The sequence below is a fragment of the Streptomyces cellostaticus genome, assembly GCF_001513965.1.
In the GTDB taxonomy this organism is placed as follows: Bacteria; Actinomycetota; Actinomycetes; order Streptomycetales; family Streptomycetaceae; genus Streptomyces; species Streptomyces cellostaticus.
In genome coordinates, this window is sequence record NZ_KQ948035.1 from 6,041 (window position 1) to 63,711 (window position 57,671).

Here is a 57,671-nt window from a genome sequence, read left to right on the forward strand (position 1 = left end):
TCGCCCCGCACAGCGCGCCGCGACCGGCGGAACAACCGGCCGAGGCAGTAAGCCTGTTGGGCGTACGGCTGCCGTCGCCGCTCACGCAGGCGCAGTTCGTCGCCCGGCTCGACCCGGCGGCACACCCCTGCCTCGGCGACTTCGTGGTCGGCGGGCGGCCGGTGGTCAGTGCCGGGGTGATCCTGGAGTCCACGATCGAGGCGGTCACCGAACTCACGGGGCCGGGACCGGTGTCCGTCGAGGGCCTGGAACTGCCCGTCGACCTGGTGCTCGAACCGGTCGGCGCCGATCCGTCGACGGTCAACGACCGCACCGCCCAACTCGTCATGGACGAGGGAGCGTTCCGCTATTACGCGCAGGACTCGGCCGGCGGTTGGCAGCTGCACGCGGAGGGCCGGGCCCGGTCGGACGCGTCGGCCGCCCCCACGGTGGCGCTCGCACTGGCCGAGTCGGGCCGCGAGCTGACCGGCGACGAGCTGTACCGGCTGCTGTGGCAGCGCGCACTGTATCTGGGCTCCGCCGCCCGCTGGGTGGAGCGGATCCGGCTCGGCCGGGGCGAGGCCACAGCCGCGATCCGGCCCGCCATGCCCGGCGAGGCGGAGCCCTACCTGATGCACCCCGGGCTGGTCGACGCGATGTTCCAGACCGCGCTGGCCTGCTTCCCCACGCACGGCCAGGCCCTCGTGCCGGTCAGGCTCGACCGCTTCGTCCACTACCCCCACGGCGGCCCTCAGGACGGGCTGCGATGTCATGCCGAACTGCTCGACGGCGGCGTCCAGGCGCGCATCCGGCTCGTCGCCGCGGACGGCCGGCTCGTCGCCGAGGCCGACGGCGTACGCTTCGCCCCCGCCGAGACACGGCCCGCGGCGGAACCCGCGGCCGTACCCGGACCCGCGGCAGCACACGAACCCGCGGTGGTGCCCGAACCGCGCCCGCAAACCGCGGCCCTGACGGCACCTGCGCCTGCCCCAGCGGACACGCCCGAGGCGGTGCGGGCCTTCGTGACCCGAACCGTCGCCCAGGCGCTGGGCACCGCAGCGGCCCGGCTCGACGCCCGCCAGCCGTTGCAGGCGCTCGGCCTGGACTCACTGATCGCGATGAAGATCCGGCTGACGCTGAACCGGCAGTTCGAGGTCCTGCTGCCGATGACGGCATTCCTCAACGGCCGCAGCACCGAAGACATCGTCGACGACGTACTCGCCGCCCTCGGCGCCGGCACCGAAGCTCCGCAGGCCGACGTCGACGACACCACCGCACCCCAGGACGACGCCGAGCGCTACGAGCCGTTCGGCCTGACCGACCTCCAGCAGGCGTACCTCGTCGGCCGTGGCGACGTCTTCGAACTCGGCAACACCTCCACTTATTTCCAGATCGAGATCGATGTGGAGAACGTGGACCTGGACCGGCTCGGCGCATCCTTCCGGGCGATGATCGAACGGCACGACATGCTGCGGGCGGTCTTCACCGCCGAGGGCGAGCAGCGTGTGCAGCGCGACGTCCCGGCCTACGTGATCCGCGAGACCGACGTCTCCGCGTTGGACCCGGCCGGGCGCGAAGCCGCGCTGGCCGCCGTATACGAGGAGATGCGAAGTCAGGTCTTCGACACCAGCCGCTGGCCGCTGTTCGACGTGCGGGTGACCCGGATCGACGACCGGGTGATCCGGCTGCACGCCGGCTTCGACGCCCTGATCATCGACGGTTTCAGCACGTCGATCCTGTTCAAGGAGTGGGCGGCGCACTACCGCGGTGAGTCACTGCCCGAACTGCGGCTGCGCTACCGGGACTACGTCCGCCAAGCCCGCGCCCTGGAGGGCGGACCCGAGCACGACAGGGCGCTCGCCTACTGGCGGGACCGGCTCGACACGCTGCCGCCTGCCCCCCAACTGCCGCTGGCCGTCGACCCGTCGAGCCTGGACCGGCCGGTGTTCAACCACCGCGGCGCGACCCTGGCGAAGGAGGACTGGACCCGGTTCAAGCAGTCCGCGGCGGCAGCCGGGGTCAGTGCCTCCGCGGCCCTGTGCACCGCGTACTCGCAGGTGATCGCGGCGTGGAGCGCCACCCCCGACTTCTCGCTGAACCTGCTGTTCTTCAACCGCCTGCCGCTGCATCCGCAGGTCGGTGACGTCATCGGCAACTTCTCCACCACCCTGCTGCTGGAGATCCGCGACTCGGCCACCGAGGCGTTCGCCGCCCGCGCCGACCGTGTCCAGCGCCGGCTGTGGAGCGACCTGGAGCACAGCCAGGTCAGCGGTGTGCAAGTGCTGAGGGAACTGAACCGGGCCCACGGCGCCTCGGTGCGGGCCGCCGCGCCGGTCGTCTTCACCAGCCTGGTGAACTTCTCGGGCCAGCAGGACACCGAGCAGCGCGGAGTCGTGCAGTATCTGACCGGGATCGGTGAGAACGGCCGCCAGGTCAGCAGTTCGGTTCGCACGCCGCAGGTGTGGCTGGACCACCAGGCGGTGGAGGAGGCCGGTGAACTCGTCCTGAACTGGGACGTGGTCGAGGAACTGTTCCCGGCAGGCTGCATCGACGCCATGTTCGCCGCCTATCTGCGGTTGCTGCACGACCTGTCCCGTGACCCGGCGACCTGGCAGCGGCCCGCGCCCGCCCTCGTACCGGCCGCCGACCTGGACGTACGGGCCGCGGCCAATGCCACCGACGGGCCCGTACCCGACGGGCTGCTCCACGACGCTGTCCTCGGCCAGGTCGCACTGCGGCCCGACGAGCCCGCGGTCGTCTCGAAGGCCCTGACCCTGACGTACGCCGACCTCGACCGCAGGTCCAACCAGGTGGGGCACCGGCTGCGCGCCCAGGGAGCCGGCCCCGGCGACCTGGTGGCGATCGTCATGGACAAGGGCTGGGAGCAGGTCGTCGCGGCCCTCGGCATCCTGCGGGCCGGGGCGGCGTACGTCCCGATCGACGCCGGGGTGCCCGCCGAGCGGCTGCGCGTGCTGCTGGACAGCGCCGGGATCAGCCGCGTCGTCACCCAGCCGTGGGTGGACGACACGGCCGACTGGCCGCAGGGCGTGGCCAGGACCGTGGTGCGGGCCGACGACAAGGGCGATGAGCGGCCGCTCGGCCCGTCCGGCGCCAGGCCCGCCGACCTCGCCTACGTGATCTTCACCTCGGGCTCCACCGGGCTGCCCAAGGGCGTGATGATCGAGCACGGCGCGGCCCTGAACACGGTGGTCGACGTCAACGAGCGCTACGGCGTCACCGCGGCGGACCGGGCACTCGGACTGTCCGCGATGAACTTCGACCTGTCGGTCTACGACGTCTTCGGGCTGCTGTCGGTGGGCGGCGCCCTCGTCCTGCCCGAACCGTCCGCGCACCGCGAACCCGCCCGCTGGGCGGAACTCGTCACCGAGCACGGGGTGACCATCTGGAACAGCGTGCCCGCGCTGATGGAGATGTTCACCGAACACGCCCACGCGAACCGGCTCACCGGGCTGCCGCTCAGGCTGGTGATGATGAGCGGGGACTGGATCCCGGTGACGCTGCCCGGCCGGATCCGGCTGCTGCTGCCGGACGCCGAGCAGTGGAGTCTCGGCGGCGCCACCGAGGCGTCGATCTGGTCGATCTGCCACCCGATCGGGCAGGTCCAGGACGACTGGGTGAGCGTCCCCTACGGCAAGGCGATGCGCAACCAGCGCTTTTACGTCCTCGACGGCGCGATGCGGCCCTGCCCGGTGTGGGTGCCGGGCGACCTCTACATCGCCGGCATCGGACTGGCCCGCGGCTACCTGAACGACGAGGACAAGACCCGGGCCGCCTTCTTGCACCACCCGGTCACCGGTGAGCGCCTCTACCGCACCGGCGACCTGGGACGCTTCCTGCCGGACGGCACCATCGAATTCCTCGGCCGGCAGGACTCCCAGGTCAAGGTCCAGGGCTACCGCATCGAACTGGGCGAGGTCGAAGCCGCCCTCACCCAGTGCGAAGGGGTGCGGGCGGCCGCGGTCGTCGCGGCGGGCGAACGGCACGGCCCCAAGCGGCTGATCGCCTACGTCGTCCTCGACGACGGACGCGACGACACCGAGGCCCAGATCACCGAGGCGCTGCGTCACGCGGTCCCGAAGTATCTGGTGCCCCAGCGCATCCTCGTCCTGGACGAACTGCCGCTCAGCGACAATGGGAAGGTCAACCGGGCGGCACTGCCCGCACCCGACGAGGTCGCCGTCGAAGGCGCCGGCTTCGTCGCGCCCCGCGACGACGTGGAACGCCGACTCGCGGAGATCTGGGCGGAGTTCTTCGGCATGACCGAGATCGGGGTGACCGCCGGCTTCTTCGAACTCGGCGGCGACTCGCTGCTCGCGGTGCGGCTGATGGCCAGGATCGCCCGCGGCCTTCGTCGCAGCCTGCCGCTGTCCACCCTGTTCGCCCGGCCGACCATCGAACTGCTCGCCCAGGCGATCCGGGAGGCCGAGGACAGCGAGGACGGCGAGGAGGGCCGCAGGGCGCTGGTGCCGGTACGCACCACCGGCTCGCGGCCTCCGCTGGTCTTCGTCCACCCGGTCGGCGGCGACGTGCTCTGCTACGCGGAACTCGCCGGACTCCTCGGCGACGACCAGCCCTTCTACGCACTCCAGTTGCCGGACGTGGAACTGCTCAGCGTCGAGGACATGGCCGCCCACTATGCCGCGGCGGTCCGCGAGGCGCTGCCCGACGGACCGTACCGGCTCGGCGGCTGGTCGATGGGCGGGGTGATCGCCCTGGAGATGGCCGCCCGACTCACCGCGTCGGGCGCCGAGGTGGACCTGCTGGCCGTGGTCGACCTGATGGAGCCGCCCGGACCGGCCGAGGGCGCGCCCGTTGCCGACGAGGTGCTGCTGTCCTGGTTCGCCCGGGATCTGGCGGGCCTGGCCGCAGTGGACTGGGAGCTGCCGCCCGAGGCGTTCGACAGCCGCCCGCCGGTGCAGGTGCTGCACACCGAGGCACGCGCCGCGGGGGCGTTGTCCGACGACATCGACCTCGACACGCTGAGCCGCATCGTCAGCCGGTTCCAGAACAACTACCGGGCCCTCCTGCGCCACGCACCCAGCAGCTTCGCCGGCCGGGTGTTGTCGCTGCGGGCCGCGGACGGCGGCGCGACGGTCGAGACCGCGTCGCGCTGGATGGCGTACTTCCCCGGCGATGCCGACCTCGTCGACGTACCCGGCGACCACTACACGGTGATGCGCGGCGAGCGGCTGCGCATCCTGGCCGGCGAGTTGCGCCGGGCACTCGACGCCCACTGACCCGACCGGCCGAGGAATGAGGAAAATCGGTATGCGAACTGATCAGGCCCACCCGAAACGGTGGCTGATACTGATCGCGATGGCGCTGACGATGTTCATCGCGACCATCGACAACACGGTGATGACCGTCGGCTTCGCGTCGATCCAGCGCGGACTGGGCGAGTCCAACGCCGAGTTGCAGTGGTCGATGGACGCCTACACGCTCACCTTCGCGGCGCTGCTCTTCACCGCCGGCATCCTCGGCGACCGGTTCGGCCGGCGGCGGGTGCTGCTGGCCGGCCTCGCGGTCTTCCTGGGCGCATCCCTGGCCGGTGCGTGGTCCTCCAACCCCGCTGAACTCATCGGCTGGCGGGCCGTGATGGGCGTCGGTGCCTCCGTCGTGCCAGGCTGCACGATGGCCGTCATCGCGAGCGTCTTCCCCGCCGAGGAGCGGACCCGGGCCATCGGCTACTGGTCGACGTCGGCCGGCGTCGGCATCGCGGCCGGGCCGGTCCTCGGCGGCGCGCTGCTGTCCGCCTTCTGGTGGGGGTCGCTGCTGCTGGTCAACGTGCCCTTCGCGGTCGTCGCCCTCGCGATGATCGGCCTGCAGGTGCCGGAGAACCGCAGCGCCCAGGCCCCCCGGGTGGACGTCGCCGGGGTGCTGCTGTCGATCGCCGGTGTCGGCAGCCTCGTCTACGGGGTGATCAAGGGCGGCGAGGAGAGCAGCTGGCTGGAAGGCGCCGTCCTCGGCCCGGTCCTGCTCGGCCTGGTCCTGCTCACCGTGATGGTGCTGGTCGCACGCCGCAAGGACCAGCCCGCCCTCGACCCGTCGCTGTTCACCGACAAGCGGTTCGCGATCGGCGCGGCGGCGCTGGCCGCGTCGTTCTTCGTCGCGACCGGGGCGACGTACATCCTCTCCTTCTACCTCCAGCAGCTGCGGAACTACACACCGGTGCAGGCCGGGCTGCTGACGCTGCCGCTCGCCGTCGGCTCGACGGTGGCCGGTGCGGGCGCCCCCCGGCTGATCGCCCGCTGGGGACCCACCGTCGCGCTCGGCGGCAGCGGGCTGCTGATGGCCGCGTGCAGTGTCTTCTACGCCGTGGTGAACGCCACCACGCCGATCTGGATCTTCGAGGTGGTGCACGCCATGTTCGGACCGAGTTTCGGGGCGACGTTCGCGGTGGGTATGACGGCGACCATGTCCGCGGTGCAGCCCGCGAAGGCGGGCGCCGGGTCCGCCGTCGCCAACACGGTGCGGCACATGGGTACGGCCTTCGGCGTCGCGGTGCTCGGTTCCGTCCTGGGGTCGGTCTACCGGCACTCCTTCGACGACGCGGCCGGCGTACTGCCCGCTGAGGCGCGGACGTCCCTCGGCGGCACCCTGGGGGCGGTCGTGCACGCCCCACCGGGCCTGCGCAAAGCCGTGGTGGCCGACGCCGACAGCTCGTTCCTGACCGGGCTGCACGCCGCGATGTGGGTCGCCGCGGTCCTGTGCGTCGCCGCCTCCGCCGTCGTCCTGGTCGGCCTGCGCGGCCGCACCCCGGCCCGCCCGGCCGCCGACCGCCGCCCGGACGCCGTCGCCGGAGAGACCCGATGAGCGCGCTGCCGGCCACCGTGCCGGTCGCCGTCGTCGGAGCGGGCCAGTCCGGGCTCGCCGCCGGGTACTACCTGCGGCAGGCCGGCCTGGGGTGCGTCCTGCTCGACGCCGGGAGCGCAGTCGGCGAGACATGGCGGCGGCGCTGGGACTCGCTGAGGCTGTTCACGTCCGCGCAGTTCTCCGCGCTGCCGGGCCTGCCCTTCCCCGGCGACGGTGCGCGCTACCCCGGCAAGGACGAGGTCGCGGCGTATCTGCGGGACTACGCCGAACGGTTCGGCCTTCCGGTGCTGCCCGACCACCGGGTGCTCGCACTGCGCAGGGACGGCGACGGCTATCTGCTGACCACCGCGCACGGCGACTGCCGGGCCGACCAGGTCGTCATCGCGACCGGCGCGTTCGGCAGCCCACGGGTTCCGGAGTTCGGCGCCGGGCTGAGTCCGCAGGTGCCGTCCCTGCACACCGGGGACTACCGCAGCCCCGCCCAGGTGCCGCCGGGCACCGTGGTGATCGTGGGCGACGGCAACTCCGGGCGGCAGATAGCCGTGGAGCTGGCCGAGAGCCACAGCGTGGTGCTCAGCCGTGGCGACACCGTCTCACCGCAGCTGCCGCAGACCGTCGTCGGACGGGACATGTTCTGGTGGATGAGCGTCCTCGGCGTGATGAGCATGCCGGTGAACATGCAGGCACCCGACCCGGTCGTCGGCGACCGGGTGCCCGCGCTGGTCGCGGACGGCCGGATCCGAACGGTGGGCCGGATCACCGCGGCCGAGGGCGCCGAACTGCTGGTCGCGGACGGCGAGCGCATCAAACCCTCCGCGGTGATCTGGGCGACCGGCTACCGCACCGACTGGAGCTGGCTCGACCCGCAGATGCTCGACGAGGCCGGGCAGCCCCGCCACACCGAGGGCGTAGGGGCGCTGCCCGGCAGCTATTACCTGGGCCTGTACCGGATGCGCACCCGCGGCTCGGCGCTGCTCGGCTTCGTCGGCCGGGACGCCGAACGCATCGCGGCAGTGGCCGCCACCGCCGCCCGCGACACCCCGACCCCTTCCTCTGCGGCAGAAGGCGAGCCGTCATGACCAGCGTCATTGTCACCGAACTCGATGTGCTGGGCGCGCTGTTGGCGTTCGACTTCATCGGATTCGCGCAGAAGTCCGCCGCCCTCGACCCCACCGACCCGCATTACGGGCAGGCGGTCGGCGCCGCCTTCGGGCTGGCGGTCCGTCGCCGCTTCCCGCAGGGCGCGACACTGCAGGAGATAAGCGGTTACGTCGCAGGCGTACTCGGCTCACTGGAGGACGGCGCGGAGGACTTCAACCCGGTGTCCCTCGAACGCCTGGTCGCCGTCGGCCTGTACGGGGGCGAGGCACCCGGCGGTGAGCACCTGGACCCCGAGACGACGCTCCAGGCCCGGCTGCTGCTGACCTTCCGGCTGGTCCGGGAGCTGGGTCTCGACCCCGGCCGGCAGCGGGAGTTGCTGGCCGAGGCGGCGCAACGCGCGTCGGCCTGAGGCGGCCCGCAGACGGCGCCTCAGGTGATCCGGGGCGCCGCACCGCCGCTCACTCCCGAGGCGGCCCGGACACCTGGCGCGCGTTCGAGCTTCCGGACGCCTGTGGCGCGGTGAGGCCTCCGGACGCCGTGGGGGCCTTTGCCTCGGAGACCGGCGGGACCGAGACGTCCAGCGCTCCTTTTGCGTACATCGCCCGCACCGACCGCTTGTCGTACTTGCCGACACTGGTCTTCGGTACCGCGTCCACGAACGACCACCGCTCCGGCACCCACCAGCGGGCCACCCGCCCGGCCAGGAACTCCCGCAGCTCGTCCGCGCCGATCTCGGCGCCCGGTACCAACGACACACAGGCCAGCGGGCGTTCCTCCCAGCGCGGGTCGGGCACACCGACCACGATCGCCTCCAGCACCGCGGGGTGCTCGATGATCGCGTTCTCCAGCTCGATGGAGGAGATCCACTCGCCGCCGCTCTTGATGCCGTCCTTGAGCCGGTCGCTGACCACCACCCAGCCGCCCGGCTCGATCACTCCCAGGTCGCCGGTACGCAGCCAGCCGTCGTGGAACTTCTCCGGGGAATCAGCGGTGTTGTAGTACGACCCGGTCACCCACGGCCCGCGCAGCTCCAGTTCGCCCACCGACGCACCGTCCCACGGCTGCTCGGTGCCGTCCTCCGCGATCAGCCGCACCTCGACGCAGGGCATCACCCGGCCGCTCTTCGCCAGCCAGTCGACCTCGTCCTCGTCCGGGGTGCCGTGTGGCGGGACCGCGAAGGTGGCCAGCGGGCTGGTCTCGGTCAGGCCCCAACCCTGCTTCAGGCGGACCCCGTAGCGGTCCTTGAGCTGCTGGAGCAGGGCACGCGGCGGGGTGGCGCCGCCACAGCCCGCGAGCCTTACGGCGCTCAGGTCCAGCGGGTGTTGCTCGCCGTGGTGCACCAGGCTGTTCCAGATCGTGCAGATCGCCGCCACTGCGGTGGGCCGCTCCTCGTTGATGATCCGGGCCAGCTCCGGGGTGTGCAGCAGCCGCCCGTTCATGATCAGGTCGGAGCCCGCCAGCCAGGCCGCGTACGGCCAGCCCCAGGCATTGGCGTGGAACATCGGCACGATCGGCAGGATTCGGTCGCCGTCGTGCATCGCGAAACCGGCGCTGGCCGACATGCCGAGCGTGTGCAGGAAGATCGACCGGTGGCTGTAGGCCACGCCCTTGGGGGCGCCGGTGGTGCCGGTCGTGTAGCAGAGCGCCGCCGCCTCCCGTTCGTCCAGGTCGGGCCATCCGAAGCCGGGCCGCTCGGCCGCCAGCAACTCGTCCCAGCGGTGCACGGCGATGTGCCCGGGCAGGTCCACCTCCGGCGCGTCGCCGATGACGACCACGTGGCGTACGCTGCCCAGCCGGTCCCGCAGCGGTGCGAGCAGGTCCAGCAGGGTCGCGTCGACCAGGAGGAAGGCGTCCTCGGCGTGCTCGACGATGTAACCCAACTGGTCGTGGTGCAGCCGCAGGTTGAGGGTGTGCAGCACCGCGCCCATGCTCGGTACGCCGAGATACGCCACCAGGTGCTCGGGGGTGTTCCAGGCCAGCGTGGCAACCCGCTCACAGGGCTGCACGCCCAGCCGGGTCAGTGCCGCGGCCAGCCGCTCGGCCTGGTCGGCGATGTCGGCGAAGGACTGTGAGGACCGTGCGTTCGGCCCGTCGGCACATCGCACCACCCGGCTGTCCGCGTAGACGCGTTGCCCGTGCGCGAGGATGTCGCGGACCAGCAGTTCGCGGTCCTGCATCGTGCTCTTCATGGTGCCCCCCTGCGTCGGCATACGGAACGTCACCGGCCGGCTCACCCCTTGGTCACGGCGAGCCTTGACCAGCCTGGCCAGGAAGATCTCTCCGCCGGGGGCGCGATGGCACGCGCTGGGCGGGGACGCTGACCCGCAGTTCGTGGGCGACGGGGGCCGTCTCGTCACCCTGCGCGTACAGACGAACCCCCGCCTCCGACCTCCGTTGCTAGGAGATCGACCCGTCCAATGTCGCGGAGACATGCGCGGTATCCAGCAGGTTGACTACGGCGTTCATCGTCCCGCCGCCGGACGCGTGGGCGTACTCGCCGGTGCCACCCTTGATCCAGAAGGTGCCGGACGGGTAGACGGTAGTGCCGTCCGTGAGCGGGGCGGTGAGATGATAGCCGAGGGAAATCTGATCGCCGTCGCGGGCTCCGATGATGGCAGTCCCGTTGATGTCGTAGTGGCCGGGGAGGGGCAACGTGCAAGCAGTCTCCTGGTCCTGCCACGTGCCCTTGGCGCCGATCGGACTGCCGGTGGCGGTCCCCTGCGCGGTCACATCGAAACCACCACAGGTCAGGGAATCCGGATCCACGACGACAGTCGCCGCGAAGTTCGCGTTGATGTGGACGTGGCGACCGTGATGATCAGCAGCATGGGCGCTGGCCGTGTTCCCGGCCATCAGTAACGCTGCGACTGCCACGCCGGTTCCGCGCGCTAACCAATGGCGGACAGCTTTGCTCATAATGTCCTCCGTCTGTTGTGACGACGACGCCGAGTAACGGAGCGTGAACGAACGCCCGTTGAGGGGAGTTTCCCCGCTGAAGTCCCTACCGTCCAGGCGTTTGGCATATTGTCCCACTTTAGGGTTGAGTTCCACGAGTTTCCCTGCACCCGAGCGATGCATGGCGTCCCGCTGGGTGCGGGGCGCCATGCGGTGGGGTGTGGCTCAGGAGGGCGAGGCGACGAGCGTGTGCTCTGTTCCCAGCCGGGTGGCGCTGGTGTCGGCGTACAGGGTGGTCCCACCGTCGGACCAGCGGACGACGAGGTCGTCGGTACGGCCGTTTCCGGTGTAGCTGCCGGTGGTCATCGCCAGGTCGTGGGTCCACGGCTCGTTGGCGTCCAGGAGGCGGTGCTCGGCGCCGAGCGCCGAGGTGGTGGTGCCGACGTAGTTGTCGAGTTCGCCGTCGGTCCAGCGCACCATGAGGTCCCACGTCTGGTTGCCGGAGAACTCGCCGCTGGTGAGGAGGGCGGCGTTCTTCCACGTTCCGTTCGGATCCTTCAGCTTGTGCTCCTGGCCGAAGGTACCGGCACTGACGTTGGTGTAGAGGGTCAGTTCGCCGTCGGACCAGCGCACCACCAGGTCGCTGGCGTACTGGGCCGCGCCGAAGCGGCCTGCAACGATCTGGGTGGCGTTCTTCCAGGTGCCGTTCGGGCCGATCATCTGGGTGCCCGTCCCGTTCAGGCCCTTGGAGCCGACGTCGCCGTAGAGGGTCACCTTGCCGTCGGGCCAGCGCACCATGAGGTCGAACTGGTGGGAACCGGTGAAGTCGCCGGCTGTGATGGTCGCGGCGTGCGTCCAGGTGCTGTTGGGGGCCAGCAGCCGCTGCTCGGAGCCGTAACCGCCCTGTCCGTTGCCGGGGTAGAGCGTGACCTCGCCGTCGGTCCAGACCACGATCATGTCGCTGTGGCCGGTGTTCCGGAAGTCGCCCGAGGCCAGGAGCTTGGCATGCTGCCAGGTACTCGCCGGGCCGGGCAGTGCCGGGCTGTCCGCCGACGGCTGGTACGGGGGCCTCGCCTTCACCGTGCGATGGGCGGCGGCATCGTTGAAGAGGTCCTGGGCGTCCTTGCCGTAGACCGGAGCGTACGTCACCCAGTCGTCGTTGGCGTCGTTGCCGCCCCCGAAGTATCCGCCCGTGTTGCCGATGACCTTGCCTGTGCCGGTGGTGCGGTTGTAGCCCTCTATCCACGGGCCCCCGGAGACGCCACCGTAGAAGCCCTTGCAGGCCATCCGCATCTGCCGGAAACCGGACAGGCGCGAGGTGGTGACCGGGCAACGGATCGCCTGGTGCTTCGGGTTGACGCTGTCGGAGCCGGGGTACCCGATGACGGTGACGCGGTGGGTGTAGTTGGTGACGGGCGTGAACGTCAACGCGCCCGTGACGGCCTCCACTTTGCCTCGGTTGTTGCGATCGACCTGCGCGAAGGCGAGGTCCAGGTCGGAGGTGGGCTTCTTGGTGTTCGCCGTGTAGCGCGGGTCGATGTACATCCGGGACACCGGGAAGACACCGTACGGTTGCTGGGTGGCGGACCGCCCGCTGCGGTACTGCGGCACGAAGATGCGATGGGTGGCCCTCTCCAGGCCACGGCCGCAGTGCCCGGCGGTCAGGACGATGTCCCGGGCGGCCGTGTGCACGACGCTGCCCGTGCAGTACGTACTCTTGCCGCCCAGAGGCCTGCCGTCGAAGAAGAACGTGCCCACCATCGGGTGGCCGTCGAAGTGCTGGGGGGCGGGCGTGCCGGGCGGAGGGGTGCTGCGCGCGTGGATGCCGGGCGCTGAGGCGGTGGGGGAGTGGCCGGGGGCGGCGTCGACCGGGACGGCGTTGTCCATGCGATTCGCTGTCCAGTACTTCTCCTCTGCACGCAGACCCGGCCCACCCGAGGAGTCGGAGGAGGAGGGCTCGGCAGACCGTGCGCCGGCCGTCGGCGCGAGGGGTTCTTGCGTGCGGGCCGATGACGCGCCGGGTGCCGACGGCAGCGGGGTGTCCGTCGCGGCGAGCGCGGGTCCGCCGCCGAGTATGCCCGCGCACAGACTGAGCGTGAGGGCCGTGATCCGTTTGGAATGGGAACTCAACGAGGTGTCTTTCCGTCTTGGAGAAAGCCGAACGGCGAGCGATCTCGGACTTCCGGCCCGGACCTCCGATACCGCACTCCAGTTCGACATGAAGTGGGAAGGGTACCAACCGCCACCCGCTGCGATGACGCAGCGTCAAAGACAGGCAGACAGACAGACCGGCAAGGCGATGTCGGCACCGCCCCGACCAGAGTCAGGATCGCTCGAACCAGCCGAGGGCCCGGCTGCGGGTGGCTAGCCGGTTCCGCGGTCCAGGACGCGGCGGGCCGCCTCGGCCTCTGCTGCCGGCGGGGACAGCTCGTCGAGGGTGTCGAGCTCGGTGTCCGATTCCAGTTCCCGTTCCCAGGCCGCCGCGAGCCGTTCCTGTTCGTCGCGCGGCTTGGCGCCGACGGCCTCCCGGTGCTCCGGGTCCAGGGCCGCCAGGAATCGTCCGACCGGGTCCGTCGGCATACCGTGCTCCTTGTCGCCAGGAAGGGTCTGCTCCTGGCCCAGCATGGCCAACCGGTCCCGCGTCGGCCGCCCGACACGGCCTGGGACCACCCTGATGGCCCCGCTGCTCGTCGGGTTCCCGCCCCGCCGCGGTGTCGTGGACGGCCGGCTTCGTCCCTCATAGCTTCGGTAACCCGGGTGTGCCTGCGTGACATGAATGTGCCTCCTTCCGCTGACGAGCAAGGTTGCCGAGGATGACTGCTGTAACACCTCGTGAACCAAAGGAAGAAGACATGTCCGTGCGTGCTCTCGTCGTCGATCCGTCCGCACCCGCCGCCGTCCGCCTCGCCGAGGTTCCCGACCCCGTGCCCGGGCCGGGGCAGGTCCTGGTGGACGTCTCCCACGCGTCGTTGAACTACGGCGACCTCAACGACGCCCGCTCCGGCCGGGTCCCGGTGGGAGCGGTGCTCGGCTCGGACGCTGCCGGAGTGGTCGTACAGGCCGCCGCGAACGGAACCGGCCCGGCCGTGGGCACCCGAGTGGTGGCCCTGACCTCGGGGGCGTTCGCCGAACGCGTCGCCATCGACGTGGGTGCGCTCGCCGAAGTACCCAAAGGCCTGGATCCGGCGCAGGCGGTCGCTCTGCCGGTCGCCGGAGTGGCCGCTCTGCGCTCGCTGCGGGCCGCCGGGCTCGGGCCGGACAAGAGGGTGCTGATCACCGGCGCCTCCGGCGGAGTCGGCCGGTTCGCCGTCCAGTTGGCGGCGCGGGCCGGTGCCCACGTGATCGCGTCTGTCGGCTCGGCGGCCCGCGGGGAAGGGCTGGCCGAGGCCGGCGCCGACGAGGTGCTGATCGGCCTTGAGGGACTCCGGCAACCCGTCGACGTGGTCATCGACAGCGTCGGCGGCCCCCAGCTGGTCGAGGCCTGGAACCTGCTCGCACCCGGGGGCAGCGTGCAGAGCGTCGGCTGGACTTCCGGGGAGCCGGCGGTCTTTCCGCCGTACGCGACCGTCGGCCCGGCCAAGTCGCTGACCTCCTTCGTCATCGAGGGCGACACCGGCGCGGACCTGGCCGCTCTCACCGAACTGGCCGCCGAGGGTGCCGTCACGGTCGAGATCGGCTGGCAAGGATCCTGGGACCGCTTCGACGAGGCGGCCGGGGCACTTCGCGGGCGTCGGATACCCGGAAAGGCGGTCCTGGAGGTGGCAGGCGCTGAACCGCACGCCACGGTGCCTTCTCCGCAGGACTAGGGTCTGGTGCTGGACGATCACGTACGGAGCCGATGACCGGGCCGGGTCTCGGTCACAATGCCCCTATGACCGATCATCATGCCTCTACCCCCGCCCGTCCGCTGCTGCGCCGCCCCCAGGACGGTGAACTCATAGACGTCGCCGGTGTCGCGCACTTCTTCCGGCTCACCGGCGAGCACACGGGCGGGCACTTCGCCTTCGAGGAGTTCAGCCTCGCCCCCGGCACCATTGGTGCCAGGCCTCACGTGCACGACGGACACGACGAGTACTTCTATGTTCTCGAGGGTGAGTTGACGCTCCACACCGGAGACGACGAGGTGACGGTCGGCCCCGGACATCTGCTCGCCGCCACCCGCGGCACCCCGCACGGCTTCCGCAATGCGGGCCCGGTCCCCGCACGCGCGCTGTGCCTTTACACCCCTGCCGGCTACGAAGACTACTTCCGGGACGTCCATGCCGCCGTGAGCGCCGGGGCCGAGGCGACCGACGAGCTGCTGGCCGAATTCCGCAGCCGTTACCAGACCCGGTCCCACCAGGCTCCCGGAGGTCACGCCCTCGACGCCGAGTGACCGCCTGCCGGGGACGGCCGACATCCCCGCCCGGGCTCAGCAGACGGGCAGTGCTTCCAGCATGGCCTGGGCGGTGGCCGCCGCGTCGTAGCTCTCGCCCACCCCGGGTACCAGGATGATGTCGCCCTCGATGTGACGCGAGCGCAGTGGTGCGATTTCCTGGTAAGCGGCTGAGTTCCACCAGGCCCGCGCGTCGGCGATCGACGGGAACCCGATCACCACGACGTGGCCGGGCCATGTGCCCTCCCTCACCTCGTGCTGCGCGCCGTGCACGAGGAAGCGGCCGCCGTACGGTTCGAAGGTCGCGGTGATGCGTTCGATGTACTCGGCGATCTCCGGGTGGGGAGCAGCTTCCTGCAGATGGGCTATCGCGTAGGCGGACATGGCATCCTTCCGGCCGGTCGGCTCTTGACGTCCACGATCCTGCCGCCGGAACGCGCTGCGGTCGATGACGTGGCAGGTAATGCAGCACCGGCCCCGGGGCGGTGTTGGCAGCGAAAGAGCTGGGCACAGGCGTCGATGGTTCCGGTCGCTCCCTCTTCGCCGGCCATCTCCGGTGGCCGCCGCGGCGCCGACCCGGCTCCGGACACACGGGCGTGCCCGACCCTTCCCCGGGTCGGGCACGCCCTGCCGTGAAACGGTCCTATGCGGGGCCGAAGGCCACCAGATGGCCGTCCCGGGTCGCCACGTAGACCCGGCCCCGGTCGGTGGCGGGGACCATGAACTTGGACGCCGTGCCGATCGGGAAGGAGCGGCGCAGGTGCATGGTGCCGTTGACGGGCACCGCGTCGTAGACCCGCAGTTCGCCGCCGACACCGCCGGGGCTGGTGCCGGACCAGACCACCCAGATCAGCGCGGAGCCGCTGACCGTCCCGTTGGAGGTGACCGCGGGGGAGCCGGAGGCGTAGCCGAAGCCCTCCTTGCTGGTGCCGATGCTGGTCAGTCGCGGAACGCCCGCGCTGTCAACGCCGAACTTCAGCGCGCGCAATGGTGCAAAGCCGTTGCCGCTGGAGGCCACGGTGTACACGTAGCCATTGCCGCCGCCATAGACCGCGGGGTGGCCCCAGACGCCCTGGAACGGTCCGGTCATGCTGACCGGCTTGTCCGTGCCGTTCGGGCCCTGGCCCATGCCGCCCAGGTTGTCCCGGTCCAGCAGGAAGACCCGGCCGTCCTTGCCGACCTGGACCAGCAGGTGCGGGTGTGCGGTGGTACCGAAGCTGTCGGGCAGCGCGACCGGGCCGCCCGAGCCGAGGTCGGTGTCGCCCTGGTCCAGCGTCTGGTTGTTCGTCGGGCTGAAGAAGTCCCGGGCCGAGAGACTGCCGTCGCTGTTCACGCCCAGCCGCACCACCGACTCGCCGAAGTGGCCCTTCGGCTGGTTGCCGGGGCCGCGGCCGGGCGAGGCACCCGTTCCGGAGCCGTTGCCGGTGGTGAAGAAGATCCGGCCGGAGCCGTCCGAGACCAGCCCTCCACCGCTCTGCCAGATGCCGGCCTCCTGGGTGCTGGAGCCCGCCTCGGTGGACCAGAGTTTGAGGCTGCGGGTGCTGACCTTCACCCCGGCCACCTGGCCGACGAACGGACCCTTGTCGCAGTGGGAGGCGAAGCCGGCGTACACCGTGCCGTTCAGCAGCAGCAGGCCGGGGCGCTGGGCGGCGGTGAACGAGTTGAACGGGTGGCCGGGGCTGTTGGTCGGTGTGCCCTGGATCTTCACCGGCCAGCCGCCGCGCTCGAGGCCGGTGGACGCGCTCATCGCGTGGAAGTACCAGCTCGGATGCTGGACGTCCGGTCCGTCGTTGACCTTGTTGGCGAGGTAGACGGTGTTGGTCGACTGGTCGTACACCGGGGTGGAGGTGATCCCGGTACGCGGCGCGGGGTCTTGGCAGCTGACCGCCGACGTCGGCCAGGCGGGGCCGAGCTGGCGGGTCCACTTCGTCTTCCCGGTGATGGCGTCGATGCCGTAGACGTAGTTGTTCTCGGTGGCGACGACCACGTTCTTGTCGGTGACCAGCGGCTGGGCCAGCACCGAGCCGTTCACCGGGGTGGACCAGCGCCGCCCGAAAGTCGACGAGGACACCTTGGACGGCGACAGGTTCGGCTCGTTCGGGTCCCATCCGGTGCGCTTGTTGTTCACCGAGATGGTGGACTCGATGGCCTGCGCCGGAGCAACGATCCCGAGCAGCAGGAGTCCCGCCATCGAGGCCGCCCTGGCCCTCGGCCTGAGCAGCCCTCGTCCTCCTCTCCTTCGTCGGTGCGTCGGTGCAGTGACTTGCGCCATGTGATTCGCCCTTGTTTCCGGTTGCGTGGACGCTGACGTCCGGCCGAGGGTCATTGTGATGACGGACAGTCAGGTCACCGGCGTACGAGGGGGAGGCGCGGCGGGGGATTCATTCCCGGGGAGCAACCCGGCTGGCCATCGGTGAAGGTACGCGGCGCCGTCCGAATGCAGACCGTCCGGACCATGCCGTCAACCACCGCAAGACGGGCGGCCCGGGCGGCGGGCCCGTCACCCACGGCACTTACCTCTACGAACCCGCGAATCACCGGAGCCGGGTGGGGAACGCGAGCCTCTGTTCGCTGTCGGCGATGAGGAGGCGCAGATCCAGGCCGCGGCGGAAGTCGCACCGCACACCCCCACAGGGGCAGTGGTCGGCCTGGCCGGCGATCCGGAGCTGTACGGCCCCTACGACCCGGAGGCCACGTGCGGCCGCCACCTGCTGCGCGGCTTTCGCCGAGGCCCCGGCCTCGGCGGTGAGGGACTTCACGGCCTCGTCGTCGTGCGTCCGCTCGAGTTGCGCGCCGTCGCCATGAAGGTCCGTCCCGGCCACGCGCCGCCCGACCAGGGCGACCACTGCGCCGAGGAACACACACTGCCGACCGAGCACATCGTGGCGTACGGCATCGGCAGGGGCGGCCCCGGCATCGCAAGCCTCGTGGATGCCGGCGGTCTCCGGTGGGGCACTGCGCTGGTGTCCCGCTCGGCCGACCGTGGTGTTGGCGGTGGAGTCTGCGGCCGTCGGCCCCTGCGCTTGCTGCGGGGTGTGCGCTGGGGCCACCAAAGGACGTAGGCGGCGGAGCCGAGCGCGAAGGCGAGGCGGATGAAGCCCTGGGCGGAATCGGAGGGGACCAGCAGGGCGCTGCCGTAGAGGGAGATGAGGGCGATCCAGCTGACCCAGGGCACCAGGCGGCGCTGGCCGATCGAGTCCCAGATGAGGGTGCCGAGGAGGACCGAGGCGTTGTAGTAGGTGTACACACTCGGGTCCAGGACTATGCGGGCGTCGGCAGCGAGCAGTACGACCGCCGGCCAGCGGTGTCGGCGGACGGCCAGTGCGCCCAGGGCCATTCCCAGCGCCATCTGGGCCGGACGGTCCCACCAGGGGGTGGCGGGGTCGTGCACGCCGAACCAGCGGAGGGAGGACGCGGGCTGGTTGGGAATGGTGAAGCGGGCAGCGGCCAGGGTCTCCATGTGGGTGAGGTAGAAGGGGAGCCAAGCGGCAGCCACCAGGCCGACCGTCCAGGCGGCGGAACGCAGGCGCGTGGGGCGTGGCTGTGCCAGGAGAAGGGGCAGGAAGCCGACCGCCCAGGGTTTGGAGTCGATCGCCAGGGCCAGGAAGACGCCGACCGAGGTGCCTTTGCCACGGACCAGCGCCCGTACGGCCAGCGTGGTGAAGAACAGGGCCAGGACGTCGTCGAGGTGCGCGAAACGTACCGAGACCTCCACCCACATGGGGATGAAGGCCGCCCCGGCGATCAGCACCCGCTGCTGGAGGCGCTTGTGGTTGAGCCCGGTGCCCCGGTAGTGGTCGGCGGCGGCGCGGCCGACCAGAACCAGGATGTACAGGCCCAGGCCGGACATGAAGGCGTCGGCGAGTTTCTCGCCCACCTCGGTGGGGAACGGTTCGAACAGCGCGGCCACCAGGAAGCTGACCGGGCCGATCTGTAGCTCGGGGTGGTTGGCGTAGAGCGCGAGGCCGCCGTCGGGTGTATGGCTGAAGAGCAGTTGCTGGCCGTTTCTCAGGTAGTGCCAGGACACGGCCCCATGGCGTTCGGCCACGACGAACCAGACGGCCGTCCACAGGGTCAGCAGCGCGTGGTGCCATCGCACCGGAGAGCGCCCGATCCGGCCGATGCGCCTTCGGTCCCTGCTGTCCTTGCTGTCCCTGGGCACGGCTTCCGCCGTCTCCCGGTTCCGCACGTTCCGTCCTTCCCCTCCGCCCGCCTCCGGCGTGGGGACGGCCGAGGACCCGGGCACAGCGCGGCGTCACCCCTCTAGAGGGATACCGAACGCTGTGGGTTCCTCAAGGCGCGGTTTCCTGTTGGCTTTCCTTTGCCCAGGTGATGCACCGCCCCTTGCAAAATCCCCGATGTCGGCCGAGACGGTGGACCTGCACGTGCCCGCCGGCGCCGAGATCGTCTTCGCTCCGCCAGTTGCGCGGGCGGGGCTGCCCGGTCGCCGCTGACTGTGCGCCCGCCAGGTTGACCCTCCCCCTACGTCAGGCTTGAGGCTGTGACCGGACGAAAGGGCAGGGGCAAGGGCATGGGCTATTCCGTGGGACAGGTCGCGGCGTTCGCCGGGGTGACCGTGCGGACACTGCACCACTACGACAAGGCGGGGCTGCTGTCGCCCGGCGAACGCAGTCCCGTCGGCTACCGCTACTACAGCGACGCCGACCTGGCCCGCCTCCAGCAGATCCTCTTCTACCGGGAACTGGACTTCCCCCTGGACGAGATCGCCGCCATCCTTCAGGACCCCGAGGCCAACGCCCTGGACCATCTCCGGTCCCGGCAGCGGCAGTTGAGCGAGCAGATCGCCCGGCTGCAGCGGCTGGCCCAGGTGGCCGAGCGGGCCATCGAGGTCCAGCAGACCGGGGTGTCACTCACCCCCGAGGAGCGCTTCGAGGTCTTCGGTGAGGTCGCGTTCGACCTCAGTTACGCCACCACGGCCCAGCTGAAGTGGAGTGACTCACCGGGGTATCGCGAGGCGATGGGGCGCGCCGACGCCCACACCAAGGAGGACTGGCGGCAGCTCATGGCCGAGGCGGCGGCCTGGCGGAACGAACTGCTGGCCGCCTTCGACGACGGCGAACCCGCCGACGGCATCCGGGCCATGGACCTCGCCGAGGACCACCGCCACCACCTGGGCCGCTGGTTCCTGTCGTGCGGGCCCGCCGTACACCGGCGCATCGCGGACGACCTGCTCGCCGACCCGCGCGCCTTCGCCCTCCTCGTCCCACCGTCGCAACAGCGCCCGGACCTCGCTGCCTATCTGTGCAAGGCGGTCCACGCCAACGCGTCCCGCCACGACGGTTCCGGCGCCGAATCCGAGGAGGACCGTTGAGAATCACCATCGCCACGGCCGGGTCGCGCGGCGACGTCGCGCCCTACACCGGCCTGGGCGCCGCACTGCGCCACGCCGGGCACGAGGTCGCCGTGGCCACCACCGGGGCCTACGCACCCCTCGTCCGCGAAGCCGGGCTGGAACTCCGTGACCTGCCCGCCGTCCCACGGGCGGACCAAGGCGTCACCGACCGCCGTGAACTGATGCGCAGCGCGGCCGCGTTCATCACCGAACTGGGCCAGGGGTTCACGGATGCCGTGGGCAACGACACGGACCTGCTCCTGCTTTCGGCCACCACGGCCCCGTTCGGCTGGCACCTCACCGAGGCGACGGGCCTGCCGAGCCTCGGTGTGTACCTGCAGCCCACCACGCCCACCGGCGCCTTCCCGCCCCCCGTCACGGGCACCCGTTCGCTGAGCCGCCCGGGCAACCGGCTGGCCGGCCGCCTGGCCCTGCGCATAACCGACCGCCTCTACGCGCAGGCGGTGGTACGGCTGCGCGAGCGCCTGGGTCTGCCGCCGCTCACCGCCTCGGCGATGCGCCGCCGCCAGGAAGAGGCCGACTGGCCGATCCTGCACGGCTTCAGCACCGCCCTGGTACCCCGCCCCACAGACTGGCGCCCCGGGCTCCAGATCGCGGGCACCTGGTGGCCCCACCACACCCCCACCGCCCAACTGCCCGCCACCCTGGAGGACTTTCTCGCAGCCGGGCCCCGGCCGGTCCTCATCGGCTTCGGCAGCATGGCGGCCGGCGACGGGGAGCGCCTGAGCGAACTCGCCGTACGGGCCCTGCGCCGGGCCGGGCTGCGCGGCATCCTCCAGTCCGGGCGGGCGGGACTCGTGGCCGACGCGGACTGTGACGACGTCCTCACCATCGGGGACGTACCGCACGCCCTGCTCTTCCCCCGGCTGGCCGCGGTGGTCCATCACGCCGGGGCGGGCACCTCGGCGGCGGCCCTGCGTGCCGGGGTGCCCGCGGTGACCGTGCCGGTCACCGCGGACCAGCCGTTCTGGGCTGCACGGCTCGCGGCGCTCGGGGCTGCCCCCGACCCGATCCCGTTCCGCTCCCTCACCGCCGAACGGCTCGCCGACGCGCTCAGCCGAGTCGTACGGCAGCTGTCGTATGCCCGGGCCGCCGAGACAGCGGCCCGGCACATGGCGACGGAGGACGGCGTGGGACGGGCCCTGGAGCGGATACAGCTGCTGTAGCCCCCTGCCCCGCCGCCGGCATTCCGCTGCCGGAGGGAGCCGACCACGGCCACGGCGGCCTGGTCCGCGCCGGTCTCGCTCCTGCTGCCCCTGCTGTACGGGTTGTCCTACCTGGGCGGCGACGGTCCGACGTGGTCAGCTGCCGCCCACCCCCAGCGCGGCGAGCAGTACCAGGACCAGGGACGTGGCACCGAACAGGCCGTGGGCGGCGACCACGGGGACGGGCAGGTGCCGTTCGGCCGGGGCCGTTTGCCCGGGGGCGCCCGGCGGAGTGGTCCGGTACACCGGGAGCCAGCGGGCGAACAGGGTGAAGCCGAGCAGGGCGACGGCGACGAGGATGCCGAAGGACGTCCAGGCCAGGGCCGACCGGTCGGCAGCGAGGTAGATGATCCAGACGACGAGGCCGGCGGCCGCGAGCAGGAAGTGGCCGAAGACGACCGGTGCGGGGAAATGGGTGGTCCGCGTCTGCTGCTGGCGCAGTCCTCCGCGGTTGATCCAGCGGGCGAGGAGGACGAATCCACCGAGGGCAGTGATCACCCAGGCGATCAGTGCAGCAATGTCCATGCCGGCCTCCTGGGGTGCGGGTGCGGGTACGGGGACAGGGACGGGGAGGGGGACCGGGCAGCGGTCAGGACGTCCGGCCGGCGGGCCCGATGGGGCGGTATCCCTCAGCCTGGACGGACTCCTCGGCCACCCGCACGCCGTAGCGGTAGGCGAGCTTGCCGCCGAGGTAACCGGACAGACCGAGGGCGGCGAGCGAGACGGCGGAGAGCGCCAGCTGCCCGTAGCCGACGCCCTCCCGCTCCGGATATCCGCCGCTCTGCCGCCAGGCGAAATCGGCCGCGTACGCGGCCGTGACGGCGAGGTTCAGCGCCATGTGCAGCACACCTGTGCGGAAGGCGGGTGTGCCGGTGGGGATGGCGAAGAGGTCGAGGAAACCGACGCAGGCGGCGGCCAGGGCGCCGAGCACGCCGATGGCGATCAGCCAGGCCGAGCCGTGGGCCAGGAAGCCGGGTCGGTGCACGACCTGGGAGGCGATGTCGAAGACCAGGCTGCACACCCAGGCCCCGATCGGCACGGTGACCAGGATCGGATGGAAAGGATGCCCGTACGGCCCCGCCAAGAGGCCGCTGACCGGCTGTTTCGCCTGCCGCGGAACGCTGTTCACCACCATGTGGCACCTCACCCTCGAGCTGCCTATGACCTATTTCACCCACCATTGTTGGTCTTATTCGCCGGACGGGTCAAGCACACTGGTCAGCCCCCTCTCCGAGCCCTTCCGCAGCCACCCTGCGGAGTTACCGTGAACCCGTGACGTACGAACCGACCGCCGCTGCCTCCCCGCCCCCGACGGGCCTCGACGCGATGGCCGCGCTCGCCGTCCTGGGCGACGTCTCACGGCGCCGGCTGCTGGAGTTCGTCCGGCGGGCCCGGCGGCCGGTGACCCGTGAGGAGGCATCCGCCGCCGTCGGCATCTCCCGCAAGCTGGCGGCGTTCCACCTGGACAAGCTGGTCGCCTCCGGGCTGCTCCAGGCCCGCCACGGCGGCGACGGCCCGCGCCGGGTCGGCCGCGCCCCGAAGGTGTACGAACCGGCACCTCACACGGTCGCGCTCAGCCTGCCCCCGCGCCGGCCCGAACTGCTGGCCTCGCTGCTGGCCGAGGCGGTCACCACGCAGCGGCCCGGGGAGAGCGCCCGTGACGCTTCCGTGCGCATCGCCCGGGAACGGGGCGAGGCCCTCGGCGCCGAGGCCGCCGATGTCACCGGTGCCGAGCCTCCCGGCCACGGCGTCCACGCCTTCCTGGACGCCCTCGGCTTCGAGCCGGAGCCCGACGGCGAGGGCCGGACGGTGCTGCACAACTGCCCCTTCCATCCCGTCGCCGCCGAGGCGCCGGACCTGGTCTGCGGCATGAACCACGCGTTCCTGTGCGGCTACCTGGCCGCCTCCGGAACCGACGAGCTCACTGCCGTACTGGCCCCGCGCCCAGGGGTGTGCTGTGTGGAGCTCCGGACGACCCCGGGGGCGGGCGACGACGAGGCTCCGGACGCCGGCCGCTCAGGTTGCGCGCGGGACGACTCCGATCAGAAGTCGTCGGCGCCGTTGCGCAGTTCGTAGGTCCAGGGCGGGCCGTCCTCGCGGGTGGCGGTGGTGGCGACGTCCTGGGCAGTTACGGGACTGGAACGAGGCTTCCGGTCTGGTTGAGCGTCGCCGCGAAATTACAGCTCAGGTCCATGACAAGGTGGCTAGTGTGATCAGGTGACAGATTTCAGCATCCTCGGTGACAGCACGGAATGGCAGAAGGACTTCGAGCGGCGGCTACGCGCCTCGTACACGGCGGCCGGGTTCGATGCGGCCGCGGCGGAGCGCATGATCGAGGACGTACGCGCCGGCATCGGTGACTGGACCGTCGCCGAGATCACGGACGCCGGGACCCGAGTGGGATACGTCGCCGTGGTCGTGTCCGACAACAACGGCGCGCTCGCGGGCCGTATCGGCGACCTCCGCGTCGACGGGCCCCACACGGGCCGGGGGCACGAGCAGGCCGCCCGGGACTGGGCCGAGGGGTGGTGCGCGCATCGCGGCGCACGCCGGCTGGACATACGGCTCACCGAGCCCGCCGGCGAACTGTTCGACGGCTACGGCGTCCGCGGCCAGCTCAGAATGCGGCACGTCAGCTCCCCGCCGGAACCACTCGACGGCGTCACCGCACGGCCGATGACACTGGCCGAATATCCCGAGTGGCTTGCCTCCGAGAAGGTCGCCTACGTCGCTGACATCGTCCGGGCAGGCGCCATGAGCCCCGAGGAGGCCGTACGCAAGTCCGACCGCGACTTCGCCAAGTTGCTTCCCGAGGGCCTGGCGACGCCCGACAACACACTCCTGGTGCTCGAGACGGCGGGCGAGCAGATCGGCACCGGCTGGTTGAAGCACGGGTACCTCCCGGGGGTCACTTACGGCTACTCGCTGTACGTACACGAGCAGCACCGCGGCAAAGGGTACGGGCGGGCCGCGATGGCGGCCGGCGAACAGGCCACGCTCGCAGCCGGCGACTCGACGCTGATGTTCACCGTGTGGGGCGGCAACGAGGTGGCCATGAATCTGTACACGAGCGCCGGCTACCAGGTCGTGGAGGAAAGCCGTTCCATCGACCTTTCCCGCTAGGCGCCTTGACGCGACTCACCACGGCACGACGGTCCGTCGCCGACCTCCGACTCCCTGGTGCCGGCGGCGCCTTGCCGAAGTGCGAGGTGTCACCGGGGACGACTGGCGCGTTGAATGGCGAGCCGGTCATTCCCTCCCGTAGGGTCGGGGCGCGTTGTGCCCCAAGAAAACCTCTTTGGGAGGATTCGAATGATTAAGTCATCCCGGATTGCAGCTATCACGTTTCTCGCTGTCGGCGGACTCGGTGTATCCGCGCCCCATGCTTCGGCAGCCGCCCCTCGTGTGGATCCTGTTCCGGTGGGTGGCCTGGTTGCCGGTCCGATGCAGTTCCCGCCGCTGCCCGCCGGTGTCAACCGCGACGGGTCGCCCACCGGTGGAGCCCTGTACAGCCTTGCGAATCCCATCGGCTTCGGGCCGCTCAATGTCGCCGTCCCTGCAGTGGGCCTGCTGTAGAGCGGACTCGATCCGAAGCCGGATCATCTGGATGCGCAGCCTCAGCCCGCTGACAGCGGTATCGGCGCCCGACTTGTAGACGGACGCCGATACCCGTCAGGTCAGGCCGGTGACGTAATGGCCCGGCCGAGATGCCGCGCGAAGAACCGGACCGCGCTGTCGGCCTCGAACCTGGGCAGCTCTTTATGCCTGCCCGCGTTGGCGTGCAACGTCTTCTCCTGCGAGGCGAAGGCGTCGAACAACGCCAGACCGGACTCGCGCGGGATGTGCTCGTCGTCCCACTGGAGCATGAACTCGATGGGGATGGTGATCTGCTTCGCCGTCTCGGCCAGAGCGTCGGGCCAGTGGAGACCGAAGACCGCGGCGGTGATCCTGGGATCGGCCGCCACGAACGGCACCCCTATCGCGGTGCCCATGTTCAGGCCGAAGTAGCCGACCGGCCCTTCGGCCCCGAACTCCGGAAGTTCCTGGAGGGCGTCCAGGGCCGCTTGCCACTCGGGCACGGCGCGCTCCGCCCGAACGCCCGCCCGCCCAACCCTTTTCCCTGCCACGTGATCAGAACTCCAGGCCTGCCCTACAGGCGAACGGCCATCTTCACGGTCACGTCGTCGCCTGCCGAGAGGCCCTGTGGTTTGCGTACAGCGTTCTTGAGCGGCAGCAGATAGCCGCCGTCCTTGGGGAAGAGCGATGTCGTGAAGGTGATCTCGCCGATCCGGGCCTCGACAGGAATCACACCCCAGCCGTATGTGGCCATCGCGGCCACCTCGCGGATGTCGGCGGACTCCTCGTCCGGCACGGTGGCGAAGTAATACGGTGACGGCCCACGCCATTCGATTACACGGGCGGCAAAAACGAGTTCCATGACGTCATTGCCGTTCCTCGAGGAAGGCCAGGTCGCCTCAGCGTACATGCGGTCCCACGACTCCATAGGAAGTAGGCGTGCAGGGTGTCGAAGCCGGCGCTGATGGACTGCAGCACGGCGGCGGTCACGCCCCAGCCATCCCCTGGCCCGGCGTGAGTACGAAGCACACGGCCTGCCCTTTCACGACGTCGCCCCACGCCGTGGGGAGCCTCGCCGAAGCGTGCACGGTGATCCGGCGGTTGTGGACCGAGGCCGAACCGTTCGACTTCCACGCCACCTACCATCACCTCACCGGAGCGTTCGGCAACCCCAAACCCGTCCAGCGCCCCCACCCGCCGATCCTCATGGGCGGACGCTCGTCCGCGACGCTTCGCGTGGCCGCCGAGCACGCCGACCTCTGGAACATCCCGGGCGGCGACATCGACGACGCCATCCGCCGCAGCGCACTGCTGGACCGCTACGGCGCCGAGATCGGCCGCGACCCCGCCCCGGTCACCCGCTCGATCCACCTGCCCGTCTCCTACGACCGGCCCGGTGCCACCCGGGATGCGATCGGTGACGCGATCGACGCCGGCTTCCGGCACATCGTCCTCGGACTGCCGGCGCCTTACCCCCGCTGGCGTCGCACAGTGGGTCACCGACGAACTCATCAGCACGTCGGCCTGAGCACCTTGGCCTTGTGTATGCTCCCGTCGCCGAACGGGAGGTTCACTTGGGTATATGTCCGCGCAGAGCCTGGCCGGTTGCTGCAATCGTCGCGGGACTACTGAGTGCTTGCGACCCGGCAACCGTGGATCCCACGGACCCTGCCAACTTCAGCTCCGTCACCTTCGTCAACGACACCGATTCGCCGGCTGTCCTGTTCGAGTGCGGCGACAGCCGTGGACGTGACTGCCATGACATGAGTGGTCGGCTCGCCCCCAAAGAACGCTGCGAACAGAGGGTGTACTGGGGGGCAGGTCCCGATCCTTGGCAGGTCAGGGACGCTCGGGGGCGGATCATCGGCTGGCTGGTCGTGAGCGCACCGCGCCGTGAATCCGGAGCCGTCTACGACCTCGGTGATGCCGAGCCTCAGCCCGGCAAGCCAACGACTCCGCGCACTTCGCCGCACCCGGACCCGATGCAGTGATCCGGTTCCCCCGGTGGCCCAGGCTCACCGCTTTGGCCTTCTCAGCTCACCTGCTCTGGCGCGAAGTAGTCGCGCAGCTGGGCGATCTTCCCGTCGCGGATGCGGAAGATCTGTACCAGCGAGACGGTCACGTCTCCTCCGGTCCCGTCGAAGACTGTGTCGATCTCGGCGATGAACACGTCGGGATCGGAGGTGGTGTGCAGCACGTAGCCGGACTTCTCCAGATTCGGCGCTCTCTTGTCGTTCACCTGCCGCTCATAGTAGGCCGCCATGCCTCTGCGGATCTCCTCGCGGCCCTGCAACCGCCTCGGGAAGATGGAGTCGGGAGTCACGAGCGGTGCCTCGAAGACACCGTCCTCGGTGAAATTCTCGGCAAGAGCATCAGCATTGCGGGTCAGGGCACCGGCATGGACGTAGCTTTCGAAGATCTCCTGCGGGGATCTGGACACGGTGGCCTCCCGGAATACACACACGGAAGGCCACCTCATCACAGAGATCTTTACTGGAGGGCGGTTTCGGCGAAACGATCATGCTCTGTCGGGTGGGCCGACCTTCAGAGATTGTGGTCGACGTGGGGTGATGACCGCAGGAGCCGAGAAGATCCCAAACGACCAAGTGGCCGAGTCCGGCCCGGATCCGATGGCGGGCTCTGCGGGTGCCTTCGGCAGGCGTATGTCACCCCGGTGCCGAAGAGGGGCGGCCGGCATCGCCACGCGGAGCCGAGAAATCCTCGAGACTGCGGAGGTACGACAGGCCAGGCCGACCGCCGAGCTGTGTCTCGCCGACGACCGCGAACCCTGCTCGGACCAGCACGGCCCGCGATGCCGCGTTGTCGAGCGTGGCCGCAGCCCGCAGGACGGTCAGCCCGTACCCGTTGGCGGCGAGATCGCACAACTCCCGCACGGCCCGGGTGGCCAGCCCCCGGCCCGCCGCACGCTCTGCAATGCGGTATCCGAGTTCGGCGCCGCCGTCGGCCACATCCACGAGGTTGACCCGCCCCAGTACCTCGCCTTCGACCCCGACCAGCGCGTGGAAGTAACAGACACCGGCCTCCTGCTCGGCTAGCAGGGCACGGTGCCGCTCCTCGAACCGGGCGAAGTAGTCCTCGCCTCGGTCAGGGACGGACGCGGCGAAGTAAGCCCGGTTCTCCCGCTCGAAGGCGAGGAGCGCAGGGGCGTGGTCCGGACGGAGCAGCTGCAACTCGGGCACAGGGAGGACTGTACGAAAACGAGCCGCCGCCCGCCCCTTGTTTTGCGGCAGCCGCTCACTCCACAGCGTGGCACGACCGAGACGGGACTCAACGACCTCGTGCGTGAAGGGCGGGCACGATTGCGGAGGTGGGTTGTCGGGGCGGTCGGATCCCGAGCCGGCATGCTCCGATGGGCTGGACCGCGGACTGCGCACTGCTGGGTGCCCTGGCACCATCGCGCCGCGTACAACCAGCCCGCCCCGCCCGGTGTGAAGATACCCACTGCACTCCGGCGGGGACGCCGGAACGTGGCCCGGCCGGGGGTCGTCTTTGACTGCGGCGAAGCTCTCGTCCCGAACCGGAAGGAATCCGCCGTGCCTCTCTCCCACACCCGTCGTCGGCCGACGACGTTTCCGCTTGTGGCCGTGGCCGTCGTGGTTCTGCTCGGCCTCGCGGGCTGGTACGTGTTCTCGGGGCGCGGCGCGGGGCTGCTGCCGCAGGACAGCTGGGGGCCGTGGCGAGAGAAGCGGGTGAAGGACTGGTCGGTGCTGATACGGGTCAACTCGTGGAGCGACGCCGCCGAGGCAGAGATGCACATGGGCAAGGCAGAGGACTTCACCATGAAGGCGTACGGCAGACCGTCCACTGCCACGGCGGTGATGGACGGCACCCGGTTCACCCTGACACCCGGCGGCGAGGTCACCGGACAGCGGTCGCAGGAGCACGGCGCGAGGTGACGAGTTGCTGCCGCCGGCCCGGCACATGGAACCCGAACACGTCGTCGCGGGATTCGCCGCCAGGGGCCTACCACTCTCGGTGCGCGGTGTGGTGTGAGGCGGCACCTGCTCAAAGTCCACTGATTGAGTGCAGTCGGGCGAACTCGTCAGCGAGGATGCCCATCACGACGAGATCGCGGTGCCGGCCGGCGACGAACACACGATCGCGTAGGCGGCCTTCCTCCACGAAACCCAGCCGGCGATGAAGTGCCACCGATGCCTCATTGTGCGCGAAGATTCTTGCTTCGCACTTGTGGTAGCGCCGCTCGGCGAACATGAAGCGCAGCAGCAGCACCACGGCCTCTGCCGCGTAGCCTTTGCGGCGGTGATCAGCGCCGATCGTGACGCCGTACTCGAACCAGCCCGCACGTGGGTCGGCGTGGTGCGAGCCGGCGGCACCGACCAGTTCGCCCGTGTCGACGGCTTCGATGGCGAGCCGGAAGCAGTCATCGTCGGACTTGGCCGAGGCCTGTTCCTGTGCCCACGCCCGGAAGCTCTCCGCGGAACGTGGCGGTTTCAGCAGGTCCCCCAGCCGCTCCTCGTCCTCGGCCAAGCGCATGAAGGCGGTCCAGTCGTCGGGCTCGATACCGCGCAGGCGTACCCGCTTGCCCGTCCAAAATGATGTCATCCCGTATTGGATCAATTCCTGGCACCTGGCGTCCATGACTTTGGGGAACCCCGAGTGAGCAGGGACCCGGTCAGGGCATTTCGGGTGTCCAGGTGAAGACGAGTCGGCTGTGCGGCTTGTCCAGGACGTGGCCCGCAGGCAGGTCTCGATCGGCTGTTCCGGCGGGGTAGACCGTCAGTTGAGGGCCGGCGGTGCGGGCGTCGCGGTGCCAGGCGATGACGAGGTCGGCCATGGTGTCGGCGAGTTCGACGGCGTGTGGGCCGTGTGCGTGGATGCCGAACTCCCAGAGGCCGGTGCCGGATTCGTCGGTGGAGAGTTTGCGGGTCAGGAGGCGGGCGAGGGAGCCGTCGCGGATGAGGGCGGCGGCGTCCCATCCGGCGGGGCGGTGGAGGATGCCGGTGTCGAGATCGGCATCGACGGCGAGGCGGGCGAACCCGTTGTCGAGGTGGGTCGCCAGCCATAGGAGGAGCATGTCGAAGGGGACGTTGCCGGGGATGGTGACGCCGGTCCATCGTTCGGTTCGGGGCATGTCGAGGGCGACGTCGAGGCAACTGGTGTCGGCCGGGGTGCCGTCGGCGGAACGGACTGTGATCTCGCCGCCCCGCAGCTGGGTGACGGCGTCCTCGCGGTGGCCGGGGCCTTGGAGGGGAACGAACCCGCACACGGTGTAGCTGTCCGCGACCAGGCCGCCGTTTCGTTTGGTGAAGGGGATGGACCAGGTGTAGCCGTGAATGCGCAGTGGGACGATGAGGCGTCCGCTCTCGGCGAGGCAGTTGATCCAGGCGGGCGGGATGTCGCGTGCTTCGACGGTGACGATGACGGCGTCCGCACTTCCCGGCGTCACGAGTGCGGCCGGGGCCGTCTCGCCGTCGCCGAGGTGGACGCGGACCTGGTGGTAGCCGGTGTCGTCCAGGAACCGGCGGGCGCGGTCGGTGACCCACGGGTCGATGTCGATGCTCATCACGGTTCCGTGCGAACCGACGATCTCCTTGGCGAGAGCGGCGTTGAAGCCGCCGGAGCCGACCTCGATCACGGTGTTGCCGAGGCGTAGGCGTGCATCGCGCAGCATGAGGGCCTGCAACCAGGGTGCCGAAACGCTGCTGGTGGCCGCCCCGCCGGGGGTGCGTCTGGTGACGGGCGCCTGCTCTGCGTCGTACGCGTCGGTCAGGGAGACTCCGGGCAGGAAGCGGTGGCGCGGGACGCGCCGGAAGGCTGCGTCGATCGGGCTGCCCGCGTCCGTCCGGCCGTCCTCGACCAGCCGGTCGGCCATCGCGTGCCGCAACCTGGTTGCCTCTGCCGCCCGTTCGATGGCTTCCGGAGCTTCGGTGGGGGTGATCGGGTAGCGGTGTACAGGGGGCAGTCCGGTCAGCAGACCGGGCCAGATGGTGTCGATGACGTGCGCGCTCGGGGTGAACAGGGGCTGGGCGAGGGCGGGCAGGTCGGCGGGCTCGTGCCACTCCCAGCGGTGGATCAAGTGAGGTTCGGTGACGGCCGGTTCGCCGGTGCAGGCGGTGACGCGGACGGCGGCCGTCATCCGGGGGATGCCGTGGGTGGAGTCCATCAGCAGGGCGAGCAGCCGCGAGTCGGCCGGGTCGGACTTGAGTCCCGTCTCCTCCTCCAGCTCCCGCACGGCCGCCTCACGGAAGCCCTCGTCGGCGCTGTTCTTGCCGCCGGGCAACTCCCAGACGCCGCGCGTCGACCAGCCCAGCAGGACCCGCCCCGCCGGATCGGTGACGACGACACCGGCGCCCGTGAGGGCGTGCGGGGACGGCTGCCGCTTGCCGGCATAGGTGGCCTGCGCCGGGGCGGGTCCACGCAGCACGACGAGGGCGAGCCCGTCCGCGTCGTGGCGTTCGGCGAGCGTCCAGCCCGCACCCAGCAGGCCGATCTCGTCCTCATCGAGAGCGATGTCCCTCTTGCCGGCCGGCACGGCTTCGGCGACCGGTGTGATGACGCAGAGAGTGCCGCCGGGTCGCAGCCGTTCGCGAAGACGGTTCATGACGCGGGTGCGGTCGCGGATGAAGGCCCAGCTGAGGCGGAAGGTGATCAGGTCGTACGCGGCATGAGGCAGGTCGTCCAGGGAGTCGCGCTCGATGTCCCAGCACTGGTAAGTGATGCCCGACGTGTTCTCGGTGCTGAGCTGGGCGAGGTCGACGGCGGCGCAGGCGTAGTCGACGGCATCGACCGCGTAGCCGCCGGCGGCGAGGTGGCGGGCGAGTTCGCCCAGCCCGCAGCCGACATCCAGAGCGAGCCCGCCGCCGGGAGCCGGAGCGTACTCGGACAGGAGTCGGCGCTCGGCGTCGCCGAGGTGCCGGAACGTCTTGCCACCCGTGTAGTGCGCATCCCACTCATCGGGCGTGGTGTAGGCCATCGGTACGGCTCCTTGCCTGGTCTGGGGGCGGTTGGATGTTGGTGCGTTGGTGCGCAGGGCTCCTGCCCACACGTCCCGGCCTACCAGTCACGCCGCAAGGGCGCGATGCCGCAGCATCGGACGCGGGGTGAGGGAGGCGGTGATCAGAGGGAAGGTTCACCGCGGCCCTGCTTCACACGGCGGCGCTCGTCGTACAGAGGCCAGGACAGCTTGTTGCGCCCGTGTCCGGCGACGGCCCACTGCGTGCCGTCCGCGTCGAACTCGATCCGGTACACGCCGGGTTCACCGGTCGCCCGCCACCGGATCTCGACCTCCTCGATCTCTTGCCAGATGGCCCGCGGCCCGAACTCGGTGACCGAGCAGGTCCCCGCGCCATCCGGGATCACCCGGACCCAGGAGTCGTCCTCCGGAGCGCCGATCTGAAGGTGCTCGGCGCTGAAGTCACGCACAAGGCCGGGGCGCAGGTGATCGAGGGCCAGCCAGAATCCGCGTGCCTGCGTGGGCGGCGGCAGTCGGTGGCCGCGTACGGTCACGCCTTCCTGCTTGGCCATCCGCCGGCGAGACTCGGCGGACAGGAAGAGGCGCGTCCACCCCCAGCCGGCGCGGTGCCCGAACTCGACCGCCCGCAGCTCTCCCTCCACGTGCCCCTGCGTCGTTGTGGTGATCACGGCCAGGCCCGGCCATGAGGGCGAGCGGGTGCCGACCGTCGCCAGCATCCGGCCCTGCGGCGCGAGTTGTTCCACCAGCGTCGGCGGGATGCGGGGCACGGCGAAGGAGACGAACACCCGGTCGTACGGCGCCTTGTCCGGGCAGCCCGCCTCGCCGTCCCCCGTCACCACGTCGGGCCCGTAGCCGAGGCCGGCGAGTCGTGCGGCGGCGGCTGTGGTGACGTGTTCGTCGCGGTCGATCGTGACCACGCCCGCGTCTCCGCTGACGAAGCAGGCCACCGCGGCGGTCACGCCGGCGCCCGTGCCGACATCCAGCACATGCTGCCCGGGCCGTAGATCCAGCTCCTGCAGGAGCTGGGCTGTCATGCCCATCGTGCTCGACATGGCCGTCATCGCCCCGCCCGAGCGGATGCCGCTGGACCGGCCGAGGAGGGGCTCGCCGTCGTGCTGGACGACGACGCTGTCCCCGCTGTGGAGCATGCGCTGCAGTTCCTCCCGGTGGGCGGGCACCGACCAGTCCAGCAACTCCCAGCGCGGCGGGGTCTCATCCGGTGCGCTGCGCCGCACGTACGCCTGCGGCATCAGCTTCTGGCGGGGCAGAGCCAGCAGCGCGTCGGACACCGGGCCGGGGGAGAGGTCGCCGGCCTTGTGGAGGCGGGCGACCATCTCCGCGCGGGCAGCTGTCGTGTCGGCATCGACCGAGGCTGCGGTGGTGCGGGAGACGGGCGGGGCGGGTTCGGGCACGGTGGTCGTCTCTCTGAGAAGGCGGAGGGAACGGGAGCCGGGGTCAGGCCCAGCCGAGTTCGGTGTAGGGGCGGCCGCGACGGATGCCGTCGATCGCGGCCCGCGTGTAGGCGACGGTCGGGTCCGGCAGCGCGTCGGCCGGCCACCAGCCCCAGCCGACGCACTTGTCGGGTTCCAGGACCTGCGGCTCGCCCTGCCACCGCCGCGCCCGGAAGACCAGTTGCATCCGAGGCTGCGTGCCGGGCGCGTCAAGGAGATGGACGGCGTGCACGAATTCCACGTCCTCGGCCGCGAACACCAGCCCTGCCTCCGCCGTCGCCTCCCGGATCAGGCAGGCGACGGCGGACTCCTGCTCGCAGTGACCGGCCAGGAAGTGATGCTCCGACGGTGCATAGGCGGAGTCCGGGTGCCGCAGACCGAGCAGGACCTTGCCGTCCCGCTCCGGGTACAGGTGGACGCCGATGACGTTCAGGACCGTCTTCGTGCCGGTGCTGCGGACGCGGAGGACGGGGAGCGGGCCGTCGGTGTGGTGGCGGGTGTGCGGACCGGCTCGGTGGTGGCGGATGACTGCCGTGGTCCTGGGGTCCATGGTCAGCCAGGGGATCTGTTCGGCGGGGGTCCAGCGCAGCATGATCCCTTCTGTGAGGGGCAGCGAGGCGGGATCGCCGTTCCACCTCCCTCGGTACACCTGGACTCGGCTGGTGGGCCGGTCGGTGTCGCTGCGGGTCTCGATGGCGGCGAACGGCACCAGGCCGGGGATGTGCAGGCCGGCGTCCTCCCGCAGCTGGCGGGCGATCACGGCATCGAGGCTTTCGCCTGGCTCGGAGTGGCCGCCGGGCAGGGACCACTGCCCGGCGCCGCAGATGTTCTTGTTGGCGTCGCGTAAGTGCAGCAGGTAGTGACCGTCGTCGTTGACGAGCAGTGCCGCCGTGCTCGTGGGTACAGCCGGTGCGGTCAACGGATGCCTCCATGCGTGCGGTGGGGGAGGGGTGCCGCGCCCGCCGAGGGGCGCGGCACCGTTGGTCAGCGATCGGTGGACAGGGCCAGGAGTTCGGCGAACGTCCCTGCCCCGTGGGCGAGTTCGTCGTAGGTGCCGTGCTCGGTGATCCGGCCGTGGTCCATGACGATGATCCGGTCGGCGATCTTGGTGTTGACCAGCTGGTGGGTCACCACGATCGTGATGCAGTCGTCGGCGAGCGCCTTGATCCGTTCGAGGATCTTGTGCTCCCCGCGGGCGTCCATCTGGGAGGTCGGCTCGTCCAGGATCACCAGGCCCGCTCCCCGGTACAGGGCTCGCGCACACGCCAGGCGCTGCCACTGCCCGCCGGACAGCTCGCTCCCTCCCCACAGCTCTCTGGCCAGGAGCGTGTCCAGACCGGCAGGGAGGTCCTCGATCGCCTCCCGCAGGCCGACCGCTTCCAGCGCGTGCCAGACCCGGTCGTCGGCCTCCTCGCGGGGCTGGCCGAGGGTGACGTTGTCACGCACGGACAGCGGCCACTGCGCGAAATGCTGCGGCACCAGCCCGGACAGCTCCCACAGGCTGTCCGGATCGAGGTCAGTGACGTCGTGGCCGTTCCAGGTGACACGGCCCTTGTCGGAAAGGAAGATCGCCGCGAGAAGCCTGGCCAGGGTGGACTTGCCCGAGCCGTTCTCACCGACCACGGCGAGGATCTCACCGCGCCGCACCGCCAGCGACACCCCGGCCACGGCCGGGCAGCCCCTGCCCGGGTATTGGTAGACCACCTCGTCCAGGCGTACCTCCTCGACCGGGCCGGCCACCCTCAACTCGCCGCGTTGTGGGGCATGTTCGGCGGCGTAGTCGAGGAAGTTGTCCATATCGGCCAGGTAGAGCGCCGTGTGGAACATCGCCGCGCCGTAGATGACGACCTGACCGAGTGCGGCGAGCGTGGTCTGCACGGCCACGACGGCCGTGCCGGCGATCGCCAGCTCGATCCGGCCGCTCGCCGTCAGCCAGGCCAGCGCCGCCCAGGTGGTGACGAGGAAAACGCCGCCGATCGCCGAGCTGGTGAGCACGATCCGCAGCATCCTCGGCGCCGCGGCGAGGATGCGCGCGTCGATGCGCTCGGACATCGCCCGGTACCAGAACACCAGATAGCCGGTCATGCTGTTGGCGCGGATCTCGTCGGTGAACTTCGCCGACGTCGCCCAGCCGCGCAGGTTCTGCCGCACGTTGCGGTCGCCGACGTTGGCGTAGTGGGTCTCGTAGGTGACGCGCGCGTGCAGCACGGCTCCGACGCCGGCGGGGACGACAGCGAGCAGCAGCAGCGGCAGCATCAGCGGGTTCAGCACGGACAGCACCCCGCTCGCGGTGACCATGCGGACGACGGCGGCCGTGAGCCGGGTGGCGTCCTGCACCATCAGGTGGCTGCGCACCACACCCATCTCCGCGGCCTCCTGCCGGTCCGCACAGCCGTCCTCGGCACGCGCGGCGGCCTCCATCCGGCACACGCCCGCCACCAGCGCGCTGTCCGCCTCTGTCGTCAGACGCGGTGTGATCCGCCCGTCCGCGTACGACGACAGCGCCGTCGCGATCCGGCCCAGCCCCGACGCAGCGGCGATCACGAGCACGGCGGGCAGCGCCTGATGGATCCGCTCGTCCACCGGGCCGGTGGCCAGGACCGAGCGCATGGCGCGGGCGGTGAAGGTGAGCAGGACGGCGGCGCTCACACCGACGGCCAGCTGGCAGCCGGCCAGCAGCAGCACCGCCGCGCGCTCGATGCGCCACGCCATCCGTGCGGTCTGCGCGAGTACCGGGGGAAGCCGTCGGCACATGGCCGCGAACGAGGCGTCCTCCAGCGGGTTCTTGCTGTACTGGCTGCCGTAGCGCAGCTCCGCCGGTGGGGGAGGCGGCAGCCTTCGTGGCGCTGCCGTCTTCGACCCGGACTCGGACGTGGGCTCGATACTCACCGGCCACCTCCGCCCGTCAGGAAGGCGAACGGCCCGGCGCATGCGTCGCTGCCAGGACGCTCGGTTTGCTGCCGGACCGATGTGATGATGCGGGAGGAGTGTGTCACCGGGCAGCTCCCGCCTGCTCGGTGGTCCAGCCCAGGGAGAGGTAGAGCGCGCCCGTCCGATACATCTCGAAGATGGCCAAGGTGTAGGGGTGGCAGTCTGCCGGAGGGCGGGCCGGATCCACCCACACCACCGCCTCGTGCTTGTCCGGCTCGGCGTTGCGGACCTCCCCCGACCAGACTTGAGCGGTGAAAACCGCCCCGAGGCGCCCGCCACCCTGCGGGGAGTTGTAGTGAGCCAGCCCGACGAACTCCTGATCGCGCGGGGCGACGTCGACGCCGGCCTCTTCCCTCGCCTCTCTCCGGGCGGCGGCGTCGACCGCCTCGCCGTCCTCCAAGTGACCACCAACTGCGGTGAGTTGACTGGAAGCGTGCTCGGCCTGGGCGTTCTTGCGGACGCACAAGACGCGGCCGTCTGCCCGGACGAGCAGCATGATCGCGTCACAGATGAGGCGGTAACGTCCGCCGGTCATACGCTCGCCCCGTCCATCAACCGGTCGATGACCCGCCGTCCGCGTGCTGCGGCCTCGGGTGCGTTGCGGGCCCGGCCCCAGGCCAGGCAGCGGGCCGCGTACAGGGCCATCAGGCAGTCCAGGGCGCGCTGCTCCTCCCGCGAGAGGGCGCGCCCGTACCCCTGGAAGAACGCCGTCCTCAGGCGCGGCCGATCGGCCCAGGTGCCGCACGCCAGGGGCACGAAGTCCTGGACGACGGGAGCGAACCGCGAACGCCCGAAGTCGATCAGCGCCGGCGGCTGGGTGCGGCCGGCCCACATCAGGTGGGACTCCTGCGCGTCACCATGGATGTAGCCCAGCGGGAGCCGCCCAACGACACGCAGCTCGTCGGCTCGGGACAGGACGACCTGCTGCTCCTGGGGTGACAGCCAGTTGCCGGCGGCTTCGAGGTGCTCCGCGGTGGCGTCGGCAGCCCGACGCAGTGCGGTCGAGGCTTCGGGGCGGCCGGCGCCGGCCGGTCTTCCCGCCTGATGCAGCTGACAGAGGAGGGCGCCGGCCTTGCGGTGCGCTGCTTCCAGGGCGCCGTCGGCCAGATGGAGACGGGCGAGCGGCGTTCCGGGGGCCGCGGTCACGATCAGAGCGAGCCGCTCGGCAGAGGACGCCTGCAGCCGTGGGGCACGTCCACACCCGAGGGCGGGCACGGCATGCCGGTAGGCGAACGTCTCCCGCGTGTACGACGCGGGACCGTAGGCGATCTTCACGAAGAACCGGGCGGCGTCCTGGTGGCGGACCGCTTCCCACAGGCGCCCCACGGAGCCGTCCCCGGCAGTGGCGACGGGGGTGGCCGTGAAAGAGCCCAGTGCGCCCTGGGCCCAGGCTCGGAGGGAGTCCGGCAGCGTGTCAGGCTCGGTCATGCCCTCCACCTCGATGCCGGTCGTGCGGTATCTGCGGCGAGGATCCGGGTGTGGTCAACACCATGCACCAGATGCGTCTGGTCGGAGGCAGAGCTGTGAGCGTGCTGTTCGAACGCAGGAGGAGCAAGGGTGAGGGCGGGGACGGGATTCACGGGTTCCTCCTGTGCAGGGTTCGGCGGATTCGGTGACCCAACAACTTTCCTGCTGGGGAAGCCGTTACGGCCCACTGCGGGCGAAGCGTCGGTCGCAAGTTCGACTGGACGGGGCGCCCCTTGGGGGGACTGGGTGATGTGGCCGTGATGCGATGTTCGATCACTCGCACAGGGGGGCGTCACTCGATCGAGGGATTGCTGTCGAGCCTGAGCGCGATAGGTGTCGTATTTGCGCGACATCTGTCGTCGTGCCGCGAGCCACGTCCCCGCATCCGGCATCCGGGATGCCTCTCGGGGCCACTCGGCTGGAGAGATCGCCACGGTCCAAGTGTCGGAGCGCGAGGCGCGTGATGAGAGAGTGATCACGCCATCTTTGGCTTGAAGTCAGCGAGCCGCGCATATGCCGTTGAAGGCGCGTCATTGCATGACTAGCGTCACGCCGTGTTGTAGGCACTGAGCGGCCAACGGGGGCAGTCATGGACAGGCGAGGACAGCATCAGGACGACACACGGCTTCGGGGTGGCAACACCCTGACCGACCATTCCAATGACCGTAACGAGTGGGCGCTCGCCCCGATCATGCTGCTGCGCCACGCCGGATTCCCCTGCTCTCTCCTGCAAAGAGTTGCCGATTCGTCGACTCCGAAAGCCGCAGATGCCGTACTCACCCGCTGCGACGAGGCGCTTCAGATCGGGCAACAGTTAAAGGCGGTGCTGCGCGAGGAGCGCGTGGGCACGAAGGGGGACATCGCCTCCGGGGTGGGCATGCTGCGTCTATTTCCGCCGCGGGACCTCGCGCGCTTGGAGGCGGACCTCAGCCCGGCATCCCTGGAGATAGTCAGGCGCTACCAGGACGCGGTTCTGACCCTGGACAGCGTGTGGGCTGCTTTCGAGAAGGATCATGCTGCCGCGCTGGCTCGCGGTCGCGATACTGTCATACGCCTCTTTCGGGACCCCGCACTCCAGCAGGTTCTGCTCCTGTCGAACGACGCACGCTTCGAGGAGTTCGTCGGCTGGATCGACGGTGGCGGAGGGGGATCGGACGGTCATGTCAAGCGTATGACCGACCTGCTCACCATGTACCTACAGCGGGTCACGACGAAGAACGAGACACATTCGCACTTCGGTCCTCTCGCGGTAGCCCGGGTGGCACCCAACACCGCAGGGATCTCCTGGTCCACCGGTCCGCTCCGTCGCATCGCCTTCCTGAGCCACTGGGCAGGTGAAGCGATCGCCGAGGCATTCAGCGGCCGCCCTGAGCACTTCGAGACCGTACGTCCTCGGCGGCGCCCGCTCGCGTTCAGCCAGGACTCGCATATCCAGCTGTACGCGTTCGAGACGCGGACGGGTATGCCAGACGACTGGCGCTTCGTCGAGGTGACGGCTGAAACGTTCGACAACGACCAGTCATGGCTGTGGGAACTATGCGACGGCGAGCGCACGGTGGCACAGCTCCGTGCCGCATGGGTGCGACGCGGCGGTACCCCACCCCGTCGTAACTTCGACGAGGTGTTGCATGAACTGGTGAGCAAAGAGTGGCTAATAGCCCGCTGGGAGATTCCCGTCGGGGCCGCCGATCCCCTCCAGACGCTGACCGGATGCCTGGAGGAAGAGGCGGCCGATCTCGCGGTCGTGCGGTGGTTCGCCGACACGCTGCGGCAGTTCGCCGACGGCCCGGTCGAAGACCGTGCAGCTCTGCTGGGCCGCCTCAAGAAGAACTTCGAGGAGATCACCGGGACCGCGGCCAACCGGTCCCAGGGTCTGCACTACTCCGACCGGAGCGTCCTCTACGAAGAGGCGTACAGCCCAGTCAGGAGCATGGCCCTCGGCCAAGACGTCGAGAACGTCATCAGTCGCGAGCTGTCCGTGGTCTACGACCTGACACTCCTCGCTCCCCGGCTCCGTGTCCGCCGCGAGCAGGAAATCCTGCACGGCTGGATGAAGGAACGTTTTGGCCTGGGGAACCCTGTTGCACTCCAGCACTTCTACGCCGGCTTCTTCGAGGACAAGCCGCAGCTCGCCCGAGAATGCGAGGAAGTGGACCGGGACATCGCGGCGCTTGACCACGAGATCACGAACGTACTGCTGGCAGGGACCACCGGCGATCAGCAGGAGACAGTCGTCGACCGAGACCGGCTGGAGGAACTGCTCGCACGCCATCCGGCCACGCCACCTGCGCTGTGCAATCCGGACGTCATGCTCGCCGCGCGGGACGCCGACGCGCTTGCCAACGGCGACTTCCTCGCCGTCGTGGGGGACTGCCACGCCGTCCGCGAGGCGCTCACCCACTCCAGCTTCGCCCCGATGATGCAGGCCGAGGCTCCGGACCTGCTCGACGAGGTCTACGCGCGGTACCAGAGCCTTCTGGACGAGGACGAGGTACTGATCGATCTCTCCCGCGCACATCCAGACAAAACCGCCGCCCAACTGGCCTACCCCTGCCCGGACCTGGAGGTCCACGGACTGTCCCCGAAGGGTCGGGACGCCGTGCTCCAACCCCATCAGCTGTACGTCGTGGCGACCGCCGAACGCCTGGAGCTACGCGCCCAGGGAGTGGAGGGCCGGCTGAAGCTGCTCGCCCCGCTAGCCGGCGGACCCAGCATCCGCCAGGACCCGTTGTCCCCGTTCGCCTTCCCCCGGCACTTCGGAGGCGTCGGAATACGCAGCATCGGCCACGACCATCTGCCGCGCATCCGCTGCGGCCGCGTCGTACTGCACCGGGAGCGCTGGCGCATATCCGCGAACGCCCTTCGCGGATGGAGCCCCGGGACGCGCCCGGCGAAGGGGGACGCGGCCGAGTTCGCCGCCGCTCGCAAGCTCTGCCGTGGCCTGGGCCTGCCCCGTCACGGTTTCCTGAAGATCCCCGGCGAGCCGAAACCGGTGTACGTCGACTGGGAGTCCCCTCTCATCGTCAGGCAGATCTTCCGTCTTGCGCGGAGGTCGGATTCCCCCTTGGAGTTCAGCGAAATGCTTCCGTCACCGGAACAACTCTGGCTCGAGATCGACGGAGAACGCCACACGAGCGAACTGCGCTGTGCGGTCTTCTCCCGCGGTTCCAGCTGACCGCTCCACTTCGAGGATGCCCCCATCATCATCGAGCAAAGGGACGACCATGCCCAAGAGCTGCATAGTCCAACTTCCTTTCCCCTCCAGTCATGACCCGGACCCCCACCTGTCGAGCTACTACGACGACTACGACCGGAGATTCCGGGCGTTGCTCCCCGAGTACTTCATCCCGACCGACGGCTTATGGGAAATGCCGCTGTGGGTCGCCCATCTGACTGCCCTGCTGGACACCGCGGGAATCGACTCCGTCTTCCGTGACCTGTCGAGGACGCCGGCGGAACCGAACGCCTGCTCCGAACCATTGCTGGAGGCGACGACCCCCGGCGATCTGGTCCTCATGTCCCCTCTCGCCCAGAACTTCCGCCTCGCGCTGGACGTGGCCAAACATCTGGAGCACGCCGGACGCCGTGTCGTCCTCGGCGGGAACATGGCCCCGCTCGCCCCGGACGGCGCCGTCCACGCCGTACACCGCGGCCAGCTCGACGCCACCTTCGTGCGCAGACTCGTGGGCCTCGCCTCCGGAGCGGGCGGGGACCTGGAGAAGCCTCTTCTGCCCGGGCTGGCGTCCGAGCGGATCACCTGGGCACCGGACTACCGCCATCTCGGCGGCTACGAGGGCCGAGTTCCCCTGTTGCGGCTCAACGCCAGCCACGGGTGCCTGTACCAGTGCTCTTTCTGCGGCGACGCCTGGAGCAAGCAGCTCACCCTCGTGGAGAAGGACGCCCTCAAGCAGGAAGTGGACGAACTCACCGGCCGGTTCCCGGACACCCGGCTCTTCTACATCGGCGACAAGACATTCGGCCAGTCACGCGAAGCCGTCGCCAACCTGTTGGACGTCTTCCGCGACCGGCCCGGATACCGGTTCATCGTGCAGACGCATGTCATGCAGGTGAAGGACTGGATCGTCGACGCCATGCTGGAACTCGGCGTCGTCGCCGTGGAACTCGGCTTCGAGTCGGCCGACTCCCAGATGCTGAAACGGCTCAACAAACTCTCACGCGGCCTCGATGACTACACCACGAAAATCCACAAGTTGAGCGACGCCGGCCTGAAGGTCGTGCTCAACATGATGGGCGGCCTCGACGAGGAAACGGAAGCCGCGCACGGCCAGACCGTCGACTGGATGCGGGAGAACAGTTCGGCGCTGTGGCTCTTCAACCTCTACAACTTCGTTCCCTACCCGCTCACCCCGGACTTCCCGAGGCTGCGTGAGCGCATATTCAACTGGGACTTCGCCGACTGGCGGGAGGACGTACCCGTCGTCTACCGACCGCAGCACGTGTCTCCCGAAGCGAGCTGGGATCTGTTCCAGGAGAAGATCGCCGCTGCGCACGACATCATCCGCACCCCGATGACCATTCCCACGTCCTCTGCGCAGGAGAAGTGACATGACCGAACTCCCCGACTTCGAAGCGCTGCAGAACAGTGTCAGGGCCGAGGACTTCGAGGAGGACCCGCTGCCCGGTTGGGCCGGCGTCGCGACGCTCTTCGGTGCCCCCACCGCTCCCGCCGACCGGGTGGACGTGGGAGAAGACGGCTGGGTCGTGTCCGGCGTTCCCTTCGACGCCACCGCCAGCTCCCGGCCGGGAGCCGCGGAAGGGCCCCGGGCCATCCGCCAGGCAAGCCTGGTCTTCTCCAGCTATCTGACCAGTCTGGGCCAGTGGCGGATGCTGGACACCCGCACCGGTCAGGCCTTCCGCTACCGCGCCCCCCAGGTCGCGGATGCCGGTGACCTGCACGTCTACCCGACGGACACCGTACGGACGTTCCAGGCCGTCGCGGCGGAAAGCCGCCGACTGAGCCAGTCCGCGCCGCGCCTGATCTTCCTCAACGGTGACCACTCGTGCACCTTCCCCTCGTTCGCCGGTTTCCGTGCCGGGCAGCTCGACCGCGGCGCAGGCCGCGTGGGGTTCATCAACATCGACCACCACTTCGACTTCGGCAACTGGAGCACGCTGCACGGGCCGCTCTACCACGGCTCCAACTCCCGCAGAATCAGCGAGATCCCCCAGATGCGTCCGGAGGACATGGCCTTCGTCGGCGTCGGCGACGTCACCAAGTACGACCAGTACCGAGGGCTGATCGACAGTGGCTTCCACATCGTGCCGGGCTCCCAGATCGTCAGGGACGGCGCCACCGCCGCTCTGCGCCCCCTCATCGAGGAACTCGGCTCGCGGTGCGACACGGTCTACGTCTCGCTCGACATCGACGTGCTCGACAGCGCCTCGGCTACCGGCACCGGCCATGTGACCATGGGCGGCATCAGCACCGGAGACCTCCTCGACGTCTACGAGGAGCTCCGCGCGCTTCCCGTCGGCGCCGTCGACGTGGCAGAGGTCGCCCCTCGCTATGACCCGTCCGGCAGCACCGCGCAGATCGCGTCACGCCTGCTCTTCGAGTTCCTCTTCCGCACCGAGTGCGTTCCCTCCGAGTTCGCGCCCTGGTCCGGCAGCACCTCCGACGAACCCCTGGAGCACCAGTGAAATTCACCCCTGCCGAGGCTCGGTTCGACTGCACCGGTCTCGTCTCCGGGCCTCAGGACCGGCGCGAGCAGGCGCTGGACGACCTGGCCACCGCGTCCGTCGACGTCATCCACCGGGTCGGCTTCGCGGTGTTCCGCATCGGCCGCCTGCGGCTGGGCGTCGAGGAGAGCCGCCGACTGTCGACAGCCCTGGCCGAACGGATCCGCGCAGCGCTGATCGCCCGTGGCGCCCCCGCAGAGATGCGGCTGGAGATCGACCGGCCGCAGCAGACGTACGTACCCGAGGGCTTCTCCACCCGGACCCTGCTGCCCCACCACGACGGACAGCACTGCTCGTACCTGACACCCAGTCTCCAGGACGCACCCGACTGGGACCCTGCCTGGCGGGAGTTCGGCAGCTCCGGCTACACCACCACTCCCGCGCACAAGATGTACCAGGGCATCTTCCTCCCCGACGTGGGAGAAGGACTGAGCGTCACGACGTACTACGACTGGCTCGGCATCATCGACGACGTGCTCGACCGGCGTGGCATCGAAGCCGGGGACGACCGCCGGGCCACGGCGGCACGCTGGATCGGCGACAACCTGCGCCGGGGGCTGGAGCGTCAGCCGGAGCACGGCTGCGCCTATCCGTCGTTCGGGGCCATGCTCGGACTGGAGGAACCCCTTTGGCACGGCCTGTCCTTCCACCACAGCGAGGCCGTGCTGACTAAGGAGGAACGGATCCGCTACCCCGCCGCCGTGCCGCTTGCCCAGTGCTGCGCCTGCGGGGAATGCGAGGGCGAGGCGGCACGTCTCTTCTGCCACCAAGTGCTCATGGCCACCGGCCTGACCTGGGCGCAGTTCCGGCGCCGATGGGAAGTACTCGCACCAGGTGAGCATTGCGACCTGTTGTTTGGCCACAACCTCACCATGCTCCACGGCGGCCTGGCCGGCGGCCCGGGGCGGATTATCGAACCACTATGCCTGGTCATGGACACCCCATCCGGCCCCGAGTACGAGCGATGGCTGGCCGCGTCCTGGCGGCGTTCCCTGCCCGGAGCGCATTGATGCGGGGGGCGTCCGCCACTCTCGCCACCCCGGTCGACCTGCACCTGCACACCCGGCACTCCGACGGGGACGAGACTCCGGCCGAGCTGGCCCGGCGCTGTATCGACGCGGGGCTGCGCGTGGCTGCCGTGACTGACCACAACACCGTGGCCGGCATCTCCGCGTTCGAGCAGGCCGTCGGCGGACGCCTCACCGTCGTACCGGCTTGCGAGGTCACCGCCACCTGGCGTGGCGAGGAGACCCACTGCCTGGCCTACTTCGTCGACCCCCATGACCTGCGGTTCCAGAAACGGATCGGTGGCGTCCACGACGCCGAACTGGCGTGGTGGCGCACCTGGACCGACCGTGCGCAGGCCACAGGAGTGCCGCTCACCTGGGACGATGTGGTGCTGCGCCTCGGCGGCCATCGTGTGGCCTATGTCGGCGACTATCTCGCCCTGCTGCTGGAGGCGGCGCACGGCGACCCGAGGTTCGCCGAGTACACGACTGAGACGTACGACGAGCTCGTGGCTGACTGGTGCCGTCCCGGTCGGCCGCTCCATGTGGAGCATCCTGAGAAGCCCGACGTGGTCGATGTCCTGTCATGGATCGAGGAGGCGGGCGGAGTCGCCGTCCTTGCCCACCCCAGCCAGTTCGTGACGGGCCTGAACGGTTCCGAGTGCGTGGCGCTGCTGGAGCCGCTGCGAGAAGCCGGACTGGCGGGGCTCGAAGTGTGGACGAGCTGGCACACGCCGGCTGATAGCGGCCACCTCGCCGATGTGTGCGACCTGCTCGGCCTCGTCGCGACCGCCGGGTCCGACTACCACGGGGTGCGGGTCAAGCCTTGGGCGCCGCTGCCCGGTCTGCTGCCCGCTCTCCCCGCGGATCCCCTGGCCGTCATCGACGCGCTGCACGACCGTCGTCCCGTCCGTACGAGTACCGAGGCAGGGCTGTGACCAGCGTAAACGACTCCCAGACCACCACGAGCCCCATCCCGGGTGGGGCATGGAGGCTTGTACCGATCGTCGTGCTCCGGCAGGCCGGCTTTCCGATGGAGGCGCTCACCCCCCTCGTGGACACCGCCTCCGTCGACGAGGCCCACGCTCTCCTGGAGAGCAGGAGCCGGCTGACTTCGCTGGCGCGGGACCTCAAGCCCGTGCTGCGGCAGCACCAGGTCCCCGGTTGTCCGCAGTTGGCGGCGCGCGTGGGCCAGCTACGGCCGCTGCCCGGCCGTGAACTGCGGCGTGCCACCACAGCACTTCCCGATGAGGCGGCGCGCACCCTGCAGACCTACCAGACGTCCGCAGAGGAGTTCGCCAGGGAACATGGGGCCTTTACCGCACGGCACCGCACCCGTCTGGACCGCGCAAGAACCGCCGTGGCCGAGGCATTCGGCGACGAGCGCCTGCGGCAAGTCCTGCTGCTGTCGAACGACGCTGCGTATCCGGAGTTTGCCGCATGGCTCGACACCTTCCAGGGGAACATGGGTCGGCACACGCGAAGAATGACCGATCTGCTCACGATGTACCTCCAGCGGGTGACGACGAAGAACGAGACCCACTCCCACTTCGGACCGTTCACCGTGGGCCGGGTCGGGGACGTGCCGGGCATCGCATGGACCTCGGAACGGGAGATGGAGCGCAGGGCGCTCTTCAGCCACTGGGCCGCGGAGAAGCTCGCCCAGAGCGCCGCGGCAGTCCCCGGCCTGTTCGATTTCGTATGTCCTCGCAGGCGCCCGCTGTCCTTCCTGCGCGACGGCCGTATCGACCTTTACGCGTTCACCACCCGGGACGGGCTGGACACCGACTGGAACTTCCAGCACCTCGGAGGCAGGCAGGTGGCAGCGCACGAGGCATGGCTGTGGCAGCGCTGCGACGGCGAACGAACGCTTCGCGAGCTGCGCTCGGAGTGGGACACCGAGCTCGGTTCCCACGCCCCCGTCCCCTTCGACCAGGTGCTGAAGGAGCTGGTCGCGCGCGAATGGGTGGTTGCCGAGTTCGAGATCCCCGTGGGCGACCATGAGCCCCTGGCCGCCCTGCGCCGACAACTGCTCTCCGCTCCACCGGAACAGGCCGCACCGATACTCTCGGCCATCGGTCACTTCGAGGAGGACCTGGCCCGCTTCGCGAAGCTGCCCCTCGCCGAGCGCCCGGCCGCGCTGACCGCGGCCAAAGCCAGGTTCGAGAAGCTGACGGGAACCGCCGCAAACCGCAACAGCGGCCTGCACTACGCCGACCGGAGCATCCTGTTCGAGGAGGCCCACGGCGAGCCGGCCGGCCTGACCATCGGCCCGGACATCGCCCGCTTCATCACGGACGAACTGTCCATCGTGTACGAGACCGTGCTCGCGCGTCCACGGCTGCGCATGCGGCGTGAGCTCGCCATTCTCACGCGATGGGTGGCGGAGCGCTTCGGCGCCGATGTCGAGGTCCCCCTGGACCGCCTCTACTCGGAGTTCTTCCGGGACCGGCACGCCCTTGAGGAGGAGTGCGCCACCGTTGAGGCCGAGCTGGCGGCGCTCGACCGGGTGATCACCGACGCGCTGCTGGGGGAGGGGGGTGTGGACCGGCCGGAGGTCGTCGTGGAACGGGACCGGATGCAGGCGATCCTTACCGCCCATCCCCGTACACCTGCGGCGGTCGTTGATCCGGACGTGCTGTTCGCTGCCACGAGCCGCCGAGCCTTGCGCGAGGGCCGGTTCACCGCAGTGATCGGAGACTGCCACGCCGTCCGGGAGGTCATCACCCACACCAGCTTCGGCCCCCTGATCCAGGAACGCGCCCCGGAGTTGCTGCCAGAGGTCTACGAGGGCTACCTGTCCCTGCTCGACGACGGCGAGGTCCTCGCCAACCTGTCACGGGGCCACCCGGACAAGTCGTCGACGCAGCTCGTCTACCCCTGCTACGACCTGGAGGTCTACGGCCGCTCCGGGCAGTCGCGCGACCGGGTGGTGCAGCCCTCCCAGCTGTACGTCGTGCTGCGTAACGGGCGGCTGGAACTGCGTGCCCGCGGTGTCGAGGGCAGGCTGCGCCTCATGGCGCCCCCGGCCGGCGGACCAAGCATCCGCCAGGACCCGCTCTCCCCGTTCGCCTTCCCGCGTCACTTCGGCGGGGCGGGACTGGACGCCCCCACCCTGGAGCACATCCCCCGTATCCGATGCGGCCGTGTCGTCCTGCAACGCGAGACCTGGCGGATCCCCGCCGCGCGCCTGCGTGGTGCGGCGGCTTTCGACGGCCCCGTGGGGCAGACGGGCGGGGAGGAGGCCGCGGAGTTCGTCGCGGCCTGCCGGCTGCACTCAGAGCTCGGCCTGCCCCGGCACGTCTTCGCCAAGGTCCCCGGTGAGCCGAAGCCGATCTACGTCGACTGGCAGGCTCCGCTCCTAGTACGGCAGTTGTGCCGACTGGCCGCACGGAAGGACGGCACGCTGGAGATCTCCGAAATGCTGCCCACGCCCAGCCAACGCTGGTTGAGCGTGCACGGTCATCGCTACACCAGCGAGCTGCGGTGCGCCGTGTTCTCACCGGGGGGCCCGAGGTGAGCGCACACACCACCTTTCGCTTCAGTTCCGGCTATCACCGGGTGATCGGTGCCGCGAGCGCGTCGGCGGTCGGCGACGGCATGCGTTTCGCCGCCCTTCCGCTGCTGTCCGCCGCGCTGCTGCACGACGCGTTCCAGGTGTCCGCGGTCACCGCGGCCACGACGGTGCCCTGGCTGCTGTTCGGCCTGCCGGCGGGAGCGTATGCCGACCGGTTCGAGCGCGGTCGCCTGATGGTCATCGCCGACCTACTGCGCGCCCTGACGCTGATCGTCACCGTAGTGCTGCTTGCCTGCGGCCGGCTGACGTTCTGGCCCCTGCTGACCGCAGCGTTCCTGCTGGGTGTCGGGGAGGTGCTGTTCGACTGCGCGTCCTTCGCGCTGCTGCCGAGCATCGTTCCCAAGGAGAAGCTGGAAGCGGCGAACGGCCGACTCTTCGCGGTCCAGACCGTGGGCCGCGATCTGCTGGGACATGTGCTCGGCGGTGTGCTCTTCGTGGTGGGCAGGGTGATTCCCCTCCTGCTCGACGCACTCTCCTTCCTGATGTCTGCAGCGTTGCTGACCCGCGTTCGCGGGCCGCAGCCCGAGCGGTCCACGGTCAGGCCGCGGCTCCTGACCGACATCCGCGAGGGCCTGGTCCACGTGCTGCGTGACCCTCTGCTGCGCGCCCTGACTCTCTCCGCGGGCGTCATCAACGCTGTGTACCTCGGGCAAATCGCCGTCTTCGTCATCCTGGTGCGCGACGTGCTTGGGCTCCCGGACGCCGCATACGGGGCACTGCTGGCCGCCGGAGCTGCCGGGGGCGTGGTCGGCAGCATGGTTGCAAGCCGTATGACCGGAGCGATAGGCCGGGTCCCTACCCTGATCGGAAACCTGGCCCTGATGGGTGTGGGAGGTCTGGCGGTAGCAGCAACCGACAGCGTGTACGTGGTCACCGTCGGATACTGCGCCGCTGGGTTCGGCCTCATGGTCTGGAACGTCGTGGCTGTCTCCCTGCGGCAGGAACTCATCCCGGATCGCCTCCTCGGCCGGGCAACGGGCGTGTATCGGTTGTTCGCCTGGGGGACGATGCCCCTCGGCGCGCTGATCTTCGGCTGGCTGAGCACGTCGGCGGGACCGCAGACGGCCTTCGCGGCCGGCGGCGCGGTCACACTGGTGATGTGCCTGCCCATCTCTTTCACCCTGCTGAAGGACAGCAGAATCACCGACGACCGCAAGACCCCCGAAGGTGCACATGATGAGTGAGCGATTCGCCGAGTTGGACAGCCTGGCCGAACGGTGGGGCTTGAGCGGCCTGGAACTGGTCGGCAAAGGTCTGGAATTCTCCGTCTACCGGGCGCAGGGGCGCGACGGGCAGCCCGTCGCACTACGTCTCGCGCACCGGCGATTCGACTCGAACGCCAATGACCCCCATGTGGACACCCGGGCCCTGCTCCTTCAGGAGTACGAGATCGCGAGGCATCTGACCGCCCATGGTCTGCCGGTCGCAGAGGCGAAGGAACTCGTCCTGGCGGACGAGCCGGCGTCCCCCGACGTACTGCTGTCCGCATATGTCCCCGACGACGGATCGGATCTCGACTCCTTCGCGCTCGGGCAGCTCCTCGCGCGGCTTCATCAGGTGCCGCCGCCGCGTCTGACGCCCGTCGCGTCGGAGGGATTGCCTACGGCGAGTGCGATCACCGCACGTATCGGGCGCCGTTGGGCCGAGATCGGCCACCTTGTCGACGACTGGCCAGAACCGCCGGACGCGTCCCTCGTCACCGGACATCTCACCAGCCTCACCGGGGCCAGCCTCCTGCACCTCGATGTCCGCAGCGACAACATCCGACGACAGCAGGGGCAGACCGTCGCCCTGCTGGATTGGTCGAACGCCCTGCTCGGGTCTCCCTCGGTGGAGTTCGGGCGCCTTGTCGAGTACGCCCGGTATCCGGAGAACGAGCTCGATGTGGAAGCGATCCGCAGCGGATACGCGAGGACTGCAACGGTTCCGCCCGACAGCGATCCGTGCTTGATGGTGTGCCGACTGGACGCCGCACTGATGCTGGCTCTCGTCTTCCTTTCCGAGGCGCCCGACCCGAGCCGCGGACCCGCGGCAGCCGACCACGCACGAGAACTCGCGCTCAGGGTGATCGCACGTCACGCGTAAACACTCATTTCACTTCGAACCTCTTGGAGTAGCCATGGTGAACCTCACCCGTATCTACACGAAGACGGGAGACGACGGCACGACCGCCCTCGGTGACATGAGCAGAACGAGCAAGCTGGACAAGAGACTTGCGGCCTACGCCGACGTGGATGAGGCGAACTCCACGATCGGCGTGGCCATCGCGGCAGGAGACCTCTCCAACGAGATCGCCACTCTTCTGGTGCGGATCCAGAACGACTTGTTCGACGTAGGCGCGGACCTCTGTACGCCCCTGTCGGAACCCGGGGGCGACACGGCCTCGCTTCGCGTGGAGGACTCGTACATAGAGTTTCTAGAAGAGCAGTGCGACCGGTTCAACGAGGGTCTTGAAAAGCTGCGCAGCTTCATTCTCCCTGGTGGAACTCCCGGTGCCGCCTTCCTCCATCAGGCCCGAACCGTGGCGCGCCGTGCCGAGCGCGCGACCTGGGCCGCTCTGGAAGAGCATGGGGAAACCATGAACAGCAACACGGTGAAGTATCTGAACCGGCTCTCCGACCTGCTCTTCATCCTCGCCCGGCAGGCCAACGTCGCCCGAGGGGACGTCCTTTGGCAGCCGGGCGCCAACCGGTAGGAAACGTGTTGGTCTGGCAGGAAAGACGGAGCGGCCTTCCTACCGCGAAGTGGAAGAGCTTGTCGAGACATCCCGCGAATGCCTCCGAGTGCGCTTGCCCACAGGCCAGTCGTCACTGACAGCGTTCCTCAACGGCTTCGAGATCCACGTGGGACGCCGCAAGTAGGTACTGAGAGCGCGGTCGGCATCGCGCAGATGCTGGGCGAGCGGCGTCAGACGCTTTCGCGCTTCATGTGGGTCGGAGGCTTGGAGGAGCTGTACGGCGATGTCCAGAACGGCACCAGCGGCCAGGGGGTCCGTGGGCGGCGCGGTGTAGGGCTTGGACGTCTTCTTCTTGCCCGCAGTGTTGAGCAGTGGCTCGGCCTGCGCGATGCGGGAGGTGTACTCCGTGTCGAGGGCGGTGGCCAGGCACGGTGTGCTGGCGTACTCGCGGGCGACGGGCCAGGTTCGGAAGACCATGGCGACCGTGGCGCGCAGGTCGGCGAAGTAGTGGGCGGCGGTGACCAGTGCGCCCTGGTCGAGCCATTCCCGGGCCGGGAAGAGCGCGGCGACTCGTTCCGGGCCCCAGAATCCCCGCTCGACCTCGGCCGTGTCGTGCAGCAGCGGCTGCTGGATGGTGACGGGGATGCCCAACGCGACGGCGCGGGCCCGCTGCTCGGGGCCGGCCAGGCCGCCGTGTTCCATGACGAGGGTGCCCGCGGGCAGGCCGGGATTGTTCCTCAGCACGCGCTCATAGACATCGAGGAGGATACGCACGGCACGGTCGCCGTAGGCGTGGGTGCCGACCCTCCAACCGCGGCGGACCACCGCTTCGACGGCCTCGACCAGTGCGTCGGGCTCCCAGGTCAGCGTGCCGGAGAAGGCATGGTCGCAGGCGTAGGGCTCCTCGGTGGCTCCCGCCTCCAGCCCCCCGTCGAGACCGAACTTCACCCCCCACACCCGTAGCCACGGATCGGCGCAGTAGCGCCAGTCCTCCATGGCATCGAGCAGGTCCTCCACCTCGGCCGCGCTGGACAGGCCGATCGCCGAGATCAGCGCGCGCACCCGGGTGCTGAGCGCGCCTGCCTCGCGGGCGGCCAGCAGGACGGCGTAGTCGTCGAGGGAGACCGCGCAGTCGCGGACGGTGCCGATCCCCGTGGCGGCATACCGACCACTGGCCAGCCGAAGCCCGTCGATGCGCCGAGCCCGACCCTCCGCGGGGACGAGCCGCTCCACCAGGCCCAGCGCGTTGTCGATCAGCCGGCCGTTGAGCCGGCCGTCGGCGTCGCGGCCGATCACGCCGCCGGCCGGGACCGGTGTGTCCTCGGTGATGCCCCGCCAGACGCAGTGCGTAGGTGTTGACGACGTCGTTGTGGCCCGCCGCGCTTGACCAGGACCGGGTGGCGGTCGGTGGCCTGGTCGAGTTCGGCGGCGGCGGTGGGCATGCGACGCTCCGCCAGGTTGAGTTCCTGCCAGTTGGTGGTCGTGCGGATCCACCGGCCCTCGGGCGTCGTGGCGGCCCGGTGCCGGATCAGGTCCAGGAACTCGCCGATGGTGCGAGCCCGGTGCACCGGGACGTCATGCGCGCTGTGGCCGGCGAAGATCAGATGGGTGTGGGTGTCGTCGAACGCGGGCAGGACCGTGGCCCTGGGCAGGTCCAGGACCCGGGTGCGGGCGGTCACCCAGGCATCGAGGCCTTTCGGGTCCGATGACAACGCGGCGATGCGATCGCCCCGCACCGCCAAGGCCCGCTGCGGGTCCTGGCCGGACACCAGCGTGTGCACCGCGGCAGCCCTGATCAACAGATCGGCACCGTGATCAGTCATGGTCTTCTCCCGCATCGTCTCGACGCTCTCCTACGCAGCGGGCAGCGGGGCCGGGACAACCGGAACACGACGGCAGCCCACAGGCCGCCCGCTCCGCCCACCAGTCGGTTGTACGGGTCTTCGCAGATCACCGCACATTCAGCGGCTGTTCACACAGGAAACCTGACACGGATGCGACCTATGATGCCGATCATGCGACAGTCACTCGACGAGACCAGCCGCCGGATCGTGGCCGTTCTCCTCGCCTCGCCCCGCGCGTCCTGGCGTGAGGTCGGTCGCGTCCTGGGACTTTCGGAGCGCACCGTCGTACGCCGCGCCGCTCCTCTGTACGCCGACGGCACTCTGCGCGCCACCGTCGTCCGCAACCCCGTGTACTTCCCGGACCTGGTTCCCATCGCCCTGCGCATCCGTTGCCGCCCCAACAAGATCCGTGAGGTGGCCGGCGCCCTCGCGCGCCGCGACGACACCATCTGGGTCGACATCCTCGGCGGAGGCGACGAGATCTCCGCCGTCTTCTTCCTCGACGGTCCCGACGCCTGCAACACCCTCCTACTGCGTGACCTGCCCGCCACCGACGCCGTGCACTCCTGGACCGCCCACACCCTGCTGCGTGTCTTCCCCACCGCGTTCCGCTGGACCGCCGGCCTGCTCTCCTCTGAGGAAACGGCCCGCCTCGCCCCAGCACCACGTGTCGCACGACCCGCACCGCTCGACATCGACGGCGCGCTGATCGCGTCCCTCACCGAGGACGGCCGTACCACCTACACCGAACTCGCCCGCCGTGCCGGCACCACGGCACTCACCGCCCGCCGACGGCTCGACGCACTGGTGAGCGGCCAGGTCGTTCGCCTCGCCACCGAGGTGGACCTCGCGCTGCTCGGCGTACACGCCGAGGCTCTGCTGTGGATCACCGTGCAGCCCGGCGCGCTGGAGGAGACCGCCGAGACCCTCGCCGTCCATCCGCAGGTTCGTTTCACGGCCGCAACGACCGGCCCCGCCAACCTCCTGGTAGCCGTTGCGGCAACCGACCTGGACGCCCTCTATGCCTTCCTCGTCACCACGATCGGCCCGCTGAGCGGGATCACCGCCATCGACACCACCCCGCTCCTGGCAACGGCCAAACGCACCGGCCTCACACGCCGCTCTCATCGACGGACAGCAGGTCGCGGCAGGTCGCAGGCGTGCGCGGACGATCTGGGGAGTGATCCCGCGGGCGCGTAAGGGGCCGCGCGGGCGGTTGTGATCGTAGCCTTCGTACGCCGTGGAGCATGCAGGAGCGTCCACGCCGTAAGGCTCTTGGCCCCCGCGTGGCCCGCCGTCCCGGGACCGGCGGGCCGACGCCTTGGAGGGCGCCGACGCGGGGTAAGGGGAACGTACGCTTCCGCAAGCCAAAACGGAACCCCCATTTCCTCTTGACCCCTCGACGTGCACACACGCACCCTGAACCCCACGCGCCGCAAGGGAGCAGAGCATGAGCCGAGCCACTGACACACACCGCGTGGTGGAGTACTGGACGGACAAGAACACCCACGTGATCTTTCCCGTCGAACGATGCGAAGAAGTCGACCGCATGAGCGACGCGCAGCTGATCTTGGAGTACGGGGACCCCGAAGACGGGGCTGTCGCGCGCATCGTCCATTAGCCCGTGTGGGCGTCGGAGCCCTGCCCGTCGCCCACACGGTGCCGCGGCTAGCGCAGGTCGATGACCGTGCGCAGCTTGCCGCTGGTGGCGGTGCGCTCGAACGTCTCCCTGCGCACGGTCTCCACGGCGAAGGCCAGCAGGCCCTCCGCCTCGGCCGAGGCCAGCTCCGTCACCTCGGCGACGAGGCCCTCCCGCGCGGCCTCGGGGTCGCTCGCGTACTGCTCGTCGAGCCGGACCGTCAGCACTTCCCGGTCGGAGCCGGACGCCACCAGCAACTGCATCTCACCGTGGTAGCCGAGGCGTTCCTGCACGGCCCGCAGGATGCGCCGGTAGTTGACGAAGTACGTGCCGACGCGCACGACGTCGCCGTAGCGCCCGAGCAGTTCCAGCCGCGGCACGTGGCTGCCGCACGGGCACGCGCCCTCCACCGTGCGACCCAGGTCACCGATCTCGTAGCGGTCCAGCCGCTGCCCGGCACGAGTACGGGAGGTGAACACCAGCCGTCCCGGTTCGCCCGGTACGACCGGCCGGTCCGTGTGCGGATCGAGGATCTCCAGGGTGTGCAGGTCGGTCAGCACATGGTGGACCGACCCCTCGCAGGCCGTGCACTGGTAGCCCAGTGGCCCCAGGTCGGTGCTGCCGTAGGCGGCGGAACGGATGACCTCGACGCCGAACTCCTCGGTCAGCACCCGGCGTTGCTCGGCGGTGAAGTGTTCTCCGCCGTAGAACACCTTCCTGATCCCGCCGTAGGCACGCAGCCGGTCCGCCTCGGCGTGGAACAGCTGCCACAGGTAGGACGGCATACCGAAGAGGGTGTCCGCCCGATAGGTGACCAGCGCCTCGGCGGTCATGGCGTGGTCGGGACCTGCGGCCATCGGGATCTGGGTGGCGTTCAGGCGCTCCAGAATGGAGAAGAAACTGATGAAGCTTCCGTACATCCCGCCGCAGTAGAACAGGTTGGCCGCCCGGTCACGGGCCGGGTCGAAGCCGGCGGCGAGCAGTCCGTCGGCTGCGGCGCACATCTGGTTGTCGTAGTCGTCGCAGGTGAACACCGACAGGGCGGGCGTGCCCGTGGAACCCCCGCTGCGGAAGTACAGGTGGGCGTGGCGTGGGTCCAGCGAGGCCAGAGCGCGCTGCACGCCCTCCTTGCCGAGCAGCGGTGCCTGTGGAGCCGGGGGCAGGACCGGGGGCGCCACCAGGTCGTCCAGACAGGCGACGGAGCGGAACTCCTCGCCGGGCGCGCGCACGCTCACCCGACGGCTGTAACGCTGCAACGCGTAGACACCGTCGTGCGGTTCGCCCTCGTAGCCTTCCAGCATGGAGCCGACCGGGGTGACCCGGGTGACCCCCGCGGCGAAGAGGGCGCGTGACAGCTCGGCCACGTCCGCCCGGCTGCCGCCGACGGCAGCGGTCTGCAGATAGCGGCGCATCGGTCGCAGTGTCGCCGTGACCGTGTGCCGGGGGAGCGGCTTCACCCAGACGCTGCGGTGCAGCGGGGAGGCGTCGAGCGCCGGCCGGGTGTCCGCCATCACCCGCCAGGAACCGTCGTCGGCGGCGAACACGCGGGTGAGACCGAGGTGTTGTTCGAGCCGGGCAAGCTGCTGCACGGTGGTGATCTCCGCCTGCTCGGCCGGTCCGGGCAGCGGCGCGCGCCGGGCGTCGGACACCTTCGCCAGCCGCTCGGCGAACCGCCCGGCGAACGCGAAGACCTCCCCGGCGTCCGGAGTGTCGAGATACACCACCTGCGGGCTGGAGCAGGCCTGCTGTTCGAAGCGGCACACATCCTCGGCGAGCGCGTCGAGGATGCTGTCGTCGCCCCACGCTTGCCGGGTCAGGTAGGCGAAGGAGATCCGATGCCCCCACTCGACCACCCGGCAGCCGGGCGGTGCGAGTTCGCTCACCGCGCGTACGGCGTCCTCACCGCCCCAGGCGGCGATCGCATCGGCCTGCCCGCACAGCGCCTGGAGCCAGTCCTGGCGCGATGACGGGAAGCGGAGGGCCACCACGCGCTCGGAGATCAGCCCGGTCGGGTCGGCGTCCCCGAGCGCGGCGAGCAGGCCCTGGGCGAGTGCGGTGTCGGAGCTGCTGGTCTTCAGCACGTTGACGTTGCCTGCCAGCAGGCCCTCGACGACACTCAGCGGAGCCACGGCCGCGGCGTTGCCGGGCGCGATGTGCACCAGCAGGCCTACGGGCGCCCAGGACTCGTACACCGTCTCGCGGCCGTCCGGCCGGGTCAGCCGCTCCGGCCGCAGCCCGCCCAGCTCCCGGCGCAGTTTGCGTTCCAGTGCCTGCCAGGTGAGTGCGCCGGCCAGTTCGGCCAAGGTGGCCGCGGCCTCGGCGGCGGTCAGCTGCCCGGCCAGTCGGCCGTACAGGGCGGAGCCGGGATCGGCCAGGTCACGGCTGACCGCGGCGCAGGCGCCGAGCACCACGTCGGTGGGCAGCGGACGCGCCAGGACCCGCGCGGTCAGCTCCGCCAGCCCGGCGAGCCGTCGGCCGGCCTCGGTGTCGTCGATGAACTCGCCCTGCCAGAGGTGGAGTGCGGAGGTGGTCACGACATTCCCTTCATCAGTTCCGCGGCGGCGACCGCGCAACTGCGGTTGCGGCTCACCCCGGCACGGCCGTGCACGGTGAACCAGTCGGTGGACAGCGGGCAGGGGCAGTCCTCGCCCGGGTGCAGCGAGGCGAGGTCACCCATCACGACGCTCTGCGCCGGAACGGAGGTGATGTACGGGCTGACCAGGTGAAGAAAGCCACGCTCTCCGTACGGCAGCGGGCGCAGCGTCCCCGTGTCGCGGATCGCGGCGCGTGACCACACGGGCACGTGCAGCCGGTGGTGTGCGCACTCGACGTACGGCACGCAGTGCTCGACGGAGCCGAAGGTGTCCCGGACACGGTCGCCCGGGATGCCGAGGCGTTCGGTGATGTCGGCGTAGAACGCGTCCTTGCCGATCTGCCGGTCGGCGTGGGCCTTCCAGCCGCCTCCGAGCACCACCAGGGATCCCTCGGGCAGCCGTAGCGGCGGCAGACCCATCGCCCTCATCCGTTCCAGGGTGAAGTGCAGGAAGGCCGGGAAGCCCAGGATGCGCACCGGCACGTCGTCCT

47 protein-coding genes and 2 pseudogenes (1 of these 49 cut by a window edge) are annotated in these 57,671 nt (G+C 70.0%); 24 read left to right on the forward strand and 25 right to left on the reverse strand.

Annotated features, from left to right (window positions below):
- The first annotated feature begins 56 nt into the window (after nt 1-56).
- From AQI88_RS30740 to AQI88_RS30755, 4 genes are read left to right on the forward strand one after another with little or no spacing between them, the layout of a single operon-like run.
- Nucleotides 57-5,237 carry a non-ribosomal peptide synthetase gene (locus AQI88_RS30740; RefSeq protein WP_067005388.1) on the forward strand — a complete coding sequence of 1,727 codons (5,181 nt, stop codon included), beginning with the start codon at nt 57-59 and terminating at the stop codon, nt 5,235-5,237.
- A 31-nt stretch (nt 5,238-5,268) separates the two neighbouring features.
- Nucleotides 5,269-6,813, forward strand: coding sequence for an MFS transporter (locus tag AQI88_RS30745; RefSeq protein ID WP_159050438.1), 1,545 nt, complete (start codon nt 5,269-5,271; stop codon nt 6,811-6,813).
- Entirely contained in the window at nt 6,810-7,892 is a 1,083-nt protein-coding gene (locus AQI88_RS30750) for a flavin-containing monooxygenase (RefSeq protein WP_067005391.1), read from the forward strand. Before AQI88_RS30745 ends, AQI88_RS30750 begins: the two co-directional genes overlap by 4 nt.
- Nucleotides 7,889-8,323, forward strand: a complete 435-nt coding sequence (locus tag AQI88_RS30755; protein ID WP_067005393.1) for a hypothetical protein — start codon at nt 7,889-7,891, stop codon at nt 8,321-8,323. Before AQI88_RS30750 ends, AQI88_RS30755 begins: the two co-directional genes overlap by 4 nt.
- 49 nt (nt 8,324-8,372) lie before the next feature.
- Here AQI88_RS30755 and AQI88_RS30760 read toward each other — a convergent pair whose 3' ends face one another.
- From AQI88_RS30760 to AQI88_RS30775, 4 genes are all read right to left on the reverse strand, one after another.
- Nucleotides 8,373-10,103 carry a long-chain fatty acid--CoA ligase gene (locus tag AQI88_RS30760; protein ID WP_079057928.1) on the reverse strand — a complete coding sequence of 577 codons (1,731 nt, stop codon included), beginning with the start codon at nt 10,101-10,103 and terminating at the stop codon, nt 8,373-8,375.
- Nucleotides 10,104-10,311: 208 nt separating this feature from the next.
- Entirely contained in the window at nt 10,312-11,019 is a 708-nt protein-coding gene (locus AQI88_RS46155) for a hypothetical protein (protein ID WP_159050439.1), read from the reverse strand.
- 15 nt (nt 11,020-11,034) lie between these two features.
- Nucleotides 11,035-12,939, reverse strand: a complete 1,905-nt coding sequence (locus AQI88_RS30770) for a trypsin-like serine peptidase (protein WP_244184400.1) — start codon at nt 12,937-12,939, stop codon at nt 11,035-11,037.
- A gap of 234 nt (nt 12,940-13,173) precedes the next feature.
- The gene (locus AQI88_RS30775) at nt 13,174-13,389 is read right to left on the reverse strand and encodes a hypothetical protein (RefSeq protein ID WP_067005578.1); all 216 of its coding nucleotides are present in this window, start codon (nt 13,387-13,389) and stop codon (nt 13,174-13,176) included.
- Nucleotides 13,390-13,661: 272 nt separating this feature from the next.
- Here AQI88_RS30775 and AQI88_RS30780 point away from each other — a divergent pair, with 272 nt between their 5' ends.
- Both AQI88_RS30780 and AQI88_RS30785 read left to right on the forward strand, forming a co-directional pair.
- A complete protein-coding gene (locus AQI88_RS30780; RefSeq protein ID WP_079057908.1) occupies nt 13,662-14,615 on the forward strand; it encodes a zinc-binding dehydrogenase in 954 nt (317 codons plus the stop codon).
- A 65-nt stretch (nt 14,616-14,680) separates the two neighbouring features.
- Nucleotides 14,681-15,184, forward strand: a complete 504-nt coding sequence (locus AQI88_RS30785) for a cupin domain-containing protein (RefSeq protein WP_159050440.1) — start codon at nt 14,681-14,683, stop codon at nt 15,182-15,184.
- A 36-nt stretch (nt 15,185-15,220) separates the two neighbouring features.
- On the opposite strand, the gene AQI88_RS30790 is transcribed toward AQI88_RS30785, so the two are convergent.
- From AQI88_RS30790 to AQI88_RS30805, 4 genes are all read right to left on the reverse strand, one after another.
- The gene (locus AQI88_RS30790) at nt 15,221-15,568 is read right to left on the reverse strand and encodes a DUF1330 domain-containing protein (RefSeq protein ID WP_067005401.1); all 348 of its coding nucleotides are present in this window, start codon (nt 15,566-15,568) and stop codon (nt 15,221-15,223) included.
- 259 nt (nt 15,569-15,827) lie between these two features.
- A complete protein-coding gene (locus AQI88_RS30795) occupies nt 15,828-17,375 on the reverse strand; it encodes an outer membrane protein assembly factor BamB family protein (protein ID WP_067005403.1) in 1,548 nt (515 codons plus the stop codon).
- Nucleotides 17,376-17,718: 343 nt separating this feature from the next.
- On the reverse strand, nt 17,719-17,943 hold the full coding sequence (locus AQI88_RS30800) for a hypothetical protein (RefSeq protein WP_067005405.1): 225 nt from the start codon (nt 17,941-17,943) through the stop codon (nt 17,719-17,721).
- Complete coding sequence (locus AQI88_RS30805; protein WP_398698736.1) at nt 17,940-19,373, reverse strand: hypothetical protein; 1,434 nt, start codon at nt 19,371-19,373, stop codon at nt 17,940-17,942. The genes AQI88_RS30800 and AQI88_RS30805 overlap by 4 nt, the downstream gene beginning before the upstream one ends.
- A 169-nt stretch (nt 19,374-19,542) precedes the next feature.
- Between AQI88_RS30805 and AQI88_RS48600 the strand changes: the two genes are divergently transcribed.
- The 3 genes from AQI88_RS48600 to AQI88_RS30815 all read left to right on the forward strand — a co-directional run bounded on the left by AQI88_RS48600 (nt 19,543) and on the right by AQI88_RS30815 (nt 21,724).
- Nucleotides 19,543-19,638 (forward strand): UbiD family decarboxylase, encoded by a 96-nt coding sequence (locus AQI88_RS48600; protein ID WP_167357491.1) that lies wholly within the window; start codon nt 19,543-19,545, stop codon nt 19,636-19,638.
- A 77-nt stretch (nt 19,639-19,715) separates the two neighbouring features.
- Nucleotides 19,716-20,516, forward strand: coding sequence for a MerR family transcriptional regulator (locus tag AQI88_RS30810; RefSeq protein ID WP_067005407.1), 801 nt, complete (start codon nt 19,716-19,718; stop codon nt 20,514-20,516).
- Nucleotides 20,513-21,724 carry a glycosyltransferase gene (locus AQI88_RS30815; RefSeq protein ID WP_067005409.1) on the forward strand — a complete coding sequence of 404 codons (1,212 nt, stop codon included), beginning with the start codon at nt 20,513-20,515 and terminating at the stop codon, nt 21,722-21,724. Before AQI88_RS30810 ends, AQI88_RS30815 begins: the two co-directional genes overlap by 4 nt.
- A 135-nt stretch (nt 21,725-21,859) precedes the next feature.
- Here the strand turns inward: AQI88_RS30815 and AQI88_RS30820 are convergent, their stop codons facing one another.
- Together AQI88_RS30820 and AQI88_RS30825 are read right to left on the reverse strand one after the other, a co-directional pair.
- Nucleotides 21,860-22,288, reverse strand: a complete 429-nt coding sequence (locus AQI88_RS30820) for a hypothetical protein (protein WP_067005411.1) — start codon at nt 22,286-22,288, stop codon at nt 21,860-21,862.
- A gap of 64 nt (nt 22,289-22,352) precedes the next feature.
- Nucleotides 22,353-22,898: a DUF2231 domain-containing protein gene (locus AQI88_RS30825; protein WP_067005413.1), complete on the reverse strand. Its 546-nt coding sequence runs from the start codon at nt 22,896-22,898 to the stop codon at nt 22,353-22,355.
- A 137-nt stretch (nt 22,899-23,035) separates the two neighbouring features.
- On the opposite strand from AQI88_RS30825, the gene AQI88_RS30830 reads away from it, so the two are divergent.
- Complete coding sequence (locus AQI88_RS30830) at nt 23,036-23,839, forward strand: helix-turn-helix transcriptional regulator (RefSeq protein WP_067005415.1); 804 nt, start codon at nt 23,036-23,038, stop codon at nt 23,837-23,839.
- Between the two features lie 141 nt (nt 23,840-23,980).
- Entirely contained in the window at nt 23,981-24,886 is a 906-nt protein-coding gene (locus tag AQI88_RS30835; protein ID WP_067005417.1) for a GNAT family N-acetyltransferase, read from the forward strand.
- A 554-nt stretch (nt 24,887-25,440) separates the two neighbouring features.
- Here the strand turns inward: AQI88_RS30835 and AQI88_RS30840 are convergent.
- Nucleotides 25,441-25,854, reverse strand: a pseudogene (locus AQI88_RS30840) (alpha/beta hydrolase); the annotation flags it as partial.
- A 59-nt stretch (nt 25,855-25,913) separates the two neighbouring features.
- On the reverse strand, nt 25,914-26,201 hold the full coding sequence (locus AQI88_RS30845) for a DUF1905 domain-containing protein (RefSeq protein WP_067005582.1): 288 nt from the start codon (nt 26,199-26,201) through the stop codon (nt 25,914-25,916).
- 124 nt (nt 26,202-26,325) lie between these two features.
- Between AQI88_RS30845 and AQI88_RS30850 the strand changes: the two are divergent.
- Nucleotides 26,326-26,867: pseudogene (locus AQI88_RS30850) on the forward strand (LLM class flavin-dependent oxidoreductase); the annotation flags it as partial.
- A gap of 504 nt (nt 26,868-27,371) precedes the next feature.
- Here AQI88_RS30850 and AQI88_RS30855 read toward each other — a convergent pair.
- A complete protein-coding gene (locus tag AQI88_RS30855) occupies nt 27,372-27,779 on the reverse strand; it encodes a nuclear transport factor 2 family protein (RefSeq protein ID WP_244184402.1) in 408 nt (135 codons plus the stop codon).
- A 226-nt stretch (nt 27,780-28,005) separates the two neighbouring features.
- Nucleotides 28,006-28,539, reverse strand: coding sequence for a GNAT family N-acetyltransferase (locus AQI88_RS30860; RefSeq protein ID WP_067005421.1), 534 nt, complete (start codon nt 28,537-28,539; stop codon nt 28,006-28,008).
- A 354-nt stretch (nt 28,540-28,893) separates the two neighbouring features.
- Here AQI88_RS30860 and AQI88_RS30865 point away from each other — a divergent pair, with 354 nt between their 5' ends.
- Nucleotides 28,894-29,256 carry a hypothetical protein gene (locus tag AQI88_RS30865; RefSeq protein ID WP_159050441.1) on the forward strand — a complete coding sequence of 121 codons (363 nt, stop codon included), beginning with the start codon at nt 28,894-28,896 and terminating at the stop codon, nt 29,254-29,256.
- A gap of 109 nt (nt 29,257-29,365) precedes the next feature.
- Here AQI88_RS30865 and AQI88_RS30870 read toward each other — a convergent pair whose 3' ends face one another.
- The 7 genes from AQI88_RS30870 to AQI88_RS30900 form a co-directional block, all read right to left on the reverse strand.
- On the reverse strand, nt 29,366-29,923 hold the full coding sequence (locus AQI88_RS30870; protein ID WP_067005426.1) for a GNAT family N-acetyltransferase: 558 nt from the start codon (nt 29,921-29,923) through the stop codon (nt 29,366-29,368).
- Between the two features lie 70 nt (nt 29,924-29,993).
- Complete coding sequence (gene fxlM / locus AQI88_RS30875; protein ID WP_067005428.1) at nt 29,994-32,294, reverse strand: methyltransferase, FxLD system; 2,301 nt, start codon at nt 32,292-32,294, stop codon at nt 29,994-29,996.
- Nucleotides 32,295-32,437: 143 nt separating this feature from the next.
- Entirely contained in the window at nt 32,438-33,706 is a 1,269-nt protein-coding gene (locus AQI88_RS30880; protein ID WP_244184403.1) for a protein-L-isoaspartate O-methyltransferase family protein, read from the reverse strand.
- 43 nt (nt 33,707-33,749) lie between these two features.
- On the reverse strand, nt 33,750-34,664 hold the full coding sequence (locus tag AQI88_RS30885) for an NUDIX hydrolase (protein ID WP_067005430.1): 915 nt from the start codon (nt 34,662-34,664) through the stop codon (nt 33,750-33,752).
- Between the two features lie 65 nt (nt 34,665-34,729).
- On the reverse strand, nt 34,730-36,634 hold the full coding sequence (locus AQI88_RS30890) for an ATP-binding cassette domain-containing protein (RefSeq protein WP_398698737.1): 1,905 nt from the start codon (nt 36,632-36,634) through the stop codon (nt 34,730-34,732).
- A gap of 103 nt (nt 36,635-36,737) precedes the next feature.
- Nucleotides 36,738-37,211, reverse strand: coding sequence for an NUDIX domain-containing protein (locus tag AQI88_RS30895; RefSeq protein ID WP_067005432.1), 474 nt, complete (start codon nt 37,209-37,211; stop codon nt 36,738-36,740).
- Nucleotides 37,208-38,104: a phosphotransferase enzyme family protein gene (locus AQI88_RS30900; RefSeq protein WP_067005434.1), complete on the reverse strand. Its 897-nt coding sequence runs from the start codon at nt 38,102-38,104 to the stop codon at nt 37,208-37,210. The genes AQI88_RS30895 and AQI88_RS30900 overlap by 4 nt, the downstream gene beginning before the upstream one ends.
- A gap of 628 nt (nt 38,105-38,732) precedes the next feature.
- Here AQI88_RS30900 and AQI88_RS30905 point away from each other — a divergent pair.
- From AQI88_RS30905 to AQI88_RS30945, 9 genes are all read left to right on the forward strand, one after another.
- Entirely contained in the window at nt 38,733-41,318 is a 2,586-nt protein-coding gene (locus tag AQI88_RS30905) for a lantibiotic dehydratase (RefSeq protein WP_079057911.1), read from the forward strand.
- A gap of 49 nt (nt 41,319-41,367) precedes the next feature.
- Complete coding sequence (locus AQI88_RS30910) at nt 41,368-42,708, forward strand: B12-binding domain-containing radical SAM protein (protein WP_159050442.1); 1,341 nt, start codon at nt 41,368-41,370, stop codon at nt 42,706-42,708.
- A 1-nt stretch (nt 42,709) separates the two neighbouring features.
- Entirely contained in the window at nt 42,710-43,804 is a 1,095-nt protein-coding gene (locus AQI88_RS30915; RefSeq protein ID WP_067005441.1) for an arginase family protein, read from the forward strand.
- Nucleotides 43,801-44,853, forward strand: a complete 1,053-nt coding sequence (locus AQI88_RS30920; RefSeq protein WP_067005443.1) for a hypothetical protein — start codon at nt 43,801-43,803, stop codon at nt 44,851-44,853. Before AQI88_RS30915 ends, AQI88_RS30920 begins: the two co-directional genes overlap by 4 nt.
- Nucleotides 44,853-45,788 (forward strand): PHP domain-containing protein, encoded by a 936-nt coding sequence (locus AQI88_RS30925; RefSeq protein ID WP_067005445.1) that lies wholly within the window; start codon nt 44,853-44,855, stop codon nt 45,786-45,788. The genes AQI88_RS30920 and AQI88_RS30925 overlap by 1 nt, the downstream gene beginning before the upstream one ends.
- 71 nt (nt 45,789-45,859) lie before the next feature.
- Nucleotides 45,860-48,370, forward strand: coding sequence for a lantibiotic dehydratase (locus AQI88_RS30930; protein WP_067005447.1), 2,511 nt, complete (start codon nt 45,860-45,862; stop codon nt 48,368-48,370).
- On the forward strand, nt 48,367-49,611 hold the full coding sequence (locus AQI88_RS30935) for an MFS transporter (protein ID WP_159050443.1): 1,245 nt from the start codon (nt 48,367-48,369) through the stop codon (nt 49,609-49,611). Before AQI88_RS30930 ends, AQI88_RS30935 begins: the two co-directional genes overlap by 4 nt.
- Nucleotides 49,604-50,512: a phosphotransferase family protein gene (locus AQI88_RS30940; protein WP_067005451.1), complete on the forward strand. Its 909-nt coding sequence runs from the start codon at nt 49,604-49,606 to the stop codon at nt 50,510-50,512. Before AQI88_RS30935 ends, AQI88_RS30940 begins: the two co-directional genes overlap by 8 nt.
- Nucleotides 50,513-50,546: 34 nt before the next feature.
- Nucleotides 50,547-51,122 (forward strand): cob(I)yrinic acid a,c-diamide adenosyltransferase, encoded by a 576-nt coding sequence (locus tag AQI88_RS30945; protein ID WP_067005453.1) that lies wholly within the window; start codon nt 50,547-50,549, stop codon nt 51,120-51,122.
- Nucleotides 51,123-51,161: 39 nt separating this feature from the next.
- Here AQI88_RS30945 and AQI88_RS47150 read toward each other — a convergent pair whose 3' ends face one another.
- The gene (locus AQI88_RS47150; RefSeq protein ID WP_279616583.1) at nt 51,162-52,400 is read right to left on the reverse strand and encodes an amidohydrolase family protein; all 1,239 of its coding nucleotides are present in this window, start codon (nt 52,398-52,400) and stop codon (nt 51,162-51,164) included.
- Entirely contained in the window at nt 52,397-52,927 is a 531-nt protein-coding gene (locus tag AQI88_RS48605) for an amidohydrolase family protein (RefSeq protein ID WP_167357490.1), read from the reverse strand. Before AQI88_RS48605 ends, AQI88_RS47150 begins: the two co-directional genes overlap by 4 nt.
- 192 nt (nt 52,928-53,119) lie before the next feature.
- Between AQI88_RS48605 and AQI88_RS30955 the strand changes: the two genes are divergently transcribed.
- Both AQI88_RS30955 and AQI88_RS46160 read left to right on the forward strand, forming a co-directional pair.
- Complete coding sequence (locus AQI88_RS30955) at nt 53,120-54,148, forward strand: Lrp/AsnC family transcriptional regulator (protein WP_079057930.1); 1,029 nt, start codon at nt 53,120-53,122, stop codon at nt 54,146-54,148.
- 250 nt (nt 54,149-54,398) lie between these two features.
- A complete protein-coding gene (locus tag AQI88_RS46160; protein WP_159050444.1) occupies nt 54,399-54,569 on the forward strand; it encodes a hypothetical protein in 171 nt (56 codons plus the stop codon).
- A 47-nt stretch (nt 54,570-54,616) separates the two neighbouring features.
- Here the strand turns inward: AQI88_RS46160 and AQI88_RS30960 are convergent, their stop codons facing one another.
- Both AQI88_RS30960 and AQI88_RS30965 read right to left on the reverse strand, forming a co-directional pair.
- Entirely contained in the window at nt 54,617-57,121 is a 2,505-nt protein-coding gene (locus tag AQI88_RS30960) for an acyl-CoA reductase (protein ID WP_107118713.1), read from the reverse strand.
- Nucleotides 57,118-57,671 carry the final stretch of a LuxE/PaaK family acyltransferase gene (locus AQI88_RS30965; RefSeq protein WP_067005455.1) on the reverse strand. 607 nt of this gene lie beyond the right edge of the window, so 554 of the gene's 1,161 nt are visible here — the last part of the coding sequence; its start codon lies beyond the right edge, outside the window; it ends in the stop codon at nt 57,118-57,120. Before AQI88_RS30965 ends, AQI88_RS30960 begins: the two co-directional genes overlap by 4 nt.

What these genes read in the sequence shown, in the direction of transcription:
- AQI88_RS30775 (WP_067005578.1), bottom strand. Translation starts at nt 13,389, where the DNA reads ATGCCGACGGACCCGGTCGGACGATTCCTGGCGGCCCTGGACCCGGAG.
- AQI88_RS46155 (WP_159050439.1), bottom strand. Translation starts at nt 11,019, where the DNA reads ATGGCGCCCCGCACCCAGCGGGACGCCATGCATCGCTCGGGTGCAGGG.
- AQI88_RS30810 (WP_067005407.1), top strand. Translation starts at nt 19,716, where the DNA reads ATGGGCTATTCCGTGGGACAGGTCGCGGCGTTCGCCGGGGTGACCGTG.
- AQI88_RS30780 (WP_079057908.1), top strand. Translation starts at nt 13,662, where the DNA reads ATGTCCGTGCGTGCTCTCGTCGTCGATCCGTCCGCACCCGCCGCCGTC.
- AQI88_RS30845 (WP_067005582.1), bottom strand. Translation starts at nt 26,201, where the DNA reads ATGGAACTCGTTTTTGCCGCCCGTGTAATCGAATGGCGTGGGCCGTCA.
- AQI88_RS30825 (WP_067005413.1), bottom strand. Translation starts at nt 22,898, where the DNA reads ATGGTGGTGAACAGCGTTCCGCGGCAGGCGAAACAGCCGGTCAGCGGC.
- AQI88_RS30945 (WP_067005453.1), top strand. Translation starts at nt 50,547, where the DNA reads ATGGTGAACCTCACCCGTATCTACACGAAGACGGGAGACGACGGCACG.
- AQI88_RS30820 (WP_067005411.1), bottom strand. Translation starts at nt 22,288, where the DNA reads ATGGACATTGCTGCACTGATCGCCTGGGTGATCACTGCCCTCGGTGGA.
- AQI88_RS30915 (WP_067005441.1), top strand. Translation starts at nt 42,710, where the DNA reads ATGACCGAACTCCCCGACTTCGAAGCGCTGCAGAACAGTGTCAGGGCC.
- AQI88_RS48600 (WP_167357491.1), top strand. Translation starts at nt 19,543, where the DNA reads ATGTCGGCCGAGACGGTGGACCTGCACGTGCCCGCCGGCGCCGAGATC.
- AQI88_RS30790 (WP_067005401.1), bottom strand. Translation starts at nt 15,568, where the DNA reads ATGTCCGCCTACGCGATAGCCCATCTGCAGGAAGCTGCTCCCCACCCG.
- AQI88_RS30925 (WP_067005445.1), top strand. Translation starts at nt 44,853, where the DNA reads ATGCGGGGGGCGTCCGCCACTCTCGCCACCCCGGTCGACCTGCACCTG.
- AQI88_RS30785 (WP_159050440.1), top strand. Translation starts at nt 14,681, where the DNA reads ATGACCGATCATCATGCCTCTACCCCCGCCCGTCCGCTGCTGCGCCGC.
- AQI88_RS30755 (WP_067005393.1), top strand. Translation starts at nt 7,889, where the DNA reads ATGACCAGCGTCATTGTCACCGAACTCGATGTGCTGGGCGCGCTGTTG.
- AQI88_RS30795 (WP_067005403.1), bottom strand. Translation starts at nt 17,375, where the DNA reads ATGGCGGGACTCCTGCTGCTCGGGATCGTTGCTCCGGCGCAGGCCATC.
- AQI88_RS30750 (WP_067005391.1), top strand. Translation starts at nt 6,810, where the DNA reads ATGAGCGCGCTGCCGGCCACCGTGCCGGTCGCCGTCGTCGGAGCGGGC.
- AQI88_RS30895 (WP_067005432.1), bottom strand. Translation starts at nt 37,211, where the DNA reads ATGACCGGCGGACGTTACCGCCTCATCTGTGACGCGATCATGCTGCTC.
- AQI88_RS30745 (WP_159050438.1), top strand. Translation starts at nt 5,269, where the DNA reads ATGCGAACTGATCAGGCCCACCCGAAACGGTGGCTGATACTGATCGCG.
- AQI88_RS30955 (WP_079057930.1), top strand. Translation starts at nt 53,120, where the DNA reads ATGCGACAGTCACTCGACGAGACCAGCCGCCGGATCGTGGCCGTTCTC.
- AQI88_RS48605 (WP_167357490.1), bottom strand. Translation starts at nt 52,927, where the DNA reads ATGACTGATCACGGTGCCGATCTGTTGATCAGGGCTGCCGCGGTGCAC.
- AQI88_RS30900 (WP_067005434.1), bottom strand. Translation starts at nt 38,104, where the DNA reads ATGACCGAGCCTGACACGCTGCCGGACTCCCTCCGAGCCTGGGCCCAG.
- AQI88_RS46160 (WP_159050444.1), top strand. Translation starts at nt 54,399, where the DNA reads ATGAGCCGAGCCACTGACACACACCGCGTGGTGGAGTACTGGACGGAC.
- AQI88_RS30870 (WP_067005426.1), bottom strand. Translation starts at nt 29,923, where the DNA reads ATGACATCATTTTGGACGGGCAAGCGGGTACGCCTGCGCGGTATCGAG.
- AQI88_RS30910 (WP_159050442.1), top strand. Translation starts at nt 41,368, where the DNA reads ATGCCCAAGAGCTGCATAGTCCAACTTCCTTTCCCCTCCAGTCATGAC.
- AQI88_RS30905 (WP_079057911.1), top strand. Translation starts at nt 38,733, where the DNA reads ATGGACAGGCGAGGACAGCATCAGGACGACACACGGCTTCGGGGTGGC.
- fxlM (WP_067005428.1), bottom strand. Translation starts at nt 32,294, where the DNA reads ATGGCCTACACCACGCCCGATGAGTGGGATGCGCACTACACGGGTGGC.
- AQI88_RS30940 (WP_067005451.1), top strand. Translation starts at nt 49,604, where the DNA reads ATGAGTGAGCGATTCGCCGAGTTGGACAGCCTGGCCGAACGGTGGGGC.
- AQI88_RS30760 (WP_079057928.1), bottom strand. Translation starts at nt 10,103, where the DNA reads ATGAAGAGCACGATGCAGGACCGCGAACTGCTGGTCCGCGACATCCTC.